The 45893-nt window shown below is 37.7% G+C and carries 41 protein-coding genes and 1 tRNA gene; 23 read left to right on the plus strand and 19 right to left on the minus strand.

What is annotated here, in order from left to right:
* Window positions 1-107: 107 nt before the first annotated feature.
* Window positions 108-581, minus strand: a complete 474-nt coding sequence (locus tag KO502_RS16325) for an FKBP-type peptidyl-prolyl cis-trans isomerase (protein ID WP_216023643.1) — start codon at window positions 579-581, stop codon at window positions 108-110.
* Between the two features lie 243 nt (window positions 582-824).
* Here KO502_RS16325 and KO502_RS16330 point away from each other — a divergent pair.
* A tRNA-Arg gene (locus KO502_RS16330) sits at window positions 825-900 on the plus strand.
* Between the two features lie 127 nt (window positions 901-1027).
* Here the strand turns inward: KO502_RS16330 and KO502_RS16335 are convergent.
* The 14 genes from KO502_RS16335 to KO502_RS16400 form a co-directional block, all read right to left on the minus strand.
* Complete coding sequence (locus tag KO502_RS16335; protein WP_216023644.1) at window positions 1028-1219, minus strand: hypothetical protein; 192 nt, start codon at window positions 1217-1219, stop codon at window positions 1028-1030.
* 87 nt (window positions 1220-1306) lie between these two features.
* Window positions 1307-1918, minus strand: a complete 612-nt coding sequence (gene ureG, locus KO502_RS16340) for an urease accessory protein UreG (RefSeq protein ID WP_216023645.1) — start codon at window positions 1916-1918, stop codon at window positions 1307-1309.
* A gap of 68 nt (window positions 1919-1986) precedes the next feature.
* Window positions 1987-2709 (minus strand): urease accessory UreF family protein, encoded by a 723-nt coding sequence (locus KO502_RS16345; RefSeq protein ID WP_252730819.1) that lies wholly within the window; start codon window positions 2707-2709, stop codon window positions 1987-1989.
* A complete protein-coding gene (locus KO502_RS16350) occupies window positions 2699-3199 on the minus strand; it encodes an urease accessory protein UreE (RefSeq protein WP_216023646.1) in 501 nt (166 codons plus the stop codon). The genes KO502_RS16345 and KO502_RS16350 overlap by 11 nt, the downstream gene beginning before the upstream one ends.
* A 200-nt stretch (window positions 3200-3399) precedes the next feature.
* Window positions 3400-5103, minus strand: coding sequence for an urease subunit alpha (ureC, locus tag KO502_RS16355; RefSeq protein WP_216023647.1), 1704 nt, complete (start codon window positions 5101-5103; stop codon window positions 3400-3402).
* Window position 5104: 1 nt separating this feature from the next.
* Window positions 5105-5455 (minus strand): urease subunit beta, encoded by a 351-nt coding sequence (locus KO502_RS16360; RefSeq protein ID WP_216023648.1) that lies wholly within the window; start codon window positions 5453-5455, stop codon window positions 5105-5107.
* Between the two features lie 424 nt (window positions 5456-5879).
* Window positions 5880-6182 carry an urease subunit gamma gene (locus KO502_RS16365; RefSeq protein ID WP_216023649.1) on the minus strand — a complete coding sequence of 101 codons (303 nt, stop codon included), beginning with the start codon at window positions 6180-6182 and terminating at the stop codon, window positions 5880-5882.
* A gap of 79 nt (window positions 6183-6261) precedes the next feature.
* Window positions 6262-7224 carry an urease accessory protein UreD gene (locus KO502_RS16370; RefSeq protein WP_216023650.1) on the minus strand — a complete coding sequence of 321 codons (963 nt, stop codon included), beginning with the start codon at window positions 7222-7224 and terminating at the stop codon, window positions 6262-6264.
* Between the two features lie 188 nt (window positions 7225-7412).
* The gene (urtE, locus tag KO502_RS16375; RefSeq protein ID WP_216023651.1) at window positions 7413-8108 is read right to left on the minus strand and encodes an urea ABC transporter ATP-binding subunit UrtE; all 696 of its coding nucleotides are present in this window, start codon (window positions 8106-8108) and stop codon (window positions 7413-7415) included.
* Window positions 8108-8947, minus strand: a complete 840-nt coding sequence (gene urtD, locus KO502_RS16380) for an urea ABC transporter ATP-binding protein UrtD (RefSeq protein WP_216023652.1) — start codon at window positions 8945-8947, stop codon at window positions 8108-8110. The genes urtE and urtD overlap by 1 nt, the downstream gene beginning before the upstream one ends.
* Window positions 8947-10104, minus strand: a complete 1158-nt coding sequence (gene urtC, locus KO502_RS16385) for an urea ABC transporter permease subunit UrtC (protein ID WP_216023682.1) — start codon at window positions 10102-10104, stop codon at window positions 8947-8949. The genes urtD and urtC overlap by 1 nt, the downstream gene beginning before the upstream one ends.
* 38 nt (window positions 10105-10142) lie before the next feature.
* Entirely contained in the window at window positions 10143-11804 is a 1662-nt protein-coding gene (urtB, locus tag KO502_RS16390; protein WP_216023653.1) for an urea ABC transporter permease subunit UrtB, read from the minus strand.
* A gap of 227 nt (window positions 11805-12031) precedes the next feature.
* Window positions 12032-13315 carry an urea ABC transporter substrate-binding protein gene (gene urtA / locus KO502_RS16395; protein WP_216023654.1) on the minus strand — a complete coding sequence of 428 codons (1284 nt, stop codon included), beginning with the start codon at window positions 13313-13315 and terminating at the stop codon, window positions 12032-12034.
* Between the two features lie 94 nt (window positions 13316-13409).
* A complete protein-coding gene (locus tag KO502_RS16400; RefSeq protein WP_216023655.1) occupies window positions 13410-14378 on the minus strand; it encodes a porin in 969 nt (322 codons plus the stop codon).
* A gap of 349 nt (window positions 14379-14727) precedes the next feature.
* On the opposite strand from KO502_RS16400, the gene KO502_RS16405 reads away from it, so the two are divergent.
* A complete protein-coding gene (locus tag KO502_RS16405) occupies window positions 14728-18096 on the plus strand; it encodes an ATP-binding protein (protein ID WP_216023656.1) in 3369 nt (1122 codons plus the stop codon).
* Entirely contained in the window at window positions 18086-18976 is an 891-nt protein-coding gene (locus KO502_RS16410) for a response regulator transcription factor (RefSeq protein ID WP_216023657.1), read from the plus strand. Before KO502_RS16405 ends, KO502_RS16410 begins: the two co-directional genes overlap by 11 nt.
* Before the next feature lie 203 nt (window positions 18977-19179).
* Here the strand turns inward: KO502_RS16410 and KO502_RS16415 are convergent, their stop codons facing one another.
* Together KO502_RS16415 and KO502_RS16420 are read right to left on the minus strand one after the other, a co-directional pair.
* Complete coding sequence (locus KO502_RS16415; protein WP_216023658.1) at window positions 19180-19317, minus strand: hypothetical protein; 138 nt, start codon at window positions 19315-19317, stop codon at window positions 19180-19182.
* Window positions 19318-19675: 358 nt separating this feature from the next.
* Window positions 19676-22045: a CHASE domain-containing protein gene (locus tag KO502_RS16420; RefSeq protein WP_216023659.1), complete on the minus strand. Its 2370-nt coding sequence runs from the start codon at window positions 22043-22045 to the stop codon at window positions 19676-19678.
* Window positions 22046-22249: 204 nt separating this feature from the next.
* On the opposite strand from KO502_RS16420, the gene tkt reads away from it, so the two are divergent.
* From tkt to KO502_RS16455, 7 genes are all read left to right on the plus strand, one after another.
* Window positions 22250-24238 carry a transketolase gene (gene tkt / locus KO502_RS16425; protein WP_216023660.1) on the plus strand — a complete coding sequence of 663 codons (1989 nt, stop codon included), beginning with the start codon at window positions 22250-22252 and terminating at the stop codon, window positions 24236-24238.
* A 206-nt stretch (window positions 24239-24444) separates the two neighbouring features.
* Window positions 24445-25461, plus strand: a complete 1017-nt coding sequence (epd, locus tag KO502_RS16430; RefSeq protein ID WP_216023661.1) for an erythrose-4-phosphate dehydrogenase — start codon at window positions 24445-24447, stop codon at window positions 25459-25461.
* Between the two features lie 210 nt (window positions 25462-25671).
* Window positions 25672-26847: a phosphoglycerate kinase gene (locus KO502_RS16435; protein WP_216023662.1), complete on the plus strand. Its 1176-nt coding sequence runs from the start codon at window positions 25672-25674 to the stop codon at window positions 26845-26847.
* 157 nt (window positions 26848-27004) lie between these two features.
* Window positions 27005-27892, plus strand: a complete 888-nt coding sequence (locus tag KO502_RS16440; protein WP_216023663.1) for a DUF481 domain-containing protein — start codon at window positions 27005-27007, stop codon at window positions 27890-27892.
* A 286-nt stretch (window positions 27893-28178) separates the two neighbouring features.
* A complete protein-coding gene (gene ettA, locus KO502_RS16445; protein WP_216023664.1) occupies window positions 28179-29858 on the plus strand; it encodes an energy-dependent translational throttle protein EttA in 1680 nt (559 codons plus the stop codon).
* A 170-nt stretch (window positions 29859-30028) separates the two neighbouring features.
* Window positions 30029-30391, plus strand: coding sequence for a PilZ domain-containing protein (locus tag KO502_RS16450; RefSeq protein ID WP_216023665.1), 363 nt, complete (start codon window positions 30029-30031; stop codon window positions 30389-30391).
* A gap of 56 nt (window positions 30392-30447) precedes the next feature.
* Window positions 30448-30945, plus strand: a complete 498-nt coding sequence (locus tag KO502_RS16455) for an ACT domain-containing protein (protein WP_216023666.1) — start codon at window positions 30448-30450, stop codon at window positions 30943-30945.
* 116 nt (window positions 30946-31061) lie between these two features.
* On the opposite strand, the gene KO502_RS16460 is transcribed toward KO502_RS16455, so the two are convergent.
* Complete coding sequence (locus KO502_RS16460) at window positions 31062-33056, minus strand: ATP-dependent DNA helicase (protein WP_252730820.1); 1995 nt, start codon at window positions 33054-33056, stop codon at window positions 31062-31064.
* Window positions 33057-33104: 48 nt separating this feature from the next.
* A complete protein-coding gene (locus tag KO502_RS16465) occupies window positions 33105-33494 on the minus strand; it encodes a hypothetical protein (protein WP_216023667.1) in 390 nt (129 codons plus the stop codon).
* 295 nt (window positions 33495-33789) lie between these two features.
* Between KO502_RS16465 and KO502_RS16470 the strand changes: the two genes are divergently transcribed.
* From KO502_RS16470 to KO502_RS16530, 13 genes are all read left to right on the plus strand, one after another.
* Window positions 33790-34350: a diguanylate cyclase gene (locus KO502_RS16470; RefSeq protein WP_216023668.1), complete on the plus strand. Its 561-nt coding sequence runs from the start codon at window positions 33790-33792 to the stop codon at window positions 34348-34350.
* Window positions 34351-35460 carry a beta-ketoacyl-ACP synthase III gene (locus tag KO502_RS16475; RefSeq protein ID WP_216023669.1) on the plus strand — a complete coding sequence of 370 codons (1110 nt, stop codon included), beginning with the start codon at window positions 34351-34353 and terminating at the stop codon, window positions 35458-35460.
* Between the two features lie 6 nt (window positions 35461-35466).
* Entirely contained in the window at window positions 35467-36153 is a 687-nt protein-coding gene (locus KO502_RS16480; protein WP_216023670.1) for an iron-containing redox enzyme family protein, read from the plus strand.
* Entirely contained in the window at window positions 36143-36982 is an 840-nt protein-coding gene (locus tag KO502_RS16485; RefSeq protein ID WP_216023671.1) for a hypothetical protein, read from the plus strand. The genes KO502_RS16480 and KO502_RS16485 overlap by 11 nt, the downstream gene beginning before the upstream one ends.
* 543 nt (window positions 36983-37525) lie before the next feature.
* Window positions 37526-38428, plus strand: coding sequence for an ATP phosphoribosyltransferase (gene hisG, locus KO502_RS16490; RefSeq protein WP_216023672.1), 903 nt, complete (start codon window positions 37526-37528; stop codon window positions 38426-38428).
* Window positions 38429-38641: 213 nt separating this feature from the next.
* A complete protein-coding gene (gene hisD, locus KO502_RS16495) occupies window positions 38642-39946 on the plus strand; it encodes a histidinol dehydrogenase (protein ID WP_216023673.1) in 1305 nt (434 codons plus the stop codon).
* Window positions 39947-39948: 2 nt separating this feature from the next.
* A complete protein-coding gene (gene hisC / locus KO502_RS16500) occupies window positions 39949-41109 on the plus strand; it encodes a histidinol-phosphate transaminase (protein WP_216023674.1) in 1161 nt (386 codons plus the stop codon).
* A 61-nt stretch (window positions 41110-41170) separates the two neighbouring features.
* On the plus strand, window positions 41171-42256 hold the full coding sequence (hisB, locus tag KO502_RS16505; protein ID WP_216023675.1) for a bifunctional histidinol-phosphatase/imidazoleglycerol-phosphate dehydratase HisB: 1086 nt from the start codon (window positions 41171-41173) through the stop codon (window positions 42254-42256).
* Entirely contained in the window at window positions 42256-42918 is a 663-nt protein-coding gene (gene hisH, locus KO502_RS16510; protein ID WP_216023676.1) for an imidazole glycerol phosphate synthase subunit HisH, read from the plus strand. The genes hisB and hisH overlap by 1 nt, the downstream gene beginning before the upstream one ends.
* A gap of 5 nt (window positions 42919-42923) precedes the next feature.
* Window positions 42924-43679: a 1-(5-phosphoribosyl)-5-[(5-phosphoribosylamino)methylideneamino]imidazole-4-carboxamide isomerase gene (gene hisA / locus KO502_RS16515; protein ID WP_216023677.1), complete on the plus strand. Its 756-nt coding sequence runs from the start codon at window positions 42924-42926 to the stop codon at window positions 43677-43679.
* A complete protein-coding gene (gene hisF / locus KO502_RS16520) occupies window positions 43679-44452 on the plus strand; it encodes an imidazole glycerol phosphate synthase subunit HisF (protein ID WP_216023678.1) in 774 nt (257 codons plus the stop codon). Before hisA ends, hisF begins: the two co-directional genes overlap by 1 nt.
* Window positions 44453-44521: 69 nt before the next feature.
* On the plus strand, window positions 44522-45142 hold the full coding sequence (gene hisIE, locus KO502_RS16525; RefSeq protein ID WP_216023679.1) for a bifunctional phosphoribosyl-AMP cyclohydrolase/phosphoribosyl-ATP diphosphatase HisIE: 621 nt from the start codon (window positions 44522-44524) through the stop codon (window positions 45140-45142).
* A 124-nt stretch (window positions 45143-45266) separates the two neighbouring features.
* On the plus strand, window positions 45267-45761 hold the full coding sequence (locus KO502_RS16530) for a GNAT family N-acetyltransferase (protein ID WP_216023680.1): 495 nt from the start codon (window positions 45267-45269) through the stop codon (window positions 45759-45761).
* Window positions 45762-45893: the final 132 nt, after the last annotated feature.

Raw genomic sequence — 45893 nt, forward strand, 5'->3', positions numbered from 1 at the left:
AAAAACAAAGCCCGTTTAGGTGAACTAAACGGGCTTTGTTTTTTATAAACTTATTGTTTTCTATACACAGTTATCTCTGACCTTGAACAAGCCGCTAGAAAAACAGGTTATTTAATTTCAAGTAACTCGACATCAAAAATGAGCGTTGAACCAGGACTTATTTTACCTGCAGCGCGATCACCATAAGCTAAATTTGAGGGAATATAAAAACGCGTTTTTTCACCAACCACCATTAATTGCACACCTTCAGTCCAACCTTTGATTACTTGATTTAAACCAAAACTAATCGGCTCGCCTCTATCAACAGAGCTATCAAACACGGTACCATCAAGTAAAGTACCATGATAATGCACCTTAACTTGCGATGTTGCATTAGGATGATCACCCCCTGCACCTTCTGTTAATACTTGATACTGTAAACCAGAAGCTGTTTCTATTACTCCTGCCTCACCTTTGTTCGCTGCTAAAAATTCATCACCTAATTTAATGTTAATCTCTGCCGCTGCTTTATTACTTTGTTGACGCATAATAAAAAAGACGATCAAACCAATAACAACAGCCAATAATATAAACTTACCCATTTAATATACCCTTAATAGTTACAAACAATTAATTATACAAAGGATGCTACTTTATTACGTGCTCATTAACTAGAGTAAGCTAACTTAATTTTAGCCAAATAAATATCGGCCTTAATTACGACGGTTCATTTAGGTAAATAGTGTAAAGGAAAAGCACAACATTTTATAAAAAACGAATAAAAACATTAACAAACAGAAATAATATGATTAAAATAATCGATAATTCTACGCACTATCTACAATGTCTCTATAGTTTAACTGGATAAAACTGCGGCCTCCTAAGCCGCTGCTCTGGGTTCGAGTCCCGGTGGAGACGCCATTTTTACTTATTTTTTACCATCAAAACAGTTTTTCACACATAAAAAAGCACTCTATGCTTTTAGGTCATTGAGTGCTTTTATTGAGTTTTTGATGTCTAGTTACCGTTAAAGTTACGGCAGGCCTTATTACTTAGTTTTATTTGTTTTTTTACTTTTAAACCACGTATAACCTTTGTAAACCACTAAAGCGAAAAGCGCCCAAAAAGTAATGTGGTAAAAGGTATGCAGTGAGCCTTCACCTAATGCGTGATCAGTGTGAGCAAATGCTTGACTGGTAAACAAGCTTAAAAAGCTAATAAAAAGTGTTAAAAATTTCATAATGAATCCTTAAATTTAAAATGTGTGATGTAAGTTAATAAATAATGTAAAACGTGCTATCTCGTCAGATACTCGTCGCCAATGAAATTAAATTTTCAACATGCCTTCAGTTTCAATGAATTCAATAATATCACTTAAACCTTGTTGAGTTTTCATGTTCGAGAAAATGAATTTTTTATCGCCGCGCATTTTCTTAGTGTCTCTGTCCATCACTTCAAGTGATGCACCAACTAAATCAGCAACATCAATTTTATTGATGATCAACAAATCTGATTTGGTAATGCCTGGGCCACCTTTACGTGGAATTTTATCACCGGCTGACACATCAATAACATAAATGGTTAAATCAGATAGCTCAGGACTAAAGGTTGCGCTAAGGTTATCGCCACCGCTTTCAACAAGTACAAAATCTAAATTAGGATGACGCTCTTGTAACTCGTCTATTGCCGCTAAATTCATTGAAGCATCTTCACGAATAGCAGTATGCGGACAACCACCTGTTTCAACGCCCATAATTCTATCAGCTGCTAAAGCATCATTTTTTGTTAAAAACTCAGCATCTTCACGAGTGTAAATATCGTTAGTCACAACAGCCATATTATATTTGTCGCGTAATGCTAAACATAACTCGCGTAATAAAGCAGTTTTTCCTGAGCCAACAGGACCACCAACACCAATACGTAAAACTTGTTTTTTCATGTTATTTTCTCTTCTTATCTTTTAAATAGGTTTTTAAGCAATCTTTTTGAACAAAGTTCAAGAGATAATTACGAACGAAAAAGGCGCGAATATTGTGTTTCGTGCCAAGCACTTGCCATGGCTAAATGCGGTAAGCTAGTGCCTATTTCGTCGTCTACTATACTGTTTGCTTTTTCAATAATTTGTTGGGTATTTTCAGTTAATTCAAACAACAAGTTTTGTGCTTGGGTTTGACCTAATGGAACAAGCTTAGTTGCTGCTGCCACTTGGTTATCAATATATGTCCAACAATAACCACTTTGGGCTGAAATTAAATCAAGCTTAAATATATAAGCGCATAAAGCAAAAGCGCTAACAAAACTGATTTCTTTGGACGCAATAATTTCTTGATAAGCACTTACATCGATTGTATCAAGTTGTTTTATCAATCGAATTAACGCTTTGCCCATAGCTAAATCAGCCAGTAATAATTCATTACTTTCACGACAAGCAATTAAATGTGTATTCCAATAGTCAAAATCATTTAAGTCATGGTTAGCCAATGCCGTGAATAAACGTTTTAAAATTGCTAAATCAGTTTGTGCTACCGACTCTTCTAAATTAATAGTTATCCAACTCGCGGTTGTTTCGGGTGATGTTAACCAACCCATTTCCACCGCATATTCTAAGCCTTGTGAAAAAGAGAAACCGCCCACCGGTAAATTAGCGCTACATAGCTGCAATAGCCTATTTAATTGAATAGGGTTAGCTTGTGGCTTTAGCAAATGAGCTTCAGCCTCGTTAGTGATCATGTGAATGTCCGTGGCCATTACTGTGGCTATGTTCATAGTCGTGACTGTGAGCATGCCCACCACTACCTTTTGCATAAGCGCCATTTTCAGGTTCAAAAATAGTTGGTGTATGATCAACGGTTAAACCGTATTTTTCAGCTAACTCTTCTAATACATAATCCGGTTTAAAGCGCACCCATAACTCACCAATTTGTAATGAGGTATGGCGATTACCTAAGTGATAACACACTTTACAAAAGGTTAGCCAATCAGTTGCCGTACAAGTAGCTACGGGCTCATCAGCGCCTTTAATTTCAATGAATAAACCACACTCTGTTTTTAATACTTCACCGATTAATAACGGGTGACCACGCTCCATAAAAATACCTATATCTGCACCGCCATCGGTGACGCCTTTGATACGAGCTTTTTTACGGGTGTCTTGATCTAAGGTAATTGAATCAGCAATTTCGCTGTGAACGTGATCAAAACGTTCGAATGCTTGTAACATATATTTTCCTAAATTATTTATTCTGTACTTTTTAAATGTACTTTTAACTTTTCTTTTAATTGCTCTCTGCAAAACCTATGTTCAAAATAGAACGTTCCTTAGGCAAAGCCGTCGAATTTTTAATCTTGGGAGCATATGACTATATGTGACTAAGATTCAAAATGACGACAATGCAGCATAAGAGCGTTATATGAAGAACATTAGAATAAGGTATAAAGTTGGGCTAGTGGTAGAGACTCTGCTGGCTCACAAGTGAGTAACTCACCATCTGCACGCACTTCATAAGTTTGTGCATCAACTTCCATATGAGGTTGCCAATCATTATGGATCATATCGGCTTTACCAATATTTCGGGTGTTTTTACAAACCCCAACCATACGAGTCATGCCTATTTTTTCCGGCACGCCGGCATCAATTGACGCTTGTGACATAAAGGTCATAGACGTTTGTGCAGCAGCGCTGCCATGAGCACCAAACATTTTTCTAAAATAAACTGGTTGTGGCGTTGGAATCGAGGCATTGGCATCACCCATAGGTGCTGCGGCAATCATGCCTGATTTTAAAATTGTCGCCGGTTTAATACCAAAAAATGCCGGTTTCCATAACACTAAGTCAGCCAATTTACCGACTTCAATCGAGCCAACTTCATGGCTTATGCCGTGGCTTATTGCAGGGTTAATGGTATATTTTGCGATATAACGCTTAGCTCTGAAATTGTCATTACGATCAGTATCTGGTGCTAACGCGCCACGTTGTTGTTTCATTTTATGAGCCGTTTGCCAAGTACGAGTGATCATCTCACCTACTCGTCCCATGGCTTGTGAGTCAGACGAGATCATACTGATAGCGCCTAAGTCGTGCATAATATCTTCCGCGGCAATACTTTCTTTTCGAATACGCGAATCAGCAAAGGCAATATCTTCAGGAATAGACGGATTTAAATGATGACAAACCATCAACATATCTAAATGCTCATCAATAGTATTAACCGTATAAGGTCTTGTTGGGTTGGTTGATGACGGTAAAACATTCGGCTCACCACAGGCTTTAATAATATCAGGCGAGTGTCCGCCGCCTGCGCCTTCTGTGTGGTAAGTATGAATGGTTCTACCTTTAAATGCGCCTAAGGTATCTTCTAAAAAACCAGACTCGTTTAAAGTATCGGTATGAATAGCGATTTGCACATCATAACGCTCAGCAACCGATAAGCAATTATCTATGGCAGCAGGAGTTGTGCCCCAGTCTTCATGAAGTTTTAAACCACAAACGCCAGCTTCAATTTGCTCTTCAAGGGCGATAGGTAAACTAGCATTACCTTTACCTAAAAAACCAAAGTTCATTGGAAAGTCATTGGTGGCTTGCAACATTTTATAAATGTACCAAGGGCCTGGCGTACAGGTAGTCGCTTTAGTACCTGTTGCAGGGCCTGTACCACCACCAATCATGGTGGTAACACCAGACATTAAGGCTTCATCAACCTGTTGCGGGCAGATAAAATGAATATGCGCGTCGATACCGCCTGCTGTTAAAATTTGACCTTCGCCAGCAATAACTTCAGTACCTGGGCCAATTTCAATATCAATATTATCTTGAATATCGGGGTTACCCGCTTTTCCAATAATAGTGATGCGACCGTCTTTTACGCCAACATCAGCTTTGACAATACCCCAATGATCAAGGATCAAAGCATTAGTGATCACTAAATCAACGGTATCGGCACATGATGCTTGGCTTTGTCCCATGCCATCACGAATAACTTTGCCGCCACCAAAGGTAACTTCTTCTCCGTACTCGGTGAAATCTTTTTCTACTTCGATCCATAAATCAGTATCAGCTAATCGAACTCGGTCTCCTGTGGTTGGACCGAACATGTGTGCGTACGAATTTTTATCAATAGTAGCCATGTTATTTCTCTCCCTTTGCAGCGGAATCAGTAGCAGAATCTGTAGCGTCTAGCTCGCCTTGAATATCCGCTCTAAAACCAAATACGCGGCGCTTGCCGCGATAAGCAATTAAGGTAACTTCTCGCTCTTGCCCTGGTTCGAAACGGACCGCGGTACTTGAGGTAATATCCAAGCGGTAACCACGGGTTAATTCACGCTCGAATTTCAACGCGCTGTTCACTTCATAAAAATGATAATGAGAGCCAACTTGAATCGGTCGGTCGCCTGAATTAGCAACGGTTATTTTTAACTGTTCACGACCAACATTAAGTTCGCGGTCACCGCTGTCTGTTTTTATTTCACCTGGGATCATAATGGCTTCTCTTTACGTTGAAATATTTAAATACTTTATGGGCTCTTTACTTTAAGAGAGCTTCACAACTTTTTGCATTTTTAGTTATTATCTTCTCTACTAGCATTCTTGTTTTCTATTTTGTCGCGGTGGCGACGACACCAAAAGGGATGCTGCCTCCGGCATCCCTCTTGACTCCCTCGGAGCTGCTGCTCAAGTGTAATCCTACATTACAGGTAATATATTCGACCTAACAGTAATGAAGGCACATCCATGTGCCACATTACTTTTGCCATCTTCCCTGATGGCAATAGGTGAATATTACCTTTCATTACGGCACTTGAACCAAGCAGAGTTGGTGCCTGCTGATAAAATAGTGTTTATTCTGATATAAAATCATTGCGTTGAGCTTTCATATTTTATTAAAATATTTACTAAAATTTCACTAAATAATCGGGTTGTGTACCGTAACTAACTTAGTGCCGTCAGGAAACGTTGCTTCAACTTGTACATCATGAATAAGCTCGGCAACACCGTCCATCACTTGCTCACGTGTTAATAACGTACGTCCATAATCCATCATTTCGGCAACGGTTTTACCATCACGGGCACCTTCAATGATTTCCATTGAAATATACGCCATCGCTTCAGGATAATTTAATTTAACGCCACGTTTTAAACGTCTTTCAGCTAATAATGCTGCCGTAAAGAGTAATAGTTTGTCTTTTTCTCTTGGTAATAAATCCATACATTTCTCTACTTTTTAATTACTATTTTGTTAAATTACTATTTAACCGAGTTCAGGTTATTGATTAATAAATCGCTAATTAAGTATGCCAAACTCGCGGAATATTAGCTGCTTTATTAAGATATAACGGTCTTATTTGTTGCCATAATTGAACAAACAACGCTTTACATTCTTCAGCGTGTTGGCCTAAATACCGGATCACTAATAATTGGCGTATTTGACTAATACTTACCTTGTACTCAGCATTTGCAGCAATCATGGTTTCGCGCAGCTTTTCAAGCAATACTTTATTGTCATTTTCACTTAACAGCCCACTAGGAGCATAAGCCATAAAAGTGGCAAAAACATTATGCTTGTTCAAGCCGGCCTTATGATGATGAATGTTATTGTTCGATTTAATCGCAATTCTATCGTGATAAATTAGCGTGCCCGCACAATACACTCGATTTAATTGCGTATAACGACCCTGCTTAAAAGGTTGTTCTGAGCTAGGTAAGCCTAAACAAGTTATATCCCAACCTAAATAAGCACTCTCATTTTGTAAATGTACATCTACGGTATTAAAGCCATCAGCACCCTCGTAAACAATAGTTTCTAGCGGAAAATTTTCACATATTGCTTGATTTGCTAATACCAGTTCACAGTGTTGAACTTGTTTCGAGTCGCCAATGGTTAAGTCTTCACGGGCACGATAAAAACGATTAGCGCCTGGGGTTGTCACTAAACTATGAGCGTTTTCATTCACTTGAATATTAATACGCAGTTCATCACCAGAAACAATTCCTGCTGGCGGGTGCAATAAATAGATATGCGCACAATCTAGCCCTTCAGGATAAAATGCTTTTTGAACACTTAATGGGCCATTACGTTTAGTGCGAGTTAGCTGAGTGCCATTTGGCGTAAAGCTAAACTCTAGTGATAAGTTAGCAAGCCATGAATTTTTAGTTATAGTACTGCTTTTATTACACGTACTTCCTATAGCCTTTGCTTCTGACGCATCAACTGTAGTTATTGCTGAGTTCTCTGTAATTACTTCTGCCATACTTACTATCATATTATTGCTATTTAACGGGTATCTAATGCTTAGCTATGACTAACTAACCATAAGCCACTCACAAGATAACTAGGTTATTCAATCTACATTAAGTGATACCTTACGGGAATAATCTATTTTATGATTAAAAATGCCCGTAAGTATATGCCACTATTTAATTAAATAACCTTAATTGCTTAAACCGCTAAATATTTGCCTACTAATTCATCGGTTAGTTCAGGCATTGGCCCTGTAGCAATTACCTGTCCTTTTTCCATTAATACAAATTCTTCACCGACAGCACGAGCAAAAGGTAATTTTTGCTCAACTAATACAATGGTCATACCGTGATCTTTATTAAGCTTTAATAAAACGTCACGAATTAACTGCACAATATTAGGTTGTATCCCTTCATTTGGCTCATCAAGAATTAAGATATTTGGATTTAATACTAGCGCGCGAGCAATCGCTAATTGTTGCTGTTGTCCACCCGATAAATCACCACCGCGTCTGTGTAGCATTTCTTTTAATACAGGAAACAACTCATAAATATGTTCAGGTATGCCTTTGCTTTTTTGACGCTTACAGTTGAGGCTAACTTTTAAGTTTTCTTCAACGGTTAATAATGGAAAAATATGACGACCTTGTGGTACATAACCGACGCCAATTTCGGGACGAGACTCCACCGAGTTTTTCGCCATATCTTTATCGTTAATAACAAGCTTGCCAGCACTAATAGGTAACATACCCATAATTACTTGCAGTAAGGTAGTTTTACCTACCCCGTTACGCCCCATAATACAGGTACGTGAGCCTTTTTTAATTTTAAGGTCTAAATCCCATAAAATTTGTGTGCCGCCGTATTTTTGATCTACCGAGGTTAGTTCAATCATTATGCTTGTGCTCCTACTGACTTCTCTGCTGAGCCGCCATCTTCACCGAGGTAAACTTTAATTACCTCTGGGTTTGCTTGAATTTCAGACATAGATCCTTCCGCTAAAACCGTGCCTTGATGTAATACTGTAACTTTTCTAGCAATTGAACGAACAAATGCCATATCGTGTTCAACCACAATAACTGAGTGTTTACCGGCTAATGAGGTTAATAGCTCAGCAGTACGTTCAGTTTCTTGCCCTGTCATACCGGCAACAGGCTCATCAACTAGTAATACTCTAGGCTCAGCCGCGAGTAACATACCAATTTCTAACCATTGTTTTTGACCATGCGATAAACGACCTGCAGGGTAATATGCTTCTGCAACTAAACCAATAGTTTGGAGGATTTCACCAATGCGATCATTTTGCTCGCCGCTAAGCTTATGAAATAGCGAGGTAATAATACCTTTATCGCCAGCTAAACTTAATTCAATATTTTCAAACACCGTTAGCGCTTCAAATACCGTTGGTTTTTGAAATTTACGACCAATACCTGCTTTGGCAATTTCCGACTCATCCAGTTTAAGTAAATCAATCTGTTGACCAAAGTTTACTTTACCTTTATCAGGACGAGTTTTACCGGTAATAACATCCATCAAGGTGGTTTTACCGGCGCCGTTAGCACCAATTAAACAACGTAACTCACCATCATTTATGTAAAGATTTAAGTCATTTAAGGCTTTAAAACCGTCAAAACTTACACTGACGTCTTCCACATATAAAATAACACCATGACGTGTGTCAGGCTTAATATTTTCTGTCGCGGTAAGTGGACTACCTGATTTATCTACAATCATTACTTAACCTCCGCTGTTGTGGCTTCTTTTTTGTCTTTAACTTCTAGTTCTTTTGACTCGTCACTTTTGAACATTGACATTTTGTCAAATAAGTTCGGTAACAAACCGGCAATACCTTTAGGTAACAACAAGGTAACCAGTACAAATAATCCACCTAGCGCGAATAACCAAGCTTCTGGCATAATCGCAGTAAAACGTGTTTTGGCGTAACTCACTACAATCGCACCGATAATTGCGCCATATAAAGTACAACGACCACCAATAGCCACCCAAATTACCATTTCAATTGAGTTAAGTGGCGAGAATTCGCCTGGGTTGATAATACCTACTTGCGGCACATATAAAGCACCGGCAACACCCGCAAGCATAGCTGATACTACAAATATCCATACTTTATAATGCTCAGGTTTGTAGCCAACAAAACGTACGCGGCTTTCAGCATCACGGGTGGCGGTAACTACTCGGCCCATTTTAGAGTTAACAATGTAGTTACTGATCCAGTAAGCTATAGCTAATGCTACTGCGGTAATAATAAATAATGCTAACTTAGTGCTTGGCTCTTGTAATGAGAAGCCTGCAATTTCTTTAAAGTCAGTTAAGCCATTGTTACCACCAAAGCCCATTTCATTTCTGAAAAACGCTAACATTAATGCATAAGTCATGGCTTGGGTCATAATTGACAAGTAAACACCACTAACACGTGATCTAAAGGCCATTGAACCGAACACATAAGCAAGTAAACCAGGGCCAATAAACACCATGGCAATCATCCAAAAAATACTGCTAGAGCCTGCCCAGAACCAAGGAAGTTCAGTCCAACTTAAAAATACCATAAAGTCTGGTAAGTCTGGGTTACCGTATACACCACGGTCGCCAATTTGACGCATTAAGTACATGCCCATGGCATAGCCACCTAAGGTGAAAAATGCACCGTGCCCTAAACTTAATATACCGCAATAGCCCCAAACAAGGTCAACCGCTAAGGCCAATAAGGCGTAACATAAGTATTTACCAAATAAGCTTACCGTATAGTCACTTACGTGTAGGAATGAACCTTCCGCGAAGAACAAGTTACAGATAGTTACGTAAAGTGTGGCAATAAATAAGGTGCCTACCACCACATGTAAATGGCTTAATGTTTTAAACATTTTTTGCATTGAAAAATTCTCAGTAGCAAGTGTAGTTGAAGTAGTCATTAGTCTGCCGCTCTCCCTTTTTGAGGAAACAATCCTTTAGGTCGTTTTTGAATAAACAACACTAAGCCAACTAGCACAATAATATTGGCTAATACCGAGCCTACTGCCGGCTCTAAGAACTTATTAATTGAACCTAATGACATGGCCGCAACTAAGGTTCCCCATAAGTTACCAACACCACCAAATACAACCACTAAGAATGAGTCAATAATATAAGCCTGACCTAAGTTTGGACCTACGTTAGTTAGCTGACTCAAGACAACACCAGCAACACCAGCAATGCCTGAGCCTAAACCAAAGGTAATTGCATCTACCCAGTCACTTTTAATACTTAATGCACGTGCCATATCACGGTTTTGCGATACTGCTCGAACATGTAAACCTAACGCTGATTTTTTCAAAATAAGTAGTAAGGTAAAGAACACCATTAATGAGAAAATAATGATATATAAACGGTTATACGTTAATGAGAATACAGGGTTAATTACCCATGAACCTGTCATCCACTCTGGCGCTTGTACTTGACGGTTAAGTGGTGAGAAAATGGTTCTAACTAATTGTTGTAGAATTAATGAAATACCGAAAGTAGCAAGTAATGTTTCTAGCGGGCGTCCTTTTAAGTAACGAATAACGCCGCGCTCGATAATAATACCAACAAAACCTGACACTAAAAAAGCTGCAGGTACTGCCATTAATAAGGAGTATTCAATTAAGTTAGGGAAAGCTAATTGAATAACATAAGTGGTATAAGCACCTAACATCATCATTTCGCCATGCGCCATATTAATAACGCCCATAACACCAAAGGTAATAGCTAAACCAATAGCAGCAAGTAATAACACTGAGCCTAAGCTTAAACCGAAGAAGATGTTTTCAACCACTTCAAAAAAGCTACGTTTGTCTTCAATAGCGTTAATAACTTTCGTTAAGCTTTTCGCTAGCTCTTTTTGCTCTGCAGTTTTGCTTGTTTCAGGTAATGCATTAAGCATTTTCACCATGGTATTTTTTACCGATGGCTCTAAAGTGTCTTGAAGTTGGGTAATAGCCGCCATTACCTGTGCATGATTACCCGTTTTAAGCTGGTTCAATAATAGAGTAACGTTCATTAGTTCACGAACGTCTTTGTCTTTTTCTTGGCTAATAAGTGACTGTACCGCCTCAAGTCCAGAAGCTGATGGGTTATCCAGTAACTGTTTTACCGCCTGAATACGCACGTCTTTATTTTTATCGGTCAAATCTATTTTCGCGATAAAACTACGAATATCACCACGTAAACTATTGTTAGTTCTAACTTTACGTATTTTAGATTTTTTAACAGGCGATAAAGATTCATCAGTTAATACATTTTTTAACGCATAAAGTGAGTCGTCATTTTTTAAAGCACTGACAACGGTTTTATCTGCTTTTAAATAATAAAGATCTCCATTAAGCATAAGTTCTAGCACGTTACGTGTGCGATCATCTTTAATTGCCGCTATTTGTTCAACTAGTGGTAACATTTTTTTAAGTTTAGTGGCAGGGAGTTTACTCACTAACTCTGTCAGTATAGGGTCTGTAGCTGTATTTTCAGCATCAGTTAATACCGGTGTATTAGCTAGAGCTTGCCCAGATATAATAAAGCTTAGTAATACTGTAAGTAGTACTGAGAATATTCGCTTCATAGCTCATTCCTTTTTAATTTTAAATCTGACGGTCATAGTACTTTAACTATTTCCGTCTACTTACGTTTCGCACCTATAATCAAAAAACTCTTTCTCTGTAACTTTTCTCTTATTAGCAACTAAAAAGCGCTTTGATCATAGAGTGAATTAACGCAGCTTTTTTCTTATACAATAAAAAAAGCTCAGCTATCAATGGGATAGATAGCTGAGCCAACGTTAGGCTAAACTTAGAAGTTTTGGCCTGAACACTTAGCGGTTTTCACATCGAAGTTGCCGCATTTAACAGGTGCTGTCCAATCTGAAATTAAGTTTTGAGAGCTTGGTAAAAAGTCTGACCACGCGTCACCAATCACGGTACCAGGAGTTTCTGAAACCACTTCAAATTGACCATCTTCTTGAATTTCACCAATAAGTACTGGCTTAGATAAGTGATGGTTTGCATTCATTACTGCAATACCGCCAGTTAAGTTAGGTACAGCAATACCAATTAAACCTTGCTCAACAGCGTCTACGTCTGTAGTACCTACTTTTTCAACCGCTTTGGCCCACATTTTAAAGCCAATGTAAGTTGCTTCCATTGGATCGTTAGTTACACGCTTTTTATCACCAATGTATGCTTTCCAGTTTTCGATAAACTCTTCGTTTTCATCAGTTTCAACACTTTGGAAGTAGTTCCAAGCCGCTAAATGACCAACTAATGGTTTAGTGTCAAAACCAGAAAGTTCTTCTTCACCAACTGAGAATGCAACCACTGGAATGTCTTCTGCTGAAATGCCTTGGTTACCTAACTCTTTGTAGAATGGAATATTAGCATCGCCGTTAATCGTTGAAACTACAGCAGTTTTCTTACCAGCTGAACCAAACTTTTTAATGTCTGATACAATACCTTGCCAGTCTGAATGACCAAACGGTGTGTAGTTAATCATAATATCAGCGTCTTTCACGCCTTTAGACTTTAAGTAAGCCTCAAGTATTTTATTAGTTGTGCGTGGATAAACGTAATCAGTACCCGCTAAAACCCAACGCGTTGCGCCAATATCATCCATTAAGTAGTCAACGGCAGGTATCGCTTGTTGGTTTGGCGCAGCACCTGTGTAAAATACGTTTTTAGATGACTCTTCACCTTCGTATTGTACTGGGTAGAATAATAAGCCGTTTAGCTCTTCAAGTACTGGTAATGCAGATTTACGTGATACTGAAGTCCAACAACCAAAAATAACATCAACCTTTTCTTTAGCTAATAATTCACGGGTTTTCTCAGCAAATAACGGCCAGTTTGACGCAGGGTCAACCACAACGGCTTCTAATTTCTTACCTAATAAACCGCCGGCTTTGTTTTGCTCTTCAATCATCATTAAAACAGTGTCTTTTAATGTGGTTTCAGAAATAGCCATAGTGCCTGACAAAGAATGTAGTACACCAACTTTAATGGTGTCTGCTGCGTAAGACATTTGCGCCACTAAGCTACTTGCAATGATTGAGCTTGCGATTATTAATTTTTTAAATTTCATTTTATTATCCTGTATAATTATGTACTTAAAAGGGGAGTAAAGGTACGCGTTAGCTGGTTAGCATGAATGCGTACTTTTAAAGTAGCGGTAGCGCTTAGAAAGTAACTAACGCTTCAACTGCGAATGAGTTAGCGTCTGCGCCTGCAGTACCTTCATTACTGTCCATACGGTATTCAAATACCATTAATAGGTTATCGTTTACTACATAGCTTGGAGAAATGGTGATACCACTTGACTCTTCTGTTGCAGCACCTGTTAATGAGTTTTCAACTTCCCAAGCGTTGTAACGTAACGTTAAACCAACTTTGTCAGTAAATGCGTAGTTAACCATTGCTAAATAGCCTGATGCTTCAGTGTCATCACCAGCAGTGTTATCTGCCATGTTATACTCAAGACCAATAGTTAATGGACCCGCTGCATAACTACCCCACAAGTTAATCATGTCAATATCTTGGCCTGTAGCTGTTTCATCCATTGAATAAAATGCTTTTAAGGTGATTGCTTCTGTTGGCATAAAAGCAAACATAGTTTCAATGGCGGGAGAGTCAGCATTAAAATCTTGAGGGCCGGCTAACGAGTTAACAACTGAAACAGCAACAGCAAATTTATCCGCGCTGTACATACCTGAAACACCTTGTTGGTAGTAACCGTAGAAGTATTTGGCGTAACCAGTACCTGAATATTGGTATAAACCAGTAGGCTCTTCAGCTTCGAAACCTGAGTAGCTTAGGAATCGACCTGCTTTTACACTGATGTTATCTGTATATGCGTATGTCATGTAGGCTTGTTCAAGATCGACACCATCAGCATTAGCGTCACTGCTTTGATATTCGATATCAACGTTAACAGATAACTTATTACCAAAATCATAGGCAAGATCAATTTCTGCTTGGTCAAGCCCCATTGAAGGATCAGCACCATCTAAATCTGATGAGTAATAAGACATATCAACAAAGCCACTGATACTTAGTGGATCTTTAACTTCTTCGGCTTGTGCCGACAAAGCCCCTAAGGAAAGAAATAATGTCGCTGCTACGGGTGTTAATTTTGTTAAAAATTTCATGTTGCGCTTCCAATGTTTTAAGTGAATAAAATGTGATGGTTATCTTTTTAGTTGATAACTTGACACTAAGACTATTTTGAACTGGGTTTAGTATGTCGATTAACGTCAACAAGTAACATTCGTAAAAGCGCGCAACAGACTACGCATAACTACGCATATTTTTTTACCGGAAAATATGTAAGATGTCGCTCATCCATAAATCTGATAACCTAGAGCAGACAGACACAAGCTTTTAAATTTATAATAAATAAGCCTAAAATGAGTTTAAAAGGTAAAATCAATACAAGTTCGCTATTTATCTTTCAAAAACAAGCAATACTCAACAACCCTTTAATTAAGTTATTTTTGTATGCAAGCCAATCAGAAAATATTACCTAAACGTAGAATCTACAATAAGCTTGTTGCCAACGAGATGATGGAAGATTTTGCTTTGCGCTTTACCGCAAGACGTGCCAGACATTGGTCACTAAGCAGAATTGCCGCAACCGCATTGGGTATTGTGTCGTTTTTAGTATTAGAAGCAATTGGCGGTGCTATCACCCTTAACTACGGTTTTACTAATGCTGCTTGGGCTATTTTAGCGATAATATTTGTAGTCTTTATTACCGGCTTACCTATTAGTTACTATGCGGCAAAATATGGGGTTGATATAGATTTACTCAGCCGTGGAGCAGGTTTTGGTTATATTGGTTCAACCATCGCTTCACTTATTTATGCCTCTTTTACTTTTATATTCTTTGCCCTTGAAGCGGCCATTATGTCAATGGCCTTAAAAATACTGTTCGGGCTCCCCTTAAGTATTGGTTATATCGTTAGTGCTGTTGTGGTTATTCCCCTAGTTACCCACGGCATTGCCTATATCAGTCGTTTTCAGGTATGGACACAACCTTTATGGATATTTTTACAATGCTTGCCGCTATATTTTGTTTTTAGTCATGAAGGTAATCAATTACAAGGTTGGATTGAATTTAACGGTGATGCCGGCGAAAGTGGTAGTTCATTTAATATTTTATTGTTTGGCGCGGCATCGGCCGTACTACTTTGTTTAGTGGCACAAATTGGCGAGCAGGTCGATTTTCTACGTTTTCTACCAGAAAAGCCTAAAAAGAAAGCATGGCGTTGGTGGGCAGCGCTTATCGCTGCAGGCCCAGGTTGGATTATATTTGGCGCATTAAAATTATTACTCGGCTCTTTTTTAGCTTACCTTGCATTACAACAAGGTATTGCCGCTGATTTAGCCGATGATCCTGCGCATATGTACCAAATGGCTTTTGGTTATGTTTTTGATAATGTAGATTTCGTCGTAATTGTCGCTTGTACTTTCGTCGTTGTTTCACAATTAAAAATTAATGTCGCCAACGCTTATGCTGGCTCATTAGCTTGGTCTAATTTTTTCTCTCGAGTAACACATAATCATCCAGGTCGTGTAGTGTGGATGGTGTTTAATGTTGCAATTGCCCTACTTTTAATGGAATTAGGCATTTATCAAACCATTGAAAGCATGTTATCTGTTTATTCGGTATTGGTGTTAGCCTGGCTCAGCTCAGTAGTTGCCGACTTAATAATTAACAAGCCGCTTGGATTAAGTCCTAAACATATTGAGTTTAAACGATCGCATTTATACGACATAAACCCTGTTGGTGTCGGTTCAATGTTTATTGCTTCACTTGTCGGTTTTACTGCCCATTTTGGTTGGTATGGTGAAACCATTAAAGCCCTCGCCTCTTTTATTGCCTGTGGTTTACCTTTTATTACTGTGCCGTTAATCGGTTGGTTAACTAAAGGTAAATACTATTTAATTGATGAAAATAGATCTGAAATTACCCAGGTAACACAATGTCATATTTGTGAGAATAGCTTCGATAAAGAAGATATGACTTTCTGCCCAGCTTACGGTAAAGCTATCTGTTCCCTATGTTGTAGTTTAGACGTTCGTTGTGGCGATCAATGTCGCACTAAAGCCACCTTATCAAAACAATCCTATGATTTTTTTAAAACGTTTTTCAGTGAAACGGCTTTACGCAAATTTTCCACACCATTAATGCACTTTGTTGCTTTAACACTTGGTCTTAGCTTAATTGGTGCGAGCATAATTTTCCTTATCTATATTCAATTACCGATGGAAAATAGTGAGATAAGAGCCGTTTTTGCCAGTACTTTAATTAAAATATTTTTTGTATTGGTCATTATTATTGGTGTGGTCAGTTGGCTATTTACGCTAGCCCGCAGTAGTAATGTACTTGCTATGCGTGAATTACGCTCGCAAACGAGAGCCTTAGAAGATGAATTTATTGCCCATGAAAAAACATCAATGGCCTTAAAAGATGCTAAAGAAATTGCCGAAGCCGCAAATAATGCCAAAAGTAGATACCTTGCGGGGTTAAGTCATGAGCTAAGAACACCACTGAATGTGTTATTAGGTTATGCGCAACTATTAAGTCAAGATCAAGAGTTACCCAGACAACAACGAGAGCGCCTTGGTATAGTAAAACGTAATGGCGAACATTTAGCCGACTTAATTGAGGGCTTATTGGAAATATCTAAAATTGAAGCAGGTCGCGTCACTTTACAGCGCGATGAGTTTAATTTTAAAGCCGTATTACAACAACTCGTTGATATGTTTCAAATGCAAGCTAGTCAAAAAGGCTTAAAATTTCACTATGTAACCAAAGGCTTGGTACCAGAATACGTTGCCTGTGATAAACAGCGGTTACGACAAATATTAATTAATTTAATTTCTAACGCCATTAAATATACCGAAAAAGGCTCAATTACTTTTGAAATGAGTTACCGCAGCCAAGTTGCACATTTTAGTATTAGCGATACTGGAACAGGTATTTCGCTAGAAAACCAAGAGTTGATTTTTAAACCGTTCGAACAAATAAGAAATACGCACACGCAAGCGATTGGTGGTACAGGTTTAGGACTGACTATATCACACTCTTTAGCTGAGTTAATGGGTGGAGAAATAACCTTATCAAGCACTCTAGGACAAGGCTCAACATTTAAATTTCGATTAATGTTACTGTCTGTTCATCGTGAACAAAGTCAACCAGAGTATGCTAAAACCAAAGCTATTGGTTATGATGGTAATCGACAAAATATACTAGTCGTTGATGATGATGACAACCAACGCCAACTGATGCATGATTTATTATCACCACTGGGTTTCACACTTTATAGTGCCGCCGATGCCGAACAAGGCTTTAACATACTTGAAGATAACGACATTGATCTTATTTTGCTCGATGTACGCATGCCCAAAATGGATGGCTGGCAAATGGTTCAGTTATTACGAGAAAAACTGTATTTAATGCCCGTTATTATGGTGTCTGCCAATGCCCGTGATGCCGAGTTTAACCTGCAAGCTGAAGGTTATCATAACGACTATATTGCGAAACCGTTAAACTTTGATACTTTATTAGGTAAAATTGGTGGCTTACTTGAATTAAACTGGCAGTATCAAAATATTCAACAAACTAGTGATTCAAAAGTAACGAGTAATACTCGAAAACCGTTAGCAAAATCGGGAGAATACCAAGCCTTAATGGCGTTAGCTGAAATTGGTTATTTATCTGGTTTTAAAGATAAGTTTACCGAATTAAAAGAACATTATTATTTACCTGCCGAAATAGATTCTCAATTAACTGAGTATCTTGAGTTGTGTAATTTCCCTGCCATTATTCAGTACTTAAATGAGTTAAACCATGAAGAATAAAATTAGTGATGTTGTACTGGTAGTTGATGACTCCCCAGAGTCATTAGGCATGTTAAATGTCGCCTTAAATACCCAAGGCTATACAGCTTTAGTTGCTTTAAACGGATTACAAGCATTAGCGATTATCGACAAAGTTGAGCCCGATGTTATTTTACTCGATGCTGTAATGCCTGAAATGGATGGCTTTGAAACCTGTAAACAACTTAAACAATTACTACCCAACACGCCTATTATATTTATGACAGGTCTTACTGATATCGAGGATGTAGTAAAAGGCTTTGAAGCTGGCGGTGTTGATTATGTGACTAAACCTATATCACCGGACGAAGTTATTGCGCGCATAAAACGACATGTGCAAACAGCTAAACAAGCATTAAGTGCACAAAATGCATTAGATCATGCAGGAAAAAATGTTTTTTGTGTCAATAAACAAGGCCGTTTATCTTGGGCTACACCTTATGTTCATGAATTTATTGAGCAAATTTCAACTAACGATAAAAGCCCCTGGGCGACACTTGCTGAAGTTATTGAACGGTGGTTATCTAATGAGCACCAACAAAACTTAGTAATAGAATTGTTCAGTGAAACAGTTACTATTTACTACGAACGTCAACAAGACGATATGCACTTATTAAGTATTGTAAAAACTAAGCAAGATAAGTCTCCAAGTGACTTACAACAAGCTTTACCGGTAACGAAACGAGAATCAGAAGTGCTTTACTGGGTGTCGTACGGTAAAACCAGTTGGGAAATATCGCAAATACTAACCATGAGCCCAAGAACAGTAAACAAACACCTTGAGCAAATTTATAAAAAACTCGGCGTTGAAAATCGCACCTCTGCGGCAGCTATTTCTATTCGAATCTTAGAAGCCGAATGAAAGGTTAGTTAATAAACGTCTATTTACAATAATATAAACAAAAATTATACATGTTTTCATACCGCTCTAAATGAACACTTAATTAATGAAATTGGTATAAATTATCACGACAACAAGAAAAAAGCCTCTGTACAGTCATTGACTCAGTACAGAGGCTTTATATTTTCATCGCAATGAACTTAATAACAATGGATTTATCTTTATTATTCTTCCGATTGCGTAATCTCTACATCCATGTACTCCGCAACAGAGTTACTACTCAACATTGCGGTCACCGCCATGATAATTACAGCAAATATCACAGTGGTTAGTTTAAATCCTTTCGAGGATGAGTTATTCATTATTTTTTTGACCTAATCAGTTATGTCTTATTCACGAGTTTTACCTCTTGGTTTTTCGACTTTTTGCGACGACATAGCCTGTTTTATTTATTGTTAATTTGTACTATTTATGTACAGGCAAACTGACACTAAACCATTTTGTTTTTCATTACAAGTTTTTTACGAAATCATTATATTTTAATGAAAAAGATACAAATTATTTTATCTAGCACTCTAGCTTCAGAGTTTCTTTAACTACCTTGGTAAAATAAGCAAGGAAAATTTCGCGTCAATAGCAGGTCTATTGCAAGTAAATTTAACAATAAAGGAGAGAAAATAGAGGCTAGAGAAAGAATTTATTAAAGCGAACTCAGGTTATTTATTCCAATAGGTCAAATGTTAGCGCTTGTTGTGCTTCTTGTTCTTCAGGGGAAGATACAATAACTTTAATCGAAGAGTTTATTACCCCTGCTCCTGAGCTTAACACTCCTAAATTAGTGTCTCCTCGCAATAATTGACTGTATTTAATCGCCATGGCTAATACTGTGCTTCCGCTGTTTGCTTGTTTATATTTTTGTTGAGTAAACACTTCTGTGTTTAAACCGCCTGTAGCGGGTTGCAATGATGATAAAGTAAAAAACAAGCTCGCCGATGATTTTTGTGCTTTGTGTGTATGTAGTTTAATAGATAAACGTAACATGTCGGTCTCTAATACTTGATGAGCACTTTCAATTAAACAATGAAGCAGCTTTTGAATATACAACTCATCACTATTAATATAGGGAGGCACACTTTCATCAATCAAAAAGAAAGTCGATTTACTTGCAGAGTGATTACTCGCTTTAATCACCGACTCCATACGTTGTAAAAAACCATAAAAATCAAAGCAATCTGTTTTCGGAGTGATTTTACCTGATTCAATATTAGACAAGTCCATCATAGTATCGAGTAATAACGAAATATTACTGCCTGCATGGCTAATTCCTGTTACTTCTTTATTGTTAATACCTTTTTTCTTTAACTGTTCAACAAAAGATTTGAGTGCCTGTAGTGGCACTCTAAGCTCGGTATTTAACACTTGTAAAAAATTACTTTTTGCTGAGCTTTTGTTCTCTGATTTTTCTTTTGCTACAATAAGCGCTCTGGTTTTAACATTTACCTGTAAAGCTAACTCTCTTGAATAAGCCGCCATCATCAACACTAACATTTGAAATAAAACCGCACCTACCGTACCGCCAATAAGTACCGCCCATGCTTGCCAGCTTTGCTCTTGACTAAACCATGTTTTTTTTTCTGCAAGATTAATTTGCCAATTTCGTGAAAAAACAGGTAAATTAATTGTGTCTGTATATCTATTTTTTACCGCAAGGTTTTGGCCAAATAATGTGAGCTGCTTATTATTCGAAATATCTTGAATAAACAAATTGATATCTAAAGACTTTTGTTTCGCTAAGCGTTCAAAAAAAGGTTCAAGTTGTACAACCGCCACCACAAAGCCTAACAATTTTTTATCTTTAATTACTGATATTTTTTGCTCCGGAACATTTTTAAGTGTTGCATTTTTAGTTACTCCTGTTGTTACCGGCATCGAATAAACCGCCTTACTAAACAACATAGCTGGGCTTGATAATTCATCTTGTTTTAACATAATTGGCGCACTAGCAATGATATCATTACTATTTTCAACATTTTTCATTGATAATATTTGTTGCGGATTACTATACACATCTAAACCTAAAACAACTCGATTACCATGTTGAGGATAAATATAATACAAGGGAGCGTATCGATTCCGCGCTTGTGCTATGGTAATTTTCCCATTAGCTAAACGCTCTTTAATTTTATAGTCTTGTTGCAGTGTAATTGTACCTTGAGTTTCAAAGGCTTTGCGCTCAGTAAAAGGAACTATTGGTGCCCATTCAATTGCTCGAACACTTGAGTGCTGCTTAAAAATACTTTTACTAAACAAGTTAAATTCAGTTAATGAAACATTTTCACTGGCTTTAAAGAATGCAGAAATACTATTGATCTTGTTTTCTATTATTTCAATTTCTGCAAGCATTAAGCGTTGAATTTCCAATGTAGATTGCATAAATAGAGCTTGTCGATAATGTTGCTGTTCATATTGTGATGTTTTTAGTAATAAAAAAATAACCAAACCACCTAGTAGAGAAGTCCCCCCTACAAACAAACGTTTAGTGAATATAAACTCTTCCCTATTTTTAATAACTAATAACAAAGGTATAAAAAACACGGCAACCAACATGCTGGCTGACCAAGTACTCATAAAAGTATAAATAAAGCTACCTTGCATCACTTGATTATCGAGCATGGAAATCACTAACACCGCGCTAGCAGAAACTAAGCTACCAATAGGGCCAATACGTAATAAAAAGAAAAACAGATGCTTTCTTGAGTTTATCCATTTTTTATAATGAATAAACCGATAGGCTAGATGCCGTGTCCAAACCCCTTGTAATGTTATTGCTAACACAGCAATAGTCATTACGGCTAAACTGGCATCTAATTGATAATAATAGCGAATACACAGTGCCAATACCGGGCTAGCTATTAATACAGCAATAAATGGGGTCACGCTCCATATCAGCAACAAACCACTCATTAACGCTGCCGAGGGCCCAACAAAGTTAACAATCGATTGCGGATTGAGCATATATATTGAAGCCATAGCGGTTAAAAAATATAAAATGGCAGCAATCAATGTATGTGTAAAATGGTGTCGCATCATAGGCAATAATTCAAGGTTGGAAAATTCATATCATCAATCTGTTAATTCTGCTAATAATTAATATTATCACTATATTATCCAATATATTTAACTGACAGATAAAATAATCGCAAAAATAACATAATATCAATTGCGCTACCTGTCTTGGTAAGCGAAAATACTGCCAATTTTTATTCTTTCAAGTCGATTAAATCTGGAGCTATTATGTCATCGCGTCAAGAACTAGCAAATGCTATCCGTGTATTAAGTATGGATGCTGTACAAAAAGCAAAATCAGGACACCCTGGAGCGCCAATGGGGATGGCAGATATTGCCGAAGTATTATGGCGTGACTTTTTAAAACATAATCCTACTGATCCTAACTGGGCCGATCGCGACCGTTTTATCTTATCAAACGGCCATGGTTCAATGCTTATTTATTCTTTATTACATTTATCAGGTTACGACTTATCTGTTGATGACTTAAAAAACTTCCGTCAGTTACACTCTAAAACACCTGGTCATCCTGAATACGGTTATACCCCTGGTGTTGAAACGACAACAGGTCCGCTAGGTGCAGGTATTGCAAATGCTGTAGGTATGGCAATTGCCGAGAAAACTTTAGCAGCGCAATTTAACCGTGAAGATCACGCTATTGTTGACCATTTCACGTATTGCTTCTTAGGCGATGGTTGTTTAATGGAAGGTGTTTCTCATGAGTCTTGTTCTCTTGCTGGTACTCTAGGTTTAGGTAAACTGATTGCTTTTTGGGATAACAATGGCATTTCAATTGACGGTGAAGTTGAAGGTTGGTTTACTGACAATACTCCTGCTCGTTTTGAATCTTACGGCTGGCATGTCATTGAAGTTGATGGCCATGACGCACAAGCTATTACTCATGCTATTGAAGAGGCTAAATCAATTACTGATAAGCCAAGTCTAATTTGTTGTAAAACGATCATTGGTTTTGGCTCACCAAATAAATCAGGTAGCCATGACTGTCACGGCGCACCATTAGGCGATGATGAAATTGCTGCAACGCGTGAATTTTTAAATTGGGAACATCCTGCTTTTGAAATTCCAGCAGATATTTACGCACAATGGGATAGAAAAGAAAAAGGTCAACAAAGCCAAACTAGTTGGAATGATAAATTTGCAGCTTATAAAGCCGCGCATCCAGCATTAGCAAAAGAATATGAGCGCCGTGTTATTAACGGTGAATTACCAAGTGAATTTGAAGAAAAAGCAAACGCCTTTATTCAACAATGTCATGAAAGTAGCGAAAACATTGCTTCACGTAAAGCATCACAAAATGCGATTGAAGCCTTTGGTAGTATTTTACCTGAAATGTTAGGTGGCTCTGCTGATTTAGCCGGCTCAAACTTAACCTTGTGGTCTGGTTCAAAAGGTATTCAAGAAGATGCTGCGGGTAACTACATTTTTTACGGTGTACGTGAATTTGGTATGAGCAGTATAATGAATGGTATTTCATTACACGGCGGCTTTGTAAACTACGGCGCAACCTTTATGATGTTTATGGAATACGCACGTAATGCAGTACGTATGTCAGCGTTAATGGGTATTCAAAACATTTTTGTTTATACTCATGATTCAATTGGCCAAGGTGAAGATGGTCCAACACATCAACCTATTGAACAATTATCTAACTTAAGAACTACACCAAACTTAACAACGTGGCGCCCTTGTGATGCTACTGAAACAGCTGTTTCATGGAAAGCTGCGGTACAAAACCAAAAAGCGCCAACCGCATTGATTTTCTCTCGCCAAGGTTTACCAGCAATGAGTCGTACGCAAGCACAAGTTAGCGACATTGCAAAAGGTGCGTACATTTTAGTTGATTGTACTGGTACGCCAGACGTTATTTTAATGGCAACAGGCTCTGAAGTTGGCTTAGCCGTTGATTCAGCAAAAGCATTAACCGAGCAAGGTAAAAATGTTCGTGTTGTATCAATGCCGTCAACTAACGTTTTTGATGCACAAAGCAGTGAATATAAAGAAGCTGTTTTACCTGCATCAGTTACTAAACGCGTAGCTATTGAAGCTGCTCATGTAGACTTTTGGGCTAAATACGTTGGTTTAAGCGGTGCTGTTGTCGGTATGACTACCTTTGGTGAATCAGCGCCGGGTAACGTATTACTGGAGCACTTTGGCTTTACAGTAGATAACGTAGTAAATACAGTAAACAGTCTTTAATATTGGCTGAAAGTTATCACAAGCTCGGTAACGAGCTTGTGATAACATAGTTATAATTTATACCTGAACGATTCATATTGAAATTAAAAGTTAACTTATAAAGCTAAGTTAGAGCTAAGTTAACGTTCAACATTAAATTACTTCTCCACAGCGGTTAAATTGTCGCTTAAAATAATAAATTAGCAATAACCAATACTGTAGGAAACATGACAATTAGAATAGCTATTAATGGCTTTGGCCGTATCGGTCGCAGCATAGTAAGAGCACTGTATGAAAGTGACAAAACAGAGTTATTCACCCTCGTCTCTATTAATGAAGTAGCAGAGCCAACAGGTATCGCTCACTTATTAAAATACGACAGCACTCACGGACGATTTCCATTTGATGTCAGCCAATTTGACCACCAATTAATTATCAATGGTGATAAAATAGCGTTAACCCATATCAACTCATTAAACGCTCTTCCTTGGCAACAGCAAGATATTGACATAGTGCTAGATTGTACTGGTATATACGGTAGCCAAGAAGATGGTCTAGCGCATATAAAACAAGGTGCGGGCAAAGTTTTATTTTCTCACCCTGGCAGTCAAGATGTTGATGCCACCATTATTTATGGTGTTAATCATCAAATTCTCAATGCTGAGGATCGTATCGTTTCCAACGGTTCATGTACCACTAATTGCGTGATACCCGTCATAAAGGTGATTGATGAGGCATTTGGCGTGGAAAGTGGTACTATCACCACAATTCATTCTTCCATGCATGATCAACAAGTTATTGATGCATATCATGATGATTTACGACGTTCACGTGCGGCAAGCCAATCAATTATTCCTGTAAACACAAAATTGGCCGCCGGTATTGAACGTATATTACCAAAATTTAAAGGCAGATTTGAAGCTATAGCAGTACGTGTGCCAACACTGAATGTTACCGCGATGGACTTAAGCCTAACGGTTAATAGTGATGCAAGTATCAACGCTATTAATCAAGCGATACAAGCCGCAACTAAACAACATGAGTTATTAGGGATACTTGATTATACTGAAGAGCCTCTCGTTTCAGTCGATTTTAATCATGATCCACACTCATGTATTGTTGATGGCAGCCAAACTCGTGTGAGCCATAAACGCTTAATTAAAATGCTTATATGGTGTGACAATGAATGGGGCTTTGCTAACAGAATGCTTGATACAGCAATGGCAATGCAGCAAGCAAAGTAATTTAATAAAATTAACGTACAAATATCATATTAGTTAGTTAATATGGAGTAATAGATTAAAAAATTTCAGATATAAAAAAGTATCTTAAAAGCAAAGTATTAAGCATAATTTTAGAAAAGAAAGATCAAGAAAAGACAGATCAAGAAAAGAACACGTTATATAACCCAATAACGAACATTATTTACAAACTGTAAAAAAATAGGAGACAATATGTCTATTATCAAAATGGCTGATCTAACTTTAGCTAACCAACGCGTGTTAATTCGTGAAGATTTAAACGTACCTGTAGAAGAAGGTAAAATCACTTCAGATGCACGTTTACGCGCCGCATTACCAACATTAAAGCTTGCCTTAGAAGCTGGTGCAAAAGTTATGGTAATGTCTCATTTAGGGCGCCCAACTGAAGGTCAACCTGAAGAAGAGTTTTCACTTCAACCTGTTGCAGACTATCTTAAAGATGCATTAAATTTCCCTGTTCGTTTAGAAAAAGATTACCTTGACGGTGTTGAAGTTGCTGCAGGCGAATTAGTTATTTTTGAAAACATTCGCTTTAACGTTGGTGAAAGCACTGATGACGAAACTCTATCTAAAAAATTAGCAGCTCTTTGTGACATCTTTGTTATGGATGCTTTTGGTACCGCTCATAGAGCACAAGCAAGTACGCATGGCGTAGCAAAATTTGCTCCTACAGCTTGTGCTGGTCCATTATTAACTGGTGAACTTGATGCACTAGCTAAAGCGCTTAAAAACCCAGCACGTCCGTTAGTGGCTATTGTTGGTGGTTCTAAAGTATCAACTAAATTAACGGTACTAGATTCATTATCTAAAATTGCTGATACCTTAGTAGTTGGTGGTGGCATTTCAAATACATTTGTTGCCGCTGCAGGTAACGAAGTAGGTCAATCACTATATGAAGCAGACTTAATTCCTGAAGCACAGCGTTTATGTGCGCAAACTGAAGTTATTTTTGCACAAGACGTTACCACAACTAAAGACGGCTTTAGTGACTGGAAACATGACTCTGCAACTACTGTTAAACCTGCTAATTCAGTAACTGCTGATGAAGAAATCATCGATTACGGTACAGAAACGGCCGCAAAAGTAGCAGAGATCATCAGAACTGCAGGTACGATTTTATGGAACGGCCCAGTAGGCGTTTTTGAAATTAATGCTTTCTCAAAAGGCACTGAAACAATTTCACGCGCAATTGCTGCAAGTGAAGCGTTTTCAATTGCTGGTGGTGGTGATACTTTAGCTGCTGTTGATAAATACGATATTGCTGATCAAGTATCTTATATTTCAACAGGTGGTGGTGCTTTCTTAGAATTCCTAGAAGGTAAAATATTACCTGCAGTAGAAATTTTAGAGCAACGTGCTAAGTCATAATATATGGCTGTACTTGAAGGTTAACGACTAGTTAGCATAAAGTTACAAGTAACATTATTATTCATTAAAGGGCTTCTGCCCTTTTTTTGTGCTCGAAAAAAACTATAAGTTAGGTATAATTCTCCCATTGTTAACTTTCAACTTTACCTAAATCATCTTGACTGCATTTTTTTCCCCTTATATTTTATTTATCTTACTCTTTAGTTACTGTTTCTTACCTAAGATCTCGTATGCTCAAGTACAACAAAGTAACGCCGCAGATCCGTCTGATATTTTATTCAGTATTGAAAAAGCTAACGACTCAGATCAACCTTCTACTGGTACTATATTCCGTGCTTCAGCTCAGTTAGGTATATTATCATTAACAGGGGATACACGTAGTGACGATATTAAAGCCGGTTTTGATATTCACTTTGAAAGAGGCCTTTGGCGTAGCACCTTTGGTGGCGACTTATTAATTAAAAAAACAGAAAAAACAACAGTAAGTAGTAGTGGAGTTGCTATCAAAGAGCTTAGTACATCTGATCATAGGTGGAGCCTTGCTTCACAAACTAATTACACAATTAATCCTCTTAATAAAAACTATGTATATGGCAGCTTGTTTTATGATGAAGATCGTTTTTCGAGTTTTAAATCACAATCATCGATGTCTATTGGTTGGGGGCGTCGCTGGCATGAAAATAAACAATCAAATTTTGACGCCGATATTGGTCCGGGTTATAAGCAAGATATAACACTCGTTACTCCTGCAGAAATAGCTTTAGGGCAAACGAGTGAAAAACTTAATTCCTTAATATTACAAATTCAAGCACTGTATAGAAATAAATTGAATGAGCATATCGAGTTTAAACAATTATTAGTAGTAAAACACGCTATAGCAACTGGCGAAAACAGTATTTATAAATCAGGTAGCTCTATCACCAGTCGTTTGATTGACTCATTACAATTAAAACTTAACTTTGTCGCTAACTATAATAGTCAAGTTGATAACGATAAAGAAAACTTAAATACTGAGACATCTGTAGTACTTGTTTATAGTTTTTAGTTTTTAGTTTTTAGTTTTTAGTTTTTAGTTTTAAAATCATGCCTTCATTTCGTAGAGTAAAGTAATTACCTCATAGATTATTTTTGCTGATTAAAGCTGGAAAGACCCTGTTTGCATTTTCCTTTGTATCGTAAGACCACAAAATGATTGATATTGTTAATTTTCTTAATATTGATACTTTATCAATTATTAAAATTAACTTAATCACATTGCTTGCCTACTCGCTTTAACCTAGAATATTAACAACTAAATTTTGCTTAATTTTCTTATTATAAAAGGTTTTTGTATGGCTCAGCCACTTCCAGATAAATTCATCATGTCGATGAATCGTGTTTCTAAAATTGTTCCACCAAAACGCACAATCCTAAAAGACATTTCATTATCATTTTTCCCTGGCGCTAAAATTGGTGTATTAGGTTTAAATGGCTCAGGTAAATCAAGCTTACTTCGTATTATGGCAGGTGTTGATACAGAATTTGAAGGTGAAGCCAAAGCATTAGCTGGTACTAATATTGGTTACTTACCGCAAGAGCCTGAATTAGACGAAACAAAAACAGTGCGTGAAATTGTTGAAGAAGCCGTATCTGAAGTTAAAAACGCCCTAGCTCGTCTTGATGAAGTGTATAACGAATATGCTGCTGAAGATGCTGACTTTGACGCACTTGCTAAAGAGCAAGGTCAATTAGAAGATATCATTAACGCTAACGATGGTCATAACATTGATAACGTACTTGAACGTGCAGCTGATGCCTTACGTTTACCTGCTTGGGATCAACTGGTTAGCGTATTAAGTGGTGGTGAACGTCGTCGTGTTGCTCTTTGTCGTTTATTACTACAAAAACCAGACATGTTATTACTTGATGAGCCAACCAACCATTTAGATGCTGAATCAGTTGCTTGGCTAGAGCGCTTCTTACATGATTACTCGGGCACTGTTGTGGCAATTACCCATGATAGATACTTCCTTGATAACGTTGCAGGTTGGATATTGGAGCTAGATAGAGGCCACGGTATTCCTTATGAAGGCAACTACACTAATTGGTTAGAGCAAAAAGATGCGCGTCTTGAGCAAGAAAGCAAAAGTGAAAATGCGCTACAAAAAACTATTAAGCAAGAGCTTGAATGGGTTCGTTCAAACCCGAAAGCCCGTCAATCTAAAAGCAAAGCCCGTATGGCGCGTTTTGAAGAACTTAACAGTCAAGACCATCAAAAACGTAACGAAACCAACGAGCTTTACATTCCACCTGGACCACGTTTAGGTGACAAAGTACTTGATGTAGTAAACTTAAGTAAGTCATTTGGCGATAGAATGTTAATTGATGATTTAAGCTTTAGCGTACCAAAAGGCGCTATTGTTGGAATTATCGGTGCTAACGGCGCGGGTAAATCAACCCTATTTAAAATGATGTCGGGTGCTGAAAAGCCAGATTCTGGTGAAGTTATTGTTGGTGATACGGTTAAACTTGCCAGTGTTGATCAGTTCCGTGATGACATGGATAATAGCAAAACCGTTTATCAAGAAATTTCACAAGGCCATGACATTCTACAAATTGGTAACTTTGAAATTCCAAGCCGTGCTTATGTAAGCCGCTTTAACTTTAAAGGTAACGACCAACAAAAGATCATTGGCGACTTATCTGGTGGTGAGCGTAACCGTGTACATTTAGCAAAACTAGTACAAACTGGCGGTAACGTATTATTACTCGATGAGCCAACCAACGATTTAGATGTTGAAACCTTACGTGCTTTAGAAGAAGCGTTATTAGAGTTCCCTGGTTGTGCTATGGTTATCTCGCATGATCGCTGGTTCCTTGATCGTATCGCAACACACATTTTAGATTACCGTGATGAAGGCCAAATCAACTTCTACGAAGGTAACTTTACCGATTACGAAGCATGGTTGAAGAAAACCTTAGGTCCTGCAGCGGCAGAGCCAAGTAGAATAAAATACAAAAAGATTGGCTAAAAGCATTTATCTCAAAATAAATAATTAATTATTTAATTAAGCTACCTTAAGAAAAATATCAAGCCAGTTAAGCTAATAATGTTAACTGGCTTTTTTACATCAGCAACCTTTTTACTTTTACAATAAATGTGGCTATGCTAGAGGTCACAGATAGCTAAGATGTTAATTTTATGGATGATAGACGACAATTTACCCGCATTTTATTTTCAATAAAAGCCGATATTACAATAGAAGAACAGACCTACCCTGTTTCTATTCATGATATTTCACTTAATGGCGCTTTAGTTACCGCGATAAAAAGCGAGCAATCATTAAAAGGTAAAATAGGCACATTACACTTTGTATTATCAGATCAAGAATCTGAAGTAACAATGAATATCGCTGTAGTGCACGAAAAGGAAGATGAAACAGGCTTGCAATGTAACGCCATTGATATTGACAGCGTTACTCATTTGCGACGACTAATTGAGCTTAATCTTGGTGATAGCGAACAATTAAATAAAGAGCTAACTCAATTATCTCGCCTAAAATAATCACTTGCTATATAACTATCCTTGCTTAACCATTCTCTTGTATTGTAGGAGCTCAAATGAACCATATCGTAATCTCTTGTATTGGTCCTGATAAAACAGGTCTAGTAGACGCATTATCAAAAATAATTGCCAAACATAATGGCAATTGGCAAGTAAGTAGCTTGCATCAGTTATCAGGATTTTTCGCAGGTGTTATTGAAGTCGCTGTTACTAAAGAGCATTGTGAGAGTTTAGTAAATGAGTTAAAAACTATTGACGGCTTAAACTGTCAAATTGAAGTGGCAAAACCTGACTTAGCCAAAACAAACTGTAACTTAGAATTAGAAATAACCGCAAACGATAGAGCGGGTATTGTCCAAGAAGTTTCCTCTGTTATTCATCATCAAAATGGTAATTTAATTAAATTAGTTTGTACCCAAGAAAGCGCTGCGCATAGCGGCCAAGACATGTTTAAAGCAAAAGTAAAAATATCTATTGATGAAAATTCAATTGATAATTTAATTGCAGCGCTTGAACAAATTGCTGATGACTTGATGGTAGATATTTCTAGGTAAGATCTATATCGGATTATTGAATATATAAACGAGTCTTTGGGCTCGTTTTTTGTAGGCTAGACATTATTAAGCCGAGTTCATCAGATTAGTTAACCTCTAACTTAAAAAGTTCACAATTATTCCGTGAGACTTTCCAAAAACTCTGCTGCTTTAGCAATATCTCTGCTGCGCTTCATATCAGGTAAACTTTTCAGAAAGGTTTGACCGTAAGGCTTATTCACCAATCTGTCATCGCAAATCACCATTACCCCGCGATCCTTAACATCACGAATAAGTCGCCCTACTCCCTGCTTTAAAGCGATAACCGCTTGTGGTAATTGAATTTGGCTAAATGGCTCACCGCCTTGTCGTCTAGCATCTTCACAACGGGCTTGCAGTAATGGATCATCAGGAGAGGCAAACGGTAGTTTATCAATAATAACACAAGTGAGTTTGTCACCACGTACATCAATGCCTTCCCAAAAACTGGCTGTGGCCAGTAATACTGCGTTATCTGCTTCAATAAATTGTTCAAGTAACTTTCGTTTTGCCATTTGCCCTTGCACAAGTAATGGATTATCAATACTCGAAGCTAATATTTCGGCCACTTGGTTCATTACTCTATAGCTAGTAAAAAGCATAAAACACGCTCCTTTACTGGCTTTAATTAACGGCTCAGCTAATTCAGCTAATTTTAAAGCGCGGTTTTTATCATTAGCTTGCGGTAAGTAGCGCGGTACAACAAGTTGTGATTGTGTTTGATAATCAAACGGGCTATCAAGCATAAGTTGCCTAGCACCTTGTAATCCTAAGTGCTTAGAAAAGTGATCAAAACTATTATCTACCGCCAACGTTGCCGAAGTAAAAATCCAACCTGCGCCTGACTCTTTCACTACCGTATTAAATTTATCACTAACGGTTAACGGTGTTTGATGTAAAGTGACGCTGCGCGGCGTGGTTTCATACCAAAAACTCATACCAAAAGATTCAACATTAGTCATGACTTCATATTGCGCCAGCAAGTTTACTGCGCGGTCAAAACAGTTATCTATCGCTTCGTTTCTTGAAATACACAGTTTAATCACTTGATAAAGAAAGTCTAAATCCGTTTTTAAGTTGGCAAATTTTTGTTGAAATTGTGGCTGTTTATGTTTTTCACGCCAGTTACCACGCTCAGGATCGTAATTAAATAATAACCGAAACTCTTGGCAAGTTTTCTGTAGTTTTTCAGCTGCCAGGCCAAGCTGCTTTACATCAGTCAAACTGCTTCGATGTACTTGTAAAACATCGGTACATAAATCTACAAGTTGCTTACTAGAAAATGCTTCACCAAAATACTCGCTGGCAATATCACCTATTTGATGGGCTTCATCAAAAATCATCACTTGTGCTTTCGGAATAAGTTCACCAAAACCAGTGTCTTTCAACGCCATATCGGCAAAAAACAAATGATGGTTTACCACAATAATATCAGCGTCACTGGCTTTTTGACGCGCCCTAACTAAATGACAGCTTTCATAATTAGGACAATCTCTTGCCAAGCAATTATCCAACGTACTGGTAACAAAAGGGAAAATAGGTGAATCTTCACTTACATTCACTAGCTCGCCAATATCACCACTTTGCGTGCCATTTGCCCACGTTTTTACTTTGACTAAATCTTGCAACATTTGTGCATCAAGTTGACCACGGCTGTCTTGATATTGCGCTAAGCGATAATTACATAAATAATTTGCACGGCCTTTTAGTAACGCTACTTGCGCATTACTAGCTAAAGCTTTTTTAATTAATGGGATATCTTTATGAAAGAGTTGCTCTTGCAGGTTTTTAGTTCCTGTAGAAACAACAATTTTTTTAGGTACTTTAGGATTTAATGATAAGAATGCAGGAATTAAATAGGCAAAGGTTTTGCCTGTACCTGTGCCCGCTTCAACAATCAGTGATGATTCATTTTCAATAGCATGAGCAACATCTAATGCCATATCAGTTTGCGCTTGCCGTGGAGAAAACCCTTGAATGGCCTTTGCTAAGGCGCCACTTTCAGAAAAAGCATGGCTGACCTCATTAACGCTTTTAGTCGCACTTTGATTAGCAATGTTAGCACTTAAAGTGCCAGTTGTAATTTCAGTCATGTAAGACGGGAAAGAAAAAATGATATGGTGAGTATACTTAACTACGGCTTAAGCATAAAGATCTAAGTGCTTAGTGTCATCATCCTCATCTTCATTATTTTTTTCAATATTCACTTCACTACCATGTTTTTCATAGGTTATTTCTTCAATACTATGAGTCTCAGTAATGTTGTGATTATCAACCTGTTCTTCGCTATTTTCGTCATGAGATTCATTAACCTCATCGTTTATCTTATTCGGCTCTTTGAGTGACCGTTCCCTTTTCTGCTGATGTTCTTTATCTTCACTTTTTAAATAATACTTATGATTTTCAAGGTGATCAGAATCTTGACTCAACTTACTGCTAGCCGACTCTTTAAGTAATGCTTTCACTTTAAAGTCCGTTGGTTTAATGGGGCGCTGCACTACTTGCGCCAATTGCGTGGTAAAAATATCCATTAGCCCTCCTCATCCTAGGTTACTATTTAGTTAATGATAAAAAAGTGTTTATACTCTATTTATAACCTGTTATCGGCAATATAACTATAAACTTGAAACAAGGCCAATATCTTTGATTTAAGTATATTTACTGACTTTATCGTTAATAATATGGGCATTAATTACGATACCGCTAAAACAAAAAAAATTGTCAACATCATATTTTTCACCCGCTAGAGTTGAAATAACTATCTCTTTATATTCACTATTTATTTTAGTAGACTCCTGCTCCTAATAACAAAAGGAACACTTAGAAATGGACACTTCAGTATTATTAATAAATGTCATGTTATATTTATTTTTGCCTCTGTGGGGAATTGCTGGTTTTGCTGATTGGTGCTGCCACCGCGCTACAAAAATTGAGGAAAATACAGGTATTAAAGAATCATTAATGCATTCATTGATGGGACTACAAATGGGGGTTCCTATTGTGTTGTGCCTAGTATTTAATGTGAATGTGCTCATTTTATTGATTTGTATTATCACCTGGATTTCACATGAGGTTGTTGCTCACTGTGATGTGCGATACGCCACACCACTGCGTAAAATATCTATCTGGGAAATGCACGCCCATACTTACTTAGGCTCTTTGCCTTTGTACATGCTAACGTCAATTATTATTGTTAATTGGGACCATTTTTTACAGCTCATTACTTTTGACTGGGCTGGTAACATGTCACTTACTTTACTTGATGAGCCACATGCAACACCAGGGTACCTAACGTATTATTTACTCTTCATGGCGGTACTATGTATATTCCCTTACACAGAAGAAAATATACGTTGCTTAAAAGCTTATTTAAAAAAAGGAAAGTAAGTGGACGTTTATATCAATAGTACTGGTCATTTTTTACCCGGAAAAGCCATTAATAATGACGAAATTGAAGAGGTTTTAGGGTTAATTCATGGTAAAAAAAGTCGATTAAAAAAGAAAATTCTTCAATCTAATGGCATTTTACATCGTCATTATGCCATTAACACTGCACAAGAAACTGTAATATCAAATAGTGAAATGGCTGCCAATGCGGGTCGTAACTGTATCGACAACAGCTATCTTTCTAGCAATAAAATAAAAATGTTAAGTTGTGCAACTAGCCAAGGTGATAACGTTTTACCCGGTTTTGGTAGTATGGTTCAGGCCGCTTTAAACATTTCTGAAATAGAGCTAAGTACCAGCCATGGTATTTGCTCAAGCAGTATGATGGCACTTAAAACCGCTTTCAATGCAATAAAATGTGACGATCACGATAATGCTCTCGTGGTTGCTAGTGAGCTAACCTCTCGGTTATTTAAACATACGCGATATGAGCAGGTTGAAAATAACGACGTTGATTTTAATGCTGAGTTTTTACGTTGGATGTTATCAGATGGCGCTGGCGCTCTATTGTTAGAAAACCAATCTAGACCAACAGGTAAAAGCCTGAAAATTGATTGGATAAAAAGTTTCTCACATGCCAATGCTTTTCCTGTGTGTATGTCTGTTGGTCAAGCCAAAGATGAAGATCACAAAACTTGGCAAGATTATGCAACCTATAGCGAAGCAGAAAGAGCTGGTGCTTTATTATTACGCCAAGATGTTAGGTTGTTAGACAACATCGTTGCTGTTGGCGTACAAGGTTTCTTAAAGTTAATATCCCAAAAACATGTTGATACCGATAAAATTGATCATGTACTTTGTCATTTTTCGTCTAAATATTTTAAAAGTAAAATATTCGACATGCTAGAAACTGCAGGCGCGAGTATTCCTGAAGAAAAATGGTACACCAACTTATATCAACGCGGTAATACCGGTTGCGCCTCTATATTCATCATGTTGGATGAGTTTATCAACACACATGATTTAAAAGTTGGCGAAACTATTTTTTGTATGGTGCCTGAAAGTGGCCGATTTAACTGTGCTTATATGCATTTAACTGTTGCGGAGTAATTTTACATGGAAAATAAAGTACTAACCCCTTTAGGTCAGGAATGTTTACAGTCATTATTAAAAATCTGGTTAGATTTTGATTTCTCACTTAATAATGTTCCAGTCGTAAAACGACTAGAGCAAGGCAGATTAAGCCTTGAAGACTATCAAACATTGCTACTTAATTTACGCCAGCAGGTTATTGAAGGATCACGTTGGATAAGCCGAAGCGCCTCAAGTTTTGATAGAGATTACAGCGACATTAGATCAATAGTTATTGGTCATGCAAGCGAAGAACATAGAGATTACTTACTGTTAGAGCAAGATTATGTCGCTACTGGCGGTAACGTTGAAGACATACAATCGGCCAAGAAAAACATGGGCTCTGAAGCATTACATGGTTTTTTAATGTATCGCGCCAGCCAACCTAACCCGATTGATTTAATAGGCGCCATGTGGATCATTGAAGGCTTAGGCAATAAAATGGCGTTAAAATGGTCTAAGTGCATTAATGAGCAATTTACCTTTGATCAATCAGCAACCTCATTCATGGATTATCACGGTGAAAATGACGAGCATCATTTAGCAGAGCTGTATAAGTTAATAGACCGCGTGGCTACTTCAGAGAAAAATATTGAAAATATTACTCGCACAGCCAAAGTAGTCGCTAAATTATATAAATTACAATTAGAAGAGGTGGATAATGACGAGTAAACTGCCGAGTAAGTATTTACAAGCAATACGTCATGATGATTCACTGCCAATAGAGGAAGAAGCCGTTAACTTGTGGTTGAAAGATCTTGATAATAGTTTTCGCTGGGTATTAAGACCAATACTACAATTATTTTTTGCGGCATTGCTGCATATTGTGTGGTTTATAAAACGTTTACCACTACCACAATTTAGTGCTCATCAATTTCTACAGAAAACCATTTGCTGGTTTTGTACCCACTTTGTTTCACCTGAAGCGAATTTTTTGATATTAAGACACTTTGCCACTGAATCAAATATCCTCAATTTTTTAGCTGAAAACACAGACAACGACCACAGAGTCAATCTCTACCCTAAAACCATTAACGATATGTTAAGTAATACCTTTGTGAATCATGATGAAGAATTATTTGAATGTTTTATACAGTTAGGTAAAAGCAATACAAATGATAGCCAAGCTGAACAGTTACACTGGTCTAGTTGGCAAGCTATTAAGATGGATGAGTTTTCAATAGAAAGAAAAAAAACACAAATACTCGACTTTGAAACATCACACGCCCTATTTATGTGTTTATTTTGTTTTTTATTGAAAAGAGATGAATATCGAGACGCTATCAACGGTTTTAATTTAGATCAGTCTATTGCCATAAGGATCGGTCGTATTATTGGCGAACCAAACCTTTCCGAATATGCTTACAATAAATACCCTCAATACTTGCTAGGTCCTTGGAACTTAGGACAACGGTTTTTAATGCACGGTTTTTTCACTGAACATTTATATGCAAAATTAGAGCAATTAAGGCTTAATGAACTGTCAAAAACAACTAAATAATAGTATTAATCTCTCATTATTTTAATTTTTCAACACATAAATTTAGAGTAATAACTTAAAGTAATTTAGATATAACAAATAGCAATAAAGAATGTTTATTTATTGCTTGCAGAGAGTAAAATTTAACAGTAGTGTATTTGTCATTGCAGCAAGATATTTACCTTAAACATAAGTAAATCACTTGTTATTAAAACAAATTACTTTTAGCACTGATAATTTAAAACTAAATAGTATAAAATATCAGTAATTGAATGACTCACTACTAGAGACTTTTGAAAATGAACATTAACCTGAATCGACATCATCACCACCATCATCGCAACTAGCCCGTTCAGGTTTACTTAATAAGTAAACTACCGAAGGGCAAGTGGCCTTTCAGTGGTTTAAAAATAGCATAATACAAACTCTTAATCTAAGTAACCGTAATTGCTAAACCCCCGAAAGAGTCACGACTCTCTCGGGGGTTTTTCGCATTTTAGCGAAATGAGAATTGTATATTTATCTACATAAAAAATTAAAGATTTAACGATAGGAATTAACATAATGAGTACATCAGAGCCACGTTTACGCATTGCTATGCAAAAGTCAGGTCGCCTTAGTGATGACACCCAGGGATTACTAAAGCGCTGTGGATTAAAGATCAACTTGAGCGATAGAAGATTATTGGCTCATGTAAGTAATATGCCTATTGATATTATGCGAGTACGTTCAAGCGATATCCCTGGTTTAATTATGGATGGCGTTTGTGATTTAGGCATTGTTGGTGACAACACTTTGGAAGAAGAAGAGTTAGAACGTCAACTTATTGGTAGTAAGTCAGATTATATTCGTACCACGACATTAGATTTCGGCGGCTGTCGTTTTTCTATCGCTATGCCTGAAGAGTTTGAATACACAGGTTTACAATGTTTAGACGGTTTACGTTTTGCAACAACCTACCCGCAATTATTAACACGTTTTGCTAAAGAGAACGGCATTAACGTTGAGTTTTGTTTATTAAAAGGCTCTGTTGAAGTTGCGCCTCGCGTTGGTTTAGCCGACGGTATTTGTGATTTAGTTTCTACAGGTGCAACACTTGAAGCGAATGGCTTAAAAGAAGTAGCTGAAGTTTTCCGCTCAAAAGCGTCTTTAATTCAACGTGCCGATTCATTATGTGAAGGTAAACAAACAATTTTAGATACTTTATTACCTCGCATCTACGGCGTAATGAAAGCCAAAGAAAGCAAGTACATTATGCTACACGCGCCAGTGAATAAAATTGCAGAAGTAAGCAAGCTTATGCCTGGTACAGAAACGCCAACGGTTTTACCACTAGCTGGTCGTGACGATATGGTTGCGGTACACGTTGTAGCAACTGAGACTTTCTTCTGGGAAACCATGGAAAAATTAAAAGCACTAGGTTGTCACTCTATCCTAGTTATGCCAATCGAAAAAATGATGGGCTAATTCGCGTCATCATTAAGACTTCTGCTGCATTGTCGGCGTTGTTCGTTACCATCACTTAGTATACTAAGCTCAGGCAACTCACAACTTGACGGCTTTGCAGAAGTCATAATGACTTAGCGAATAATCAACGTAAAAAGTACAAATAAGTAATACTTCAGAAATATTAATACCAAGGTCGACTTGGTAGAACTGAGACAGGGTCGAGACAGAATTATGATAAATCAGCTTATCAATTGGCAAGAGCTTTCACCGCAACAACAAACAACAGCATTAGCGCGTCCTGCTATTGCTGACAGTGCGTTATTATCAACACAAGTTGCTAATATTATTTCGCGCGTAAAAAACCAAGGTGATCAAGCTCTACTCGAATTAACCGAGCAATTTGATGGTATAGCACTGAAAACTTTAGCAGTTAGTGCTGAACAAGTAGCTCAAGCAAAATCTGCGTTAAGTGAAAAACGCTTAAAAGCAATCAACACTGCTTACACGCAAATTCGTTCATTTCATCTTGCTCAAAAAGCTGAAGATATCACGGTTGAAACAACACCTGGCGTAAAGTGTACGTTAAAAACTGAAGCGATTGAAAGTGTTGGTTTATATATCCCAGCAGGCTCTGCACCATTACCTTCAACGGTATTAATGTTAGGTGTTCCCTCACAAATTACCGGTTGTGATCGCGTGGTACTTGTTTGTCCTCCAGATAAAAACGGTGAATTAGCGGATGAAATTTTAGTTGCTGCCGACCTTTGTGGTATTACTGAAATTTATACCGTTGGTGGTGCGCAAGCGATTGCCGCTCTTGCTTATGGTACCGAATCTATACCTGCAGTAAATAAAGTTTTTGGTCCCGGTAACCGTTATGTTACTGAAGCTAAAACACAGCTTTCACAAAAAGTTGCTGGCTTTGCTATTGATATGCCTGCTGGCCCATCTGAAGTGTTAGTGTTAGCCGACAAAGATGCAAATGCAGGCTTTATCGCTGCTGATTTATTATCACAAGCTGAGCACGGCGTAGACAGCCAAGTTATTTTATTAAGTGATAGTGAAACATTAATTAAAGCTGTAGAACAAGAACTTAATAAACAAGTTCTTTTATTATCGCGCTCTGAAATAGCACAAAAAGCGTTAACGCAATCACGTTTAATATTAACTAAAGATTTAGCTCAAGCTGTTGAAGTGTCTAACCTGTACGGTCCTGAGCATTTAATCATTCAAACTGAAGATGCGCCAACGTTATTAAAAGTTTTACGTAATGCCGGTTCAATTTTTGTCGGCGCTTACACGCCAGAATCTGCGGGTGATTACGCGAGTGGTACTAACCACGTATTACCAACCTATGGCTATTCAAAGGTAGTTTCAAGCTTATCATTAGCTGATTTTTCTCGTCGTTATACCGTACAAGAAATCACTAAAGCGGGCTTAACTAGCTTGTCAGAATGTATTATTGAATTAACTGACGCTGAAGGGTTAGATGCACATCAACGTGCAGTAACTATCCGTTTAGAAGAAGGTAAATAAGCATGAGTTCGACTGCTAACAATGCTTCAAGCATTGATGCTTTAATTAAAAAATTAGCAAGAGAAGAATTAGTAGATATGGTGCCATACCAATCTGCTCGTCGTCTTTTTGCTAGCGGTGATAATGCACAAGCTAACAGTAAAACATGGCTAAATGCTAACGAAGCACCGGGTCAAGGTAAGTACCAGTTAAATAGCGAAAATATTAATCGCTACCCTGACTTTCAGCCGCAAGCGTTATTAAACGCTTACAGTAATTATTGCCAATTACCCGTAACCAACATACTGGCAACACGTGGCGCTGATGAAGGTATTGAATTAATTATTCGCAGCTTTTGTAAAGCTTACCAAGACAGCGTGCTCATTTGTCCGCCGACTTACGGTATGTATGCAATTAGTGCTGAAAATCATGGTGCTGATGTTGTTAAAGTCCCTTTAATTAATACCGTCACTAATAACGAAGAAACTAAATGCCAACTAGATCTTGAAGGCTTAAAAGCCCAAGTGGGTAACGTTAAAGTAGTATTTTTATGTTCACCAGGTAACCCAACGGGTAATACCCTACCGCAAAGCCAAATTAAAGCAGTTATCGAGATGTTTGCCGATAGCGCTATGGTAGTGGTAGATGAAGCATACTATGAATACACATCTGAAGATTTCTCTGCTGAGCAAATCAATACCAAGTTAATTAGTGAATACGACAACGTAATAGTATTAAGAACTTTATCAAAAGCTTTTGCTTTAGCAGGTTTACGTTGCGGTTTTACTTTAGCTAGTAATGAGGTTATTACCTTATTAAGTAAAGTAATTGCGCCTTACCCTGTGCCAGCGCCTATCGCTGAAATTGCTAGCCAAGCATTAACTAATGATTTAGCGGCTATGCAAACCCGCGTAAACAGCGCTAATGCATTACGTGCACAATTAAATGACTGGCTTGAGCAACAAGCATGGTGCTGTGAAGTTTTCCCAAGCGACGCTAACTTTGTACTATTTCGTTGTAACAACTTAAGCGAGAAAGACACCGTATTTAATTTATTGGTAGAGAACAACATTTTAATTCGTGACCAATCTAAGCAAGTACAACTTGAAAATTGTCTGAGAATTAGTCTTGGCAGTGAAGCCGAAATATCACAGTTAAAACAGCTATTAGAAACACTTAAGTAACGTTAATGCTAGCTTGAAATAAATAGCTAGGTTACAAACATAATGAAGAGCATTTTATTTTATGAGTAATACCCAAGAGAAAATATTATTTATCGACCGTGACGGAACACTTGTTGAAGAACCAATTGTAGACAAGCAACTTGATACGCTAGAAAAGCTAGTATTTGAGCCTAACGTTATTGTTGAACTACTAAAACTACAAGCAAAAGGCTTCAAGTTAGTGATGGTTTCAAACCAAGATGGCTTAGGCACAGATAGCTTTCCACAAGCAGACTTCGATTTACCTCATGACAAAATGATGGATATATTTACTTCTCAAGGTATTCATTTTCAAGACGTTCTCCTTTGTCCTCATTTTGAAGAAGACAACTGTAACTGTCGTAAACCTAAACTTGGTTTAGTAAGTGAATACTTACAACAAGGTCGCGTCGATTTTACTAACTCGTACGTTATAGGCGACAGAGAAACCGATATGGGCCTTGCGGCGAATATGGGTATCGTTGGTATTAAATATGATCGCGAAACTTTAAATTGGGCACAAGTTAGCGAGCAAATCATTAACCAGTTAGAACAACCTCGTGTTGCTACCGTGACTCGTACCACTAAAGAAACTGATATTACGGTAACCGTTAATTTAGACAAAGCCGGTGGCAGCCAAATCGATACTGGCTTAGGCTTTTTTGATCACATGTTAGATCAAATAGCGACACACGGCGGCTTCCAACTAGATTGTAAAGTAAGCGGTGATTACCACATTGATGATCATCACAGTGTTGAAGATACAGCTTTAGCCTTAGGACAAGCATTACGTGAAGCCTTAGGTAACAAGCGCGGTATTAACCGTTTTGGTTTTGTTATCCCAATGGATGAATGTAGAGCAGAATGTGCTATCGATTTATCTGGCCGCCCATGGTTAGAGTTTGACGCAGAATTCACTAGCGATAAAGTGGGTACTATGTCTACGCAAATGGTGCCACATTTCTTCCGTTCACTTGCTGACTCAATGTTAATTTCATTACATTTATCAACCAGCAAAGGTAACTGTCATCATCAAGTTGAAAGTTTATTTAAAGTGTTTGGTCGTGCGCTAGGTCAAGCGATTAAAGTTGAAGGCGATGCAATGCCAAGTTCAAAAGGTACCTTGTAATGACAACAGCGATCTCTTTACCAACAAACGTTATTGTCGATACAGGTTGCGCTAACTTATCATCAGTTAAATTTGCGGTAGAACGTTTAGGTTTTGACGTAGTAATCACTGACGATGTTGAGTTAATTAAACAAGCTAAAAAAGTTATTTTCCCGGGTGTTGGCAGTGCTAAACACGCCATGGAAAATATTCAAGCGAAAAACTTAATCGACGTACTTCAAAGTTTAAAACAACCCGTATTAGGCTTTTGTTTAGGTATGCAGTTAATGACAGAAACATCGACTGAGGGCGACAGCGAAAAGCTAGTACCTTGTTTAAACTTAATTCCTACCAAAGTTGAGCCATTAAAAGCAGAAAATAATAGGCTACCGCACATGGGTTGGAACACACTAACGCAAGTTAGCGACCACCCTATTTTCAACGGTATTTCCGTAGGTGATTACTTTTACTTTGTACACAGTTTTGCTGCGCCAATTAGTGAATATACTATTGCCAGCTGTGAATACGGCAGCGCTTTTTCAGCAGCAATTGCAAAAGATAACTTTATTGGTTGTCAATTTCATCCTGAACGCTCAAGCGCACTAGGTAGTAAAATTATCCAAAACTTTCTTGAACTAGACGCTGAAGTGCTCGTTCTTTCTAATAAAAAGCAGGAGCAATAATAATTATGATGATCCCAGCAATTGATCTAATCGGTGGCGAAGTTGTTCGCTTGTATCAAGGCGATTACGCACAAAAAACAAATTACCAATACACTGTACAAGACCGTCAGCAAGCTTACGCTGATGCAGGCGCAACGGTCATGCACTTTGTTGATTTAGACGGCGCAAAAGACAGTACTAAACGTCAATTAGAAACCTTAAAAACCGTAGTTAATCACCCGTCAATGATCATTCAAGTAGGCGGTGGCGTGCGTTGTGAAGATGACGTAAAACAATTATTAGACCTTGGCGCAAACCGTGTTGTTATTGGTAGTTTAGCAATTAAACAACCTGAACTTGTAACCCAGTGGCTTAAAAAGTACGGCAGTGAAAAAATTGTTTTAGCCTTAGATATTAAAATTGATGCCCAGGGCAACAAAACTCTACCTACACACGGTTGGATTGAAGACAGCGGTGTGAACCTAGAAGATTTATTAGCACAGTACCAAGATGCTGGCATTAAGCATATATTATGTACTGATATCAGCAAAGACGGCACCTTAACAGGTACTAATGTTGATTTGTACACAGAAGTTTGTGCAAAGTATCCTGATATCGATTGGCAAGCATCAGGTGGCATTGGCAGCTTAGATGACATTAAAGCACTAATACCTACCGGCGTTAGTGGTGTTATTTTAGGTCGTTCTTTGTTAGAAGGTAAGTTTACTCTAGAAGAAGCCATTGCTTGTTGGCCTCAATCGAATACTGAAGGTGATAAGTAATGCTAGCTAAAAGAATTATCCCTTGTCTTGATGTTCGAGATGGCAAAGTGGTTAAAGGCGTGCAATTTCGTAACCATGAAATTATCGGTGATATTGTACCACTTGCCCAAAAATACGCTGAAGCAGGTGCTGACGAGTTAGTATTTTACGATATTACCGCAAGCTCTGACGGCCGCGTTGTAGATAAAAGCTGGGTTAGTCGTATTGCCGAAGTAATTGATATTCCCTTTTGTGTAGCTGGTGGTATTAAAAGCGAAGCCGATGCTAAAGAAATATTGATGATGGGCGCTGATAAAATTAGTATCAACTCCCCTGCTCTTGCTGATCCTAGCTTAATTACCCGTTTAGCGGATGTTTTCGGGCAACAATGTATTGTTGTTGGTATAGACAGCTTTTACAACAAAGACACGGGTAAGTATGAAGTTTACCAGTTTACCGGTGATGAAACGCGCACGCAGCAAACGAGCTGGACAACCTTTGATTGGATCCAAGAAGTACAAAAACGTGGCGCAGGTGAAATAGTATTAAACTGTATGAACCAAGATGGTGTTCGTAATGGTTACGATATTGAGCAATTAAAACAAGCGCGTGCCGTCTGTAACGTTCCATTAATAGCCTCTGGCGGTGCAGGAGCTATGGAGCATTTTAAAGATGTTTACCAGCAAGCAGATGTAGATGGCGGCCTAGCTGCCAGTGTTTTCCATAAAGGTATAATTCCGATGGATGAACTCAAACAATACTTAATTGATAACAAAGTAGCTATTAGACCGTAAATTTAATGAGAGCACTAATATTGGCTCGTCTACTGAAAACGCATAAAGAAAAGGATTAAAAGCAACAACATGATTGTAACTTTAGACAACGTAAAAGATCTCGCTTGGGAAAAAATGGACAACTTGTTACCTGCCATCATTCAAGATGCGGCAACAGGTGCGGTATTAATGCAAGGTTTTATGGATGTTGAAGCATTAACCGCTACGTTAAATACCAGTAAAGCCACTTTCTTTAGTCGTTCAAAGCAACGCTTATGGATGAAGGGCGAAAGCTCTGGCAATACCCTTGATGTTACCCAAGTACTTGCTGATTGTGATAAAGATTGTTTATTAATAGCGGCAAATCCAAACGGACCAACGTGTCATCTAAATACGACCTCTTGTTTCCCTGAGGAACAACTAAGCCAACAAAACTTTTTAAGTCACTTAGAACGCTTTGTTGATAAACGAGCAAGCGATCCAATTGAAGAAAGCTACACAGCACGCTTACTTTCTCGCGGTACTAATAAAGTTGCCCAAAAAGTTGGAGAAGAAGGTGTTGAGGTCGTAATTGCTGCACTTGCCGAAACTAAAGATGACTTTTTAGGTGAATGCGCTGACTTGTTTTACCATACGCTAGTATTACTAAAAGACCAAAAAATTGAACTTTCAGAAGTAATGGAAGTACTACAAAAACGTCATCAAAAGTAAGTATTAAACGTACCTATTAAGTATTAGCAATTAAGAGCATTCGTGTATAATTTTATTAATACACGGATGCCTTTTTGTTATAGGGTTTAAGTTTATCAACTACAACGTATATTAATTAGCGAATATGAGTAAAGTAACATGGCGTCATAAAAAATTTTCACAGTTATCCCTTGAACAACTCTATGACATGTTAAAACTACGTGCCGATGTTTTTGTTGTTGAACAAAACTGTGTTTATCCTGATTTAGATGGAGAAAACGATTGCTTAGACCGGCATTCACAAACCATTCATTTACTCGGCTACCAAAATACGGATATGACCAACGCTAAAGGTGAACAACTTGTAGCTCATTTGCGTATTTTAGCCAAAGGACAAAGTTACCCTAGGCATATAAGTATTGGCAGAGTGGTTACCGCTACCCATGCTAGAGGTAACGGTTTAGGTCATGAGCTATTAACTAAAGGGTTAACTTTGTGTCAGCAGTACTTTCCTAATGAGCCTATTAAAATATCAGCACAGCAACATTTAAAAACGTACTACGCTAAGCATGGCTTTGAACAAGTGTCAGCGATGTACCTTGAAGATGGTATTCCGCATATTGCGATGATAAGAGATTAATACCAATTTGATTAAGTTCTTTCCCACTCAGCGAGAATTAAAAGGCTTAGAGGCAAGGCATTGATTGAAGAGAATGGTTGTTCAGGAGAATGTGCTCCTGCATTCTCTTAGTAAGCTACATCCATGTAGCGT

Origin of the sequence: Colwellia sp. E2M01, from assembly GCF_018860585.1 — a bacterium.
GTDB lineage: Bacteria > Pseudomonadota > Gammaproteobacteria > Enterobacterales > Alteromonadaceae > Colwellia.

Excerpts from the sequence above, each read along its gene's own strand:
- KO502_RS16325 (WP_216023643.1), bottom strand. The coding sequence starts at position 581 with ATGGGTAAGTTTATATTATTGGCTGTTGTTATTGGTTTGATCGTCTTT.
- KO502_RS16335 (WP_216023644.1), bottom strand. The coding sequence starts at position 1,219 with ATGAAATTTTTAACACTTTTTATTAGCTTTTTAAGCTTGTTTACCAGT.
- ureG (WP_216023645.1), bottom strand. The coding sequence starts at position 1,918 with ATGAAAAAACAAGTTTTACGTATTGGTGTTGGTGGTCCTGTTGGCTCA.
- KO502_RS16345 (WP_252730819.1), bottom strand. The coding sequence starts at position 2,709 with ATGATCACTAACGAGGCTGAAGCTCATTTGCTAAAGCCACAAGCTAAC.
- KO502_RS16350 (WP_216023646.1), bottom strand. The coding sequence starts at position 3,199 with ATGTTACAAGCATTCGAACGTTTTGATCACGTTCACAGCGAAATTGCT.
- ureC (WP_216023647.1), bottom strand. The coding sequence starts at position 5,103 with ATGGCTACTATTGATAAAAATTCGTACGCACACATGTTCGGTCCAACC.
- KO502_RS16360 (WP_216023648.1), bottom strand. The coding sequence starts at position 5,455 with ATGATCCCAGGTGAAATAAAAACAGACAGCGGTGACCGCGAACTTAAT.
- KO502_RS16365 (WP_216023649.1), bottom strand. The coding sequence starts at position 6,182 with ATGGATTTATTACCAAGAGAAAAAGACAAACTATTACTCTTTACGGCA.
- KO502_RS16370 (WP_216023650.1), bottom strand. The coding sequence starts at position 7,224 with ATGGCAGAAGTAATTACAGAGAACTCAGCAATAACTACAGTTGATGCG.
- urtE (WP_216023651.1), bottom strand. The coding sequence starts at position 8,108 with ATGATTGAACTAACCTCGGTAGATCAAAAATACGGCGGCACACAAATT.
- urtD (WP_216023652.1), bottom strand. The coding sequence starts at position 8,947 with ATGATTGTAGATAAATCAGGTAGTCCACTTACCGCGACAGAAAATATT.
- urtC (WP_216023682.1), bottom strand. The coding sequence starts at position 10,104 with ATGCAAAAAATGTTTAAAACATTAAGCCATTTACATGTGGTGGTAGGC.
- urtB (WP_216023653.1), bottom strand. The coding sequence starts at position 11,804 with ATGAAGCGAATATTCTCAGTACTACTTACAGTATTACTAAGCTTTATT.
- urtA (WP_216023654.1), bottom strand. The coding sequence starts at position 13,315 with ATGAAATTTAAAAAATTAATAATCGCAAGCTCAATCATTGCAAGTAGC.
- KO502_RS16400 (WP_216023655.1), bottom strand. The coding sequence starts at position 14,378 with ATGAAATTTTTAACAAAATTAACACCCGTAGCAGCGACATTATTTCTT.
- KO502_RS16405 (WP_216023656.1), top strand. The coding sequence starts at position 14,728 with ATGCAAGCCAATCAGAAAATATTACCTAAACGTAGAATCTACAATAAG.
- KO502_RS16410 (WP_216023657.1), top strand. The coding sequence starts at position 18,086 with ATGAAGAATAAAATTAGTGATGTTGTACTGGTAGTTGATGACTCCCCA.
- KO502_RS16415 (WP_216023658.1), bottom strand. The coding sequence starts at position 19,317 with ATGAATAACTCATCCTCGAAAGGATTTAAACTAACCACTGTGATATTT.
- KO502_RS16420 (WP_216023659.1), bottom strand. The coding sequence starts at position 22,045 with ATGATGCGACACCATTTTACACATACATTGATTGCTGCCATTTTATAT.
- tkt (WP_216023660.1), top strand. The coding sequence starts at position 22,250 with ATGTCATCGCGTCAAGAACTAGCAAATGCTATCCGTGTATTAAGTATG.
- epd (WP_216023661.1), top strand. The coding sequence starts at position 24,445 with ATGACAATTAGAATAGCTATTAATGGCTTTGGCCGTATCGGTCGCAGC.
- KO502_RS16435 (WP_216023662.1), top strand. The coding sequence starts at position 25,672 with ATGTCTATTATCAAAATGGCTGATCTAACTTTAGCTAACCAACGCGTG.
- ettA (WP_216023664.1), top strand. The coding sequence starts at position 28,179 with ATGGCTCAGCCACTTCCAGATAAATTCATCATGTCGATGAATCGTGTT.
- KO502_RS16450 (WP_216023665.1), top strand. The coding sequence starts at position 30,029 with ATGGATGATAGACGACAATTTACCCGCATTTTATTTTCAATAAAAGCC.
- KO502_RS16455 (WP_216023666.1), top strand. The coding sequence starts at position 30,448 with ATGAACCATATCGTAATCTCTTGTATTGGTCCTGATAAAACAGGTCTA.
- KO502_RS16460 (WP_252730820.1), bottom strand. The coding sequence starts at position 33,056 with ATGACTGAAATTACAACTGGCACTTTAAGTGCTAACATTGCTAATCAA.
- KO502_RS16465 (WP_216023667.1), bottom strand. The coding sequence starts at position 33,494 with ATGGATATTTTTACCACGCAATTGGCGCAAGTAGTGCAGCGCCCCATT.
- KO502_RS16470 (WP_216023668.1), top strand. The coding sequence starts at position 33,790 with ATGGACACTTCAGTATTATTAATAAATGTCATGTTATATTTATTTTTG.
- KO502_RS16480 (WP_216023670.1), top strand. The coding sequence starts at position 35,467 with ATGGAAAATAAAGTACTAACCCCTTTAGGTCAGGAATGTTTACAGTCA.
- KO502_RS16485 (WP_216023671.1), top strand. The coding sequence starts at position 36,143 with ATGACGAGTAAACTGCCGAGTAAGTATTTACAAGCAATACGTCATGAT.
- hisG (WP_216023672.1), top strand. The coding sequence starts at position 37,526 with ATGAGTACATCAGAGCCACGTTTACGCATTGCTATGCAAAAGTCAGGT.
- hisD (WP_216023673.1), top strand. The coding sequence starts at position 38,642 with ATGATAAATCAGCTTATCAATTGGCAAGAGCTTTCACCGCAACAACAA.
- hisC (WP_216023674.1), top strand. The coding sequence starts at position 39,949 with ATGAGTTCGACTGCTAACAATGCTTCAAGCATTGATGCTTTAATTAAA.
- hisB (WP_216023675.1), top strand. The coding sequence starts at position 41,171 with ATGAGTAATACCCAAGAGAAAATATTATTTATCGACCGTGACGGAACA.
- hisH (WP_216023676.1), top strand. The coding sequence starts at position 42,256 with ATGACAACAGCGATCTCTTTACCAACAAACGTTATTGTCGATACAGGT.
- hisA (WP_216023677.1), top strand. The coding sequence starts at position 42,924 with ATGATGATCCCAGCAATTGATCTAATCGGTGGCGAAGTTGTTCGCTTG.
- hisF (WP_216023678.1), top strand. The coding sequence starts at position 43,679 with ATGCTAGCTAAAAGAATTATCCCTTGTCTTGATGTTCGAGATGGCAAA.
- hisIE (WP_216023679.1), top strand. The coding sequence starts at position 44,522 with ATGATTGTAACTTTAGACAACGTAAAAGATCTCGCTTGGGAAAAAATG.
- KO502_RS16530 (WP_216023680.1), top strand. The coding sequence starts at position 45,267 with ATGAGTAAAGTAACATGGCGTCATAAAAAATTTTCACAGTTATCCCTT.